The 57,671-nt window shown below is 63.7% G+C and carries 54 protein-coding genes and 1 riboswitch (1 of these 55 running past the window's edge); of the genes, 21 read left to right on the forward strand and 33 right to left on the reverse strand.

What is annotated here, in order from left to right:
• A partial coding sequence (locus VLT15_13690; protein HSR46265.1) for a hypothetical protein occupies window positions 1–1,749 on the forward strand: 1,749 nt, incomplete at its 5' end.
• A 42-nt stretch (window positions 1,750–1,791) separates the two neighbouring features.
• Here VLT15_13690 and VLT15_13695 read toward each other — a convergent pair.
• Both VLT15_13695 and VLT15_13700 read right to left on the reverse strand, forming a co-directional pair.
• Complete coding sequence (locus VLT15_13695) at window positions 1,792–2,148, reverse strand: DoxX family protein (protein ID HSR46266.1); 357 nt, start codon at window positions 2,146–2,148, stop codon at window positions 1,792–1,794.
• 3 nt (window positions 2,149–2,151) lie between these two features.
• The gene (locus VLT15_13700) at window positions 2,152–3,009 is read right to left on the reverse strand and encodes an LLM class F420-dependent oxidoreductase (protein ID HSR46267.1); all 858 of its coding nucleotides are present in this window, start codon (window positions 3,007–3,009) and stop codon (window positions 2,152–2,154) included.
• Between the two features lie 277 nt (window positions 3,010–3,286).
• Here VLT15_13700 and VLT15_13705 point away from each other — a divergent pair, with 277 nt between their 5' ends.
• Window positions 3,287–4,747, forward strand: a complete 1,461-nt coding sequence (locus VLT15_13705) for a glycoside hydrolase family 13 protein (GenBank protein ID HSR46268.1) — start codon at window positions 3,287–3,289, stop codon at window positions 4,745–4,747.
• A 45-nt stretch (window positions 4,748–4,792) separates the two neighbouring features.
• On the opposite strand, the gene VLT15_13710 is transcribed toward VLT15_13705, so the two are convergent.
• From VLT15_13710 to proC, 11 genes are all read right to left on the reverse strand, one after another.
• Window positions 4,793–6,001, reverse strand: a complete 1,209-nt coding sequence (locus VLT15_13710) for an ABC transporter permease (GenBank protein HSR46269.1) — start codon at window positions 5,999–6,001, stop codon at window positions 4,793–4,795.
• On the reverse strand, window positions 5,998–6,696 hold the full coding sequence (locus VLT15_13715) for an ABC transporter ATP-binding protein (protein HSR46270.1): 699 nt from the start codon (window positions 6,694–6,696) through the stop codon (window positions 5,998–6,000). Before VLT15_13715 ends, VLT15_13710 begins: the two co-directional genes overlap by 4 nt.
• On the reverse strand, window positions 6,696–8,279 hold the full coding sequence (locus VLT15_13720; protein ID HSR46271.1) for a peptidoglycan-binding protein: 1,584 nt from the start codon (window positions 8,277–8,279) through the stop codon (window positions 6,696–6,698). The genes VLT15_13715 and VLT15_13720 overlap by 1 nt, the downstream gene beginning before the upstream one ends.
• 183 nt (window positions 8,280–8,462) lie before the next feature.
• Entirely contained in the window at window positions 8,463–8,738 is a 276-nt protein-coding gene (locus VLT15_13725) for a hypothetical protein (GenBank protein ID HSR46272.1), read from the reverse strand.
• Window positions 8,739–8,927: 189 nt separating this feature from the next.
• Entirely contained in the window at window positions 8,928–9,161 is a 234-nt protein-coding gene (locus VLT15_13730) for a hypothetical protein (protein HSR46273.1), read from the reverse strand.
• 129 nt (window positions 9,162–9,290) lie between these two features.
• Window positions 9,291–11,444, reverse strand: a complete 2,154-nt coding sequence (locus VLT15_13735) for a (Fe-S)-binding protein (protein ID HSR46274.1) — start codon at window positions 11,442–11,444, stop codon at window positions 9,291–9,293.
• Window positions 11,445–11,614: 170 nt separating this feature from the next.
• Entirely contained in the window at window positions 11,615–12,331 is a 717-nt protein-coding gene (locus tag VLT15_13740) for a PspA/IM30 family protein (GenBank protein HSR46275.1), read from the reverse strand.
• 74 nt (window positions 12,332–12,405) lie between these two features.
• Complete coding sequence (locus VLT15_13745; GenBank protein HSR46276.1) at window positions 12,406–13,710, reverse strand: DUF6676 family protein; 1,305 nt, start codon at window positions 13,708–13,710, stop codon at window positions 12,406–12,408.
• A 59-nt stretch (window positions 13,711–13,769) separates the two neighbouring features.
• The gene (gene bcp, locus VLT15_13750) at window positions 13,770–14,231 is read right to left on the reverse strand and encodes a thioredoxin-dependent thiol peroxidase (GenBank protein ID HSR46277.1); all 462 of its coding nucleotides are present in this window, start codon (window positions 14,229–14,231) and stop codon (window positions 13,770–13,772) included.
• 29 nt (window positions 14,232–14,260) lie between these two features.
• Complete coding sequence (locus VLT15_13755; GenBank protein ID HSR46278.1) at window positions 14,261–15,175, reverse strand: proline dehydrogenase family protein; 915 nt, start codon at window positions 15,173–15,175, stop codon at window positions 14,261–14,263.
• On the reverse strand, window positions 15,172–16,008 hold the full coding sequence (gene proC / locus VLT15_13760; protein HSR46279.1) for a pyrroline-5-carboxylate reductase: 837 nt from the start codon (window positions 16,006–16,008) through the stop codon (window positions 15,172–15,174). The genes VLT15_13755 and proC overlap by 4 nt, the downstream gene beginning before the upstream one ends.
• 52 nt (window positions 16,009–16,060) lie before the next feature.
• On the opposite strand from proC, the gene ybaK reads away from it, so the two are divergent.
• Window positions 16,061–16,531: a Cys-tRNA(Pro) deacylase gene (gene ybaK / locus VLT15_13765; GenBank protein HSR46280.1), complete on the forward strand. Its 471-nt coding sequence runs from the start codon at window positions 16,061–16,063 to the stop codon at window positions 16,529–16,531.
• A 122-nt stretch (window positions 16,532–16,653) separates the two neighbouring features.
• Here ybaK and udk read toward each other — a convergent pair whose 3' ends face one another.
• Window positions 16,654–17,262 (reverse strand): uridine kinase, encoded by a 609-nt coding sequence (udk, locus tag VLT15_13770; GenBank protein ID HSR46281.1) that lies wholly within the window; start codon window positions 17,260–17,262, stop codon window positions 16,654–16,656.
• A gap of 102 nt (window positions 17,263–17,364) precedes the next feature.
• Window positions 17,365–17,847: a GyrI-like domain-containing protein gene (locus VLT15_13775; protein ID HSR46282.1), complete on the reverse strand. Its 483-nt coding sequence runs from the start codon at window positions 17,845–17,847 to the stop codon at window positions 17,365–17,367.
• A 113-nt stretch (window positions 17,848–17,960) separates the two neighbouring features.
• Here VLT15_13775 and VLT15_13780 point away from each other — a divergent pair, with 113 nt between their 5' ends.
• A complete protein-coding gene (locus tag VLT15_13780; GenBank protein ID HSR46283.1) occupies window positions 17,961–18,860 on the forward strand; it encodes a WYL domain-containing protein in 900 nt (299 codons plus the stop codon).
• 48 nt (window positions 18,861–18,908) lie between these two features.
• Here VLT15_13780 and VLT15_13785 read toward each other — a convergent pair whose 3' ends face one another.
• The 5 genes from VLT15_13785 to VLT15_13805 form a co-directional block, all read right to left on the reverse strand.
• Window positions 18,909–19,481: an HhH-GPD-type base excision DNA repair protein gene (locus VLT15_13785; GenBank protein HSR46284.1), complete on the reverse strand. Its 573-nt coding sequence runs from the start codon at window positions 19,479–19,481 to the stop codon at window positions 18,909–18,911.
• A gap of 40 nt (window positions 19,482–19,521) precedes the next feature.
• Entirely contained in the window at window positions 19,522–20,412 is an 891-nt protein-coding gene (locus VLT15_13790) for an NAD(P)-dependent oxidoreductase (protein HSR46285.1), read from the reverse strand.
• A 105-nt stretch (window positions 20,413–20,517) separates the two neighbouring features.
• Window positions 20,518–20,949, reverse strand: a complete 432-nt coding sequence (locus VLT15_13795; protein HSR46286.1) for a FeoA family protein — start codon at window positions 20,947–20,949, stop codon at window positions 20,518–20,520.
• The gene (gene feoB / locus VLT15_13800; GenBank protein ID HSR46287.1) at window positions 20,946–22,886 is read right to left on the reverse strand and encodes a ferrous iron transport protein B; all 1,941 of its coding nucleotides are present in this window, start codon (window positions 22,884–22,886) and stop codon (window positions 20,946–20,948) included. The genes VLT15_13795 and feoB overlap by 4 nt, the downstream gene beginning before the upstream one ends.
• Window positions 22,887–23,047: 161 nt before the next feature.
• A complete protein-coding gene (locus tag VLT15_13805; protein ID HSR46288.1) occupies window positions 23,048–23,863 on the reverse strand; it encodes a hypothetical protein in 816 nt (271 codons plus the stop codon).
• Window positions 23,864–23,925: 62 nt separating this feature from the next.
• Between VLT15_13805 and VLT15_13810 the strand changes: the two genes are divergently transcribed.
• The 3 genes from VLT15_13810 (at window position 23,926) to VLT15_13820 (ending at window position 27,944) form a co-directional block, all read left to right on the forward strand.
• Complete coding sequence (locus VLT15_13810; protein ID HSR46289.1) at window positions 23,926–25,524, forward strand: carboxyl transferase domain-containing protein; 1,599 nt, start codon at window positions 23,926–23,928, stop codon at window positions 25,522–25,524.
• A gap of 79 nt (window positions 25,525–25,603) precedes the next feature.
• Window positions 25,604–27,610, forward strand: a complete 2,007-nt coding sequence (locus VLT15_13815; GenBank protein ID HSR46290.1) for a biotin carboxylase N-terminal domain-containing protein — start codon at window positions 25,604–25,606, stop codon at window positions 27,608–27,610.
• A gap of 112 nt (window positions 27,611–27,722) precedes the next feature.
• A complete protein-coding gene (locus VLT15_13820; protein ID HSR46291.1) occupies window positions 27,723–27,944 on the forward strand; it encodes an Rdx family protein in 222 nt (73 codons plus the stop codon).
• 2 nt (window positions 27,945–27,946) lie between these two features.
• Here VLT15_13820 and VLT15_13825 read toward each other — a convergent pair whose 3' ends face one another.
• A complete protein-coding gene (locus VLT15_13825; protein HSR46292.1) occupies window positions 27,947–29,074 on the reverse strand; it encodes an FAD-binding oxidoreductase in 1,128 nt (375 codons plus the stop codon).
• 4 nt (window positions 29,075–29,078) lie between these two features.
• The gene (locus VLT15_13830; GenBank protein HSR46293.1) at window positions 29,079–29,894 is read right to left on the reverse strand and encodes an RNA methyltransferase; all 816 of its coding nucleotides are present in this window, start codon (window positions 29,892–29,894) and stop codon (window positions 29,079–29,081) included.
• A gap of 32 nt (window positions 29,895–29,926) precedes the next feature.
• On the opposite strand from VLT15_13830, the gene VLT15_13835 reads away from it, so the two are divergent.
• The gene (locus tag VLT15_13835; GenBank protein ID HSR46294.1) at window positions 29,927–30,328 is read left to right on the forward strand and encodes a VOC family protein; all 402 of its coding nucleotides are present in this window, start codon (window positions 29,927–29,929) and stop codon (window positions 30,326–30,328) included.
• On the opposite strand, the gene VLT15_13840 is transcribed toward VLT15_13835, so the two are convergent.
• Entirely contained in the window at window positions 30,302–32,353 is a 2,052-nt protein-coding gene (locus tag VLT15_13840; protein ID HSR46295.1) for a chloride channel protein, read from the reverse strand. The two genes, VLT15_13835 and VLT15_13840, sit on opposite strands and share 27 nt — an antisense overlap.
• Before the next feature lie 50 nt (window positions 32,354–32,403).
• Between VLT15_13840 and VLT15_13845 the strand changes: the two genes are divergently transcribed.
• A complete protein-coding gene (locus VLT15_13845; protein HSR46296.1) occupies window positions 32,404–33,117 on the forward strand; it encodes a phenylalanine--tRNA ligase beta subunit-related protein in 714 nt (237 codons plus the stop codon).
• 61 nt (window positions 33,118–33,178) lie between these two features.
• Here the strand turns inward: VLT15_13845 and VLT15_13850 are convergent, their stop codons facing one another.
• The 4 genes from VLT15_13850 to VLT15_13865 all read right to left on the reverse strand — a co-directional run bounded on the left by VLT15_13850 (window position 33,179) and on the right by VLT15_13865 (window position 39,244).
• Window positions 33,179–34,729 carry a 4-coumarate--CoA ligase family protein gene (locus VLT15_13850; protein HSR46297.1) on the reverse strand — a complete coding sequence of 517 codons (1,551 nt, stop codon included), beginning with the start codon at window positions 34,727–34,729 and terminating at the stop codon, window positions 33,179–33,181.
• Between the two features lie 274 nt (window positions 34,730–35,003).
• On the reverse strand, window positions 35,004–36,041 hold the full coding sequence (locus VLT15_13855) for an MBL fold metallo-hydrolase (protein HSR46298.1): 1,038 nt from the start codon (window positions 36,039–36,041) through the stop codon (window positions 35,004–35,006).
• Complete coding sequence (locus VLT15_13860; GenBank protein HSR46299.1) at window positions 36,041–37,195, reverse strand: acyl-CoA dehydrogenase family protein; 1,155 nt, start codon at window positions 37,193–37,195, stop codon at window positions 36,041–36,043. The genes VLT15_13855 and VLT15_13860 overlap by 1 nt, the downstream gene beginning before the upstream one ends.
• Window positions 37,196–37,288: 93 nt before the next feature.
• Window positions 37,289–39,244 (reverse strand): acetoacetate--CoA ligase, encoded by a 1,956-nt coding sequence (locus tag VLT15_13865; protein ID HSR46300.1) that lies wholly within the window; start codon window positions 39,242–39,244, stop codon window positions 37,289–37,291.
• Between the two features lie 108 nt (window positions 39,245–39,352).
• Here VLT15_13865 and VLT15_13870 point away from each other — a divergent pair, with 108 nt between their 5' ends.
• The 3 genes from VLT15_13870 (at window position 39,353) to VLT15_13880 (ending at window position 42,050) form a co-directional block, all read left to right on the forward strand.
• Window positions 39,353–40,723, forward strand: coding sequence for a thiolase domain-containing protein (locus tag VLT15_13870; GenBank protein HSR46301.1), 1,371 nt, complete (start codon window positions 39,353–39,355; stop codon window positions 40,721–40,723).
• Complete coding sequence (locus VLT15_13875; protein ID HSR46302.1) at window positions 40,720–41,259, forward strand: OB-fold domain-containing protein; 540 nt, start codon at window positions 40,720–40,722, stop codon at window positions 41,257–41,259. Before VLT15_13870 ends, VLT15_13875 begins: the two co-directional genes overlap by 4 nt.
• Before the next feature lie 143 nt (window positions 41,260–41,402).
• The gene (locus tag VLT15_13880; protein ID HSR46303.1) at window positions 41,403–42,050 is read left to right on the forward strand and encodes a DUF6498-containing protein; all 648 of its coding nucleotides are present in this window, start codon (window positions 41,403–41,405) and stop codon (window positions 42,048–42,050) included.
• A 31-nt stretch (window positions 42,051–42,081) separates the two neighbouring features.
• Here the strand turns inward: VLT15_13880 and VLT15_13885 are convergent, their stop codons facing one another.
• The 3 genes from VLT15_13885 to VLT15_13895 all read right to left on the reverse strand — a co-directional run bounded on the left by VLT15_13885 (window position 42,082) and on the right by VLT15_13895 (window position 46,429).
• On the reverse strand, window positions 42,082–43,827 hold the full coding sequence (locus VLT15_13885; protein ID HSR46304.1) for an aldehyde dehydrogenase family protein: 1,746 nt from the start codon (window positions 43,825–43,827) through the stop codon (window positions 42,082–42,084).
• A 72-nt stretch (window positions 43,828–43,899) separates the two neighbouring features.
• On the reverse strand, window positions 43,900–45,057 hold the full coding sequence (locus VLT15_13890; protein HSR46305.1) for a homoserine O-acetyltransferase: 1,158 nt from the start codon (window positions 45,055–45,057) through the stop codon (window positions 43,900–43,902).
• Between the two features lie 55 nt (window positions 45,058–45,112).
• A complete protein-coding gene (locus VLT15_13895) occupies window positions 45,113–46,429 on the reverse strand; it encodes an O-acetylhomoserine aminocarboxypropyltransferase/cysteine synthase (GenBank protein ID HSR46306.1) in 1,317 nt (438 codons plus the stop codon).
• Between the two features lie 80 nt (window positions 46,430–46,509).
• Window positions 46,510–46,612: riboswitch (SAM riboswitch) on the reverse strand.
• A 126-nt stretch (window positions 46,613–46,738) separates the two neighbouring features.
• On the opposite strand from VLT15_13895, the gene VLT15_13900 reads away from it, so the two are divergent.
• From VLT15_13900 to VLT15_13920, 5 genes are read left to right on the forward strand one after another with little or no spacing between them, the layout of a single operon-like run.
• On the forward strand, window positions 46,739–46,966 hold the full coding sequence (locus VLT15_13900; GenBank protein ID HSR46307.1) for a hypothetical protein: 228 nt from the start codon (window positions 46,739–46,741) through the stop codon (window positions 46,964–46,966).
• Between the two features lie 57 nt (window positions 46,967–47,023).
• On the forward strand, window positions 47,024–48,274 hold the full coding sequence (locus VLT15_13905; GenBank protein ID HSR46308.1) for a cysteine desulfurase-like protein: 1,251 nt from the start codon (window positions 47,024–47,026) through the stop codon (window positions 48,272–48,274).
• 45 nt (window positions 48,275–48,319) lie between these two features.
• The gene (locus tag VLT15_13910) at window positions 48,320–48,607 is read left to right on the forward strand and encodes a hypothetical protein (protein HSR46309.1); all 288 of its coding nucleotides are present in this window, start codon (window positions 48,320–48,322) and stop codon (window positions 48,605–48,607) included.
• A complete protein-coding gene (locus VLT15_13915) occupies window positions 48,604–49,428 on the forward strand; it encodes a hypothetical protein (protein ID HSR46310.1) in 825 nt (274 codons plus the stop codon). Before VLT15_13910 ends, VLT15_13915 begins: the two co-directional genes overlap by 4 nt.
• A 27-nt stretch (window positions 49,429–49,455) precedes the next feature.
• Complete coding sequence (locus VLT15_13920) at window positions 49,456–50,205, forward strand: VOC family protein (GenBank protein ID HSR46311.1); 750 nt, start codon at window positions 49,456–49,458, stop codon at window positions 50,203–50,205.
• A gap of 132 nt (window positions 50,206–50,337) precedes the next feature.
• Here the strand turns inward: VLT15_13920 and VLT15_13925 are convergent, their stop codons facing one another.
• On the reverse strand, window positions 50,338–50,874 hold the full coding sequence (locus tag VLT15_13925) for an MBL fold metallo-hydrolase (GenBank protein HSR46312.1): 537 nt from the start codon (window positions 50,872–50,874) through the stop codon (window positions 50,338–50,340).
• A gap of 47 nt (window positions 50,875–50,921) precedes the next feature.
• Here VLT15_13925 and VLT15_13930 point away from each other — a divergent pair, with 47 nt between their 5' ends.
• A complete protein-coding gene (locus VLT15_13930) occupies window positions 50,922–51,125 on the forward strand; it encodes a hypothetical protein (GenBank protein HSR46313.1) in 204 nt (67 codons plus the stop codon).
• Window positions 51,126–51,305: 180 nt separating this feature from the next.
• Here the strand turns inward: VLT15_13930 and VLT15_13935 are convergent, their stop codons facing one another.
• Entirely contained in the window at window positions 51,306–52,829 is a 1,524-nt protein-coding gene (locus tag VLT15_13935) for a molybdopterin-dependent oxidoreductase (protein HSR46314.1), read from the reverse strand.
• Between the two features lie 139 nt (window positions 52,830–52,968).
• Here VLT15_13935 and VLT15_13940 point away from each other — a divergent pair, with 139 nt between their 5' ends.
• Window positions 52,969–53,544: a nitroreductase family deazaflavin-dependent oxidoreductase gene (locus tag VLT15_13940; protein ID HSR46315.1), complete on the forward strand. Its 576-nt coding sequence runs from the start codon at window positions 52,969–52,971 to the stop codon at window positions 53,542–53,544.
• Window positions 53,545–53,561: 17 nt separating this feature from the next.
• Window positions 53,562–54,170 (forward strand): DNA-3-methyladenine glycosylase I, encoded by a 609-nt coding sequence (locus tag VLT15_13945; GenBank protein HSR46316.1) that lies wholly within the window; start codon window positions 53,562–53,564, stop codon window positions 54,168–54,170.
• Window positions 54,171–54,271: 101 nt separating this feature from the next.
• Here the strand turns inward: VLT15_13945 and ppdK are convergent, their stop codons facing one another.
• Window positions 54,272–56,995 carry a pyruvate, phosphate dikinase gene (gene ppdK, locus VLT15_13950; protein HSR46317.1) on the reverse strand — a complete coding sequence of 908 codons (2,724 nt, stop codon included), beginning with the start codon at window positions 56,993–56,995 and terminating at the stop codon, window positions 54,272–54,274.
• Between the two features lie 117 nt (window positions 56,996–57,112).
• Between ppdK and VLT15_13955 the strand changes: the two genes are divergently transcribed.
• On the forward strand, window positions 57,113–57,671 hold the 5' portion of the coding sequence (locus VLT15_13955; GenBank protein ID HSR46318.1) for a YwiC-like family protein. Its footprint extends 224 nt past the window's final position; 559 of the gene's 783 nt are visible here — the first part of the coding sequence; it begins with the start codon at window positions 57,113–57,115; the stop codon falls past the right edge of the window.

Raw genomic sequence — 57,671 nt, forward strand, 5'->3', positions numbered from 1 at the left:
CCGGTGATGGGAACGGGTTTCACCATCGACACGCCGTTGAAAGTCGCCCGCTACGGCATATCTTCGGTTATCCAGATCGTCGATGACGTTCTCATCGAGCAGATGCGGCGGTTCCATACCGAACTGGCCGGCGAAGCCTACGAGGAGATCGCCGACGATGTCGAGGATGCCCGAGCCCGACGCATCACGGCCTACCTCGATCTCGTCCACGACCATGTCAAGAAGCAGGTGAGCGCGCTGCAATCGTCCCTCTTCGAAGCAGGCAGCGACCTCACCAAGTACTTCGAGATGCTCCCGACCGGATCTCTCCGCGACACCTACCAGCGGATGAAGGACAGCCGGGACGAGTCTGAACGAACCCGCCTCCAGGACCTCCTCCGGACCTTCGTCACCGCCGGGTCGATCGACGTGAACTTGATGACCAAGGTCGACCGGGATGCCTACCAGGACGGGATGAAGCAGGCTCCCGAGATGAGCGACGCCCTCTCCGGCCTGCGCGGATTCGCACGCAGCAAACTTCAATCTGCCGTGGTGTTCTCGGCCGGATTGAACCCTCGGCTGTACAACTACCTCTCCGAATTCGACGACTTCTACCCCGACGAGAAGGGCCTGCTCCGGAAGAGGATCATTCTCAAAGTCAGCGACTTCCGGTCTGCGCTCATCCAGGGCAAGTACCTGGCAAAGCGGGGTCTGTGGGTATCCGAGTTCCGCATCGAGTCCGGGCTCAACTGCGGCGGACACACCTTTCCATCGGTAGGCAAGCTGCTCGGACCGATCCTCGACGAGTTCAAGAGCAAGCGTGCGGAACTGATTCAGACGCTGCACACCATCCGGAACAAGGGCCTGCAGGCACGCAACCGCGTCGAAGTCGCCGATCCCCCGGAACTGAACATCACGGTGCAGGGCGGGATCGGTACCGCCCAGGAGCACCGCCAGATCATCGAGCACTTCGATGTCGACTCCGCCGGGTGGGGAACGCCCTTCCTGCTGGTTCCGGAGGTCACCAACGTCGACGACGAGCACCTGGTGAAGCTTCAAGAAGCCACCGCCGACGACGTGTACCTCAGCAACTCCTCACCGTTCGGCATCCCGTTCTGGAGTCTGCGGACCTCCGAGAGCGAACGTCACCGTCGCCAGAAGATCATCGACGGCCGCCCGGGAAGCGCCTGCCCGAAGGGCTACCTGGCGCTCTACAACACCGAGTTCTCCGAGGTGCCCATCTGCGTTGCGTCCCGCGAATACCAGGTGCAGAAGCTGGCACATCTCGACGGCGAGGGATACACACCCGAACAGCTCTTGGTTGTGAAGGAAGATGTACTTGCCAAAGCCTGCCTGTGCCGGGACCTCGCCGGAGGAGCGGAAGGCAAGAACCAGATCAAGAACCGATCGCACACTTCTGTATGCACCGGCCCGAACATCGTGAACTTCTCGAAACTCGCCAGCCTCGCGGAGATGGTCGATCATATCTACGGCAGGGCCCAGCTGATCTCCACACCGGACCGTCCCCACGTCTTCGTGCGAGAAGCCGAGCTCTATCTCGAGTTCGTGCGCGGTGAGCTCGACCGGTTTGCGCTCGACCTCTCGACGCGCACCGTCGCCTACTTCGATGAGTTCCGAACGAACTTGCTCGAAGGTCTCGACTACTACGGCCGGTTTGCCGACGAGCACGACCTCGGCGCTGAGTTCAAAACCCGCATCGGCGAGTGCCGCGCCGAGGCCGAGCGCATCGCCGTACCGGTGCTCGTCTGACCACGCTCTTCCCGGTCGGTGCCCGTGCCGGGCTCGACCGTGTCACGCCGAATCGGCGGCGATGGCTACGAGTGCGGCCGCCAACGCCAGGGTGCCGATCGCCGGTATCCACTCTCGACGGCGAACATGGAGACCGGCGGCGAGCGACATCAGAATCGCCAGACCCACGGCTGCCAGAGCGGTGAGGCGGTCGATCGCCTGAACCATCGTCGGGAACATGAGCCCGACTCCGCCCGCAATCTCCAACCAGCCGGCCAGGCGATATCGATTGGGCGGCAAATCGGAGACCCAGCCGAGACGGACGGCCGCCTGCTCGTGGGGAACCATCAGCTTCAAGGCGCCCGTCGACAGGAACAACAGGCCTAGAAGAAAAGCCAGGAGCAGGGTGACCGAACCCACTTCCTAGCGGCCGACCGCATCCAGCAGGGGAACGAACGAATCGAGAGCGTCGAGAACCTCTCCCGGAGGTCCCTGCGGGAGCGCCAGGACCGCACGGGCAACTCCCGATTCGGCGAGCGGCTCCAATACCTCCGCCTTCGCCGGGGCCTGGAAGAGGGCGAGTTCGATCGAATCGGGGTCGCGGCCCGATTCCTCGGCCAGGCGCCGGAGCTGATCCACCTTGTCACGGAACGAATGCCGGCCGGCGATCGGCATCCACCCGTCGCAGTATTCGACGATGTCGCGCATGGTCTTCGGTCCCGCGTCACCGCCGAGAATCACAGGTGGATGCGGCTTCTGAATCGGCTTGGGCCACGACCAGCTCTTCTCGAAGTCGACGAACTCTCCGTGGTACTCGGCTTCGTCCTTCGTCCACAACTCCTTCATGGCCAGAATGCTCTCGCGGATGATCGCCCGACGATCCGTATAGCGGATTCCGTGGTCGGCCATTTCCTCTTTGTTCCAACCATATCCCACGCCGAAGAGCACCCGTCCACCCGAGATGACGTCCAGGGAGGCAACCTCCTTGGCCAGCCAGAGCGGATCCCGCTGCGCAACGAGGGTGATGCCGGTTGCCAGTTTCAGGGTTGTGGTGACCGCGGCTGCGGCGGCCAGTGCCACGAACTGATCGTGAGTGTGCCAGTAATGGTCCGGGAGCGGTGGCGCCGCCTGACGCCCTCCCCACGGAGTGACACGGCTGGTCGGAATATGGCTGTGCTCGGGAAACCAGAGCGACTCGAAGCCCCGCTCCTCCACCGCCCGGGCCAGTTCGACCGGTTGCAGGGTTGTATCCGTGGGAAATATCAGGACTCCGAGATGCATCGGTCTCTCCTTTGTCCGGCGGAAGCATAAAGGGCAGGCGGCTAGATTGGTTCCTTGTGTTCAGGGGAGACAGCCGACAGGAGACCCGATGGCCCGATCGAGCGGTTTCGACGTTTGCGAAACCAATGGTCGTTGACGCCTCCGTTGCCGCCGTGGCGAGGAGGGTCTCCCCGGAGGAGGAACACGAGGCTGCCCCGGGAATCGTCGTGACCCATCCCGGCCGCGGCGGGCGTGCCGTCGACCGGCGCGACGGCAGACGGCGGCTTCGAGGGAACCGATGACGACACCCATCGATCGTCCCCCGGCCTGGGTCTCAGATGCCATCTTCTATCAGATCTTCCCGGATAGGTTCGCCTCGTCCGATCGAGTCGAGAAACCGCCCAACCTGGAGACATGGGACGATCCGCCGACGGTCTTCGGCTACAAGGGGGGCGACCTGCCCGGGATAGTCGAGCATCTCGACTACATCGAGGATCTTGGAGTCAACGCCCTCTATCTGAATCCGATCTTCGCCTCCGCCTCCAATCACCGCTACCACACCTGGGATTACTTCCGCGTGGACCCGATGCTCGGAGGAGACGACGCCTTCGACGACCTCCTCGCCGAATGTCACAACCGCGGGATCCGGGTGGTGATCGATGGCGTCTTCAATCACTGCGGCCGGGGGTTTCTCCAGTTCAACGATCTCCTCGAAAACGGTCGGAGCTCGGCATGGATCGACTGGTTTCTCGTCGATTCGTGGCCGCTGCACGCCTACGACGGCCAGAAACCCGGCTACCACGCCTGGTGGGGCAACGCCGCGCTTCCGAAGTTCAACACCGAAAACCCGCAGGTCGTCGAGTACCTGATGAGGGTCGGGGAGCATTGGGCAAGGAAGGGTATCGACGGCTGGCGCCTGGACGTTCCGAACGAGATCACAACTGACGGTTTCTGGGAGGAGTTCCGTCAGAGAGTGCGAGCCGTCAATCCGGACCTCTACCTAGTCGGTGAGATATGGGAGGACGCCACCGACTGGATCGTGCGGGGCGACCGCTTCGACGGAACGATGAACTACCACTTCGGCGGCCGCACTATCGCCTTCGCAGCCGGCAGCCGGGTCGATGCCCGGCTGGCGGCCGGCCTCCCCTTCCCGGTGTCACCTGCACTCGATGCACCCGGCTACGGCGACGCCATCAACGATCTCCTCTTTCGCTATCCACGCCACTCCCACCTCGCCAATCTCAATCTGCTCGGCTCGCACGACACTGCCCGGGTGTTGAGCGTTGCAGGCGGGGACGTCGACTCCGTCATCCTCTCCACTCTGCTCAATTTCACCTTCCCCGGTGCGCCGTCGATCTACTACGGCGACGAGATAGGAATGAGCGGGGGGAATGATCCCGGCTCGCGGGGAACGTTCCCATGGAAGCGCACCGACCTCTGGAACGACCGGCTGTTGAGGGCACATCGCTCGCTGGCGTCACTCCGCAGCCACCACCGTGCACTCCGCCACGGCGAATACCGAAGGCTCGCCGCCAAGGACGGATCCTCGCTGTACGCATTCGCGATGCAGGACGAGAGTGAACAACTCATCATCGCCCTCAACGTATCCGACACGGGAGCCTCGGCCACCATCGTCGACGAGACCATCGGCGGCACCTTCAAGACTCTCTGGGGATCGGGAGGGATCAAACGCACCGAAGGCAAGATACATCTGGCTCTGCCGCCGAGAACCGGCGCCGTGTGGGAGGTGAGCCACTAGCAGTCCCCGATCGGCCGGTGCCGGGAGACGGGGCCGCCCCCAATCTCATCCGGCCGTACGCAACGCTTCCGTAGGTGACATTCGCGCAGCTCTGATCGCCGGGTAGAGGCCGGCAACCGCTCCGATCACCAGAGCGGCGATGATCCCGCCTGCGATGGCTATCGGCGGAATCAGGGCGTCCCACCCCTTGAATACTGCATAGGCGGTAGTGACCGCCGCTCCGAGAACCACCCCGCCCAACCCGCCGAACAACGACAGCAGGAGGGCCTCACCGAGGAACTGCGACGCAACGTGACGCTTCGTAGCCCCGAGGGCACGGCGCAGGCCGATCTCGGAACGCCGCTCGAGCACCGAGATGACCATCACGTTCGCAATCCCCACTCCCCCGACCAGGAGGGCGACGGCCCCCAACCCGAGAAACAGCGCAGTCAGGGCATCGTCGGCAGCCTCCTTCGCTTCCAGAGCATCTGTGGGGCGGGCCACCTCGACCTCTTCGGGATTCTCCGGATTGGCGGTTGCAGCCATGACTCCCATCACTGCATCTACCTGGTCAGGATCGACACGCACGAGGATACGGGTCGGCACTCCGTCGTCGTCGAGAAAGTCGGCCGCCGCCTGGAGGCCGACCATGGCGGCCCGATCCAGATCCGGAGCCAGCTCGAACTCCTGGAGGATGCCGATGACGGTGAACCACCGGCCACCCAGCCAGACCTGCTCGGAGCCGGTCACTTCCGTGAAGCCGAGACGCTCTGCCGCCACCGCGCCGAGCACCGCGGTCGGATATGCTCCGGTGGCCGCGTCCAACCACCGGCCGTCCGCAACCGCGCCGGCCAAGGTGTCCAGCAGGTTGAGATCGACCGCCTGAACGGAGATCCCCCCGGTCTGTCCTTCCGGTATGTAGTCCGTGCGATACACCTTGGCGTCGTCCACCGCACTGACAACGGTTGTTGTTTCGACGGGTCCAATCTGGGCGATCATGGCTGCCGCTTCCTGGGGCAGTTCACCGCTCCCGATCCCTATGCCGGTACCGGCTTCCACGGTCAAGAGATTCGTGCCCAGCCTGTCGAGTTGGGCGAGCAACTCCGACTTCGAAGACTCCGACAACCCGAGCACTCCGACCATCGCGGCAATGCCGATCATGATGCCGAGAGCCGACAGCGCGGTTCTCAACCGGCGCGTCCGCAGTCCGACCGTCGCCGTTCTGCCGAGGTCGCGCGGATGTAATCTGCTCGGTTGGAGGTCGGCAGCCATCAAGCCACCTCTCCCCGGGAGGTGTCGTACTCGATCAGGCCGTCGCGCAAACCGACCGAGCGGGGGAAGTGGCCGGCGATTTCTCGATTGTGGGTGATCACCACAATGGTCGTGCCGGCCTCGTTGAGTTCCTCGATGAGTTCCACGATCGAGTCGGAAGTCTTCGAATCGAGGTTGCCGGTCGGCTCGTCGGCCAGGACGATCGACGGGTTCCCGATGAGCGCCCGAGCAGTTGCCACGCGCTGCCGCTCACCTCCGGACAACTTGGTCGCTACATGATCGAGTCGATGCCCCATGCCCGCCCGGCGCAACGCTACTTCCGCCATCTCGCGGCGCGCCCCCAACCGCATTCCCGTGTAGAGCAGGCCGTCGGCAACGTTGTCGAGTGCGGTGTAGCCGCTGAGCAGATGAAACTGCTGGAAGACGAAGCCGATGTGATGGGCGCGGAGCGACGACATGTCCTTGTCGGAGAGTTGCGACACGCGGTGTCCTGCAACCGTGACCTCGCCCGAGGTGGGTCGGTCCAGGGTGCCCATGATGTGCAGCAGGGTTGACTTTCCCGACCCGGACGGACCTACGACGGCAACGAGTTCACCCTGGCCGACCGAGAAGCTGACGCCGCCCAGAGCCCGCACAACGGGGGTTGTCGGGTACTCCTTGGTGACGTTGTACAGCGAGAGGACCGGGTCAGACGCAATCACGGCACAACAACTCGATCACCGGCCTTCAGGCCATCGCCGGCTATCTCAACCAGTCCGTCGGCGAAGAAACCGGGATCTACTGCAACCAAACGGGAACTCCCCCCGCCGTTGTCGACCCTGACCGCGTAGCCTCCCTCGCTCAACGCGACGAGTGCCGACACGGGAACCGCCAGGACACCCTCGACCGAATCGGAGATCACATCTACGTCGACCGGGGCCTCGTCCAGGGAGCCTGCAACCGACGGGTCGAGCAGTTCGACGATCACTTCGAACACTGCCTGGTTTCCCTGATCCACCGTCGCGGTCGTGGCAACCGAAACCACCACGCCGGGCGTCTCGGAGAAATCCGGGAGGACGACAATCACATCATCACCCACCGACACGACGCCCTGGTCGCGTGCCGGTAGGTTTACGCGGACCACCTTGTCGGATGATGAGACCGCCAGCACCGGGCTGCCGGGGCCGACGCGGCTCCCCACCGAGGAGAGCCCGTCACTCACCAGAACCGACGTCTCCAGGAAGACGACCTCGCCGAGGTCCACGACGCCGTCTTGCTCGAGGCCGGTTGACGCCTGCCACGAAGAGACTGCGGCACGCGTCTCGTCGGTGAACGTGCCGTCTACCTCGCCGGGATCGAACCCGAGGGCGGCAAGAGCGGCTTCGAGTTGCTCGACGTCCCGGCCGACCATCGGCTCACCGGTGATCAGAGACGCCACCGGAGCGCCACCGCCGGTCGAATCGCCCACGGCGGCGATGGTGCGTACCTGAGCCGGACCCGGGATGAAGATCACCTCGCCGTGGTGGACGATGCCGTCCGTCTCTGCCCCGACGTCCTCTTGCCAGGCCTCGACCATCTGCGCGGTGCTCGATGTGAACTCCCGGTCGACGGTCACCGCCTCATCAGGGTCGTAGCCGAGCGCCACCAGGGCCGCCTCGAGTTGCTCGACGTCTTCGCCTTGGAGGTTGGTCGGGGCATCGAAGAGGGTCCGGTACGCCGGCACGTCACCGTACAGGACGACGACGGGCTCTCCGTCGACGCGATAGAGCACATCCCCTTGGGCGAGAGGGGCACCGGGTTCTGCAGCGGCGGTGATGGTTCCCACCAGCCTGCCCTGGACGGCGAGCGTTTCCGCCCCGGCGGCCATGTCCCGGTAGGCAGGAGACTCGCCGTAGAGGAGGATCACCGGTTCACCATCGATGCTGAACAGAACATCGCCCTGCCCAACCATCTCCCCGGCACCTGCTGCGGTCGTCAGGGTGCCCGACAGCTGGGTGGTCACCGGATCGCCGTCGACCGTCCCGAGGGTTCCCTCATACCTCTCGATCTGCACGAGGTCCGTGATGACGGCCTCCGCCAACCTCGCCGGTGAGGTCGGCGCCGCGGTTGAGTCCGGCCCGCCGCCGTCCAGGGCGATGAGGACAGCGGCCCCCGCGGCGGCCGACACGACGATGCCGGCAAACAACCACAGCCAGGGACGCCGTCGGGGCGCAGCATCCGGCGATCGGGCTGCGTGCTCGTTCGCCGTGGCTTCTTCATCAAGCGGCATGTGGGGCTCCGTGGTGGCTTCCGTGTCGCTCATAATGCTTCCTATCCGGCCGAGATGGCAATCAGGGCGCGGAGACACGCTGTTGTGTGCCCGAGAGGATGGCCGGAGGACCTAAGACCAGGATGCAATCAGTCTGAGAGTTGCATGAGAAAGACCTACCGGGGTTTTCTCAGCAATGCTGTTGCGCGTGGGGAACCACAGTATTGCTGAGAAAACTCAGGGGAGGTCGCTCGGGACACGTCGCCGATCGGGTCGGATGCCGAATCGCTGCTCGCGAATGTCGAATGCGTTTTCCAACACCGCCTGGATGGCGAACATGCTGTCGAGCCGGGCCGGGGCGAAGAGCTTGGATTGATCGACCTCGACGTCCGACAGCACTTCGATTCCGACCCGGCCGCACCCGCTGCACACCCTGCGTTTGATGCTGCCGCCAACTCCAGATGCATCGACGAAAGTGTGGTTGCCCTTCCGGCAGTCCTTGTTGCGTCTCATGTTGCCTCCCACATTGCTTTGCAGTCGCCCTACCGAGGCGCCATCATTCCGGCCCACCGGATGACATTTCAACATTCCCCACTGTATTCACTCTCCGTGGCTTGTACAGCACTATTTGTGGTCGTAGATGGGGACTAGTGCCGACCCCTCTCCGGCCGCCCGGCAGCCGAGCGGACGCACTGCCAGGGGCTATCCGACGCCGAAACGCTGTTGAAGCTCGTTCCGGGGAGCCGCCCTGATCATGAAGATGCTGTCGATGGGCAGAGGAGCGAAAAGCCGGGATTCCTCCATCTCGGCACTGGCGCGGAGGTCGATCTCAATCAGGCCGCAAGACGGGCAGACCTGCCGTTGGATTCCGCCGCCGATCTCGACGAGCGGCCCGAAGGAATGCTCCCCCCTCCTGCAACCAGATTTGCGCCGCATCCCGCCATCCCCTTCCTTCCCGAGACTGCATCGGTTTGGTTCGACGATTGGGCACTCCCAAACTACTCACTCTCGGTGGTATGTCGAGCACCAATGGAGACACAATCCCGTCGCGCCATCCACGGGAGATCAGGGACGCTTGAAAACCGACTCGGACAGGATCATCGAAATATCTCGCACCCGCACCTCGGAGCCGAGTTCCTTGACACCGTCGTCGATCATGACGTAGCAATATGGACACCCGACCGCCACCTCCGCCGCCCCGGTGGCAATGGCCTGCTCTGCGCGTTCGACGTTGACTTTCTTCCCGGTCTGCTCTTCCATCCAGAACCGAGCCCCGCCGGCTCCGCAGCACATTGCATTGGTGCCGTTCCGCTCCATCTCCACGAGCGAAGCGCCGGTGGCTGCAACGACTTCGCGCGGAGCGACGTAGACGTCGTTGTGGCGTCCCAGATAACAAGGGTCATGGAACGTGATCTCGGGCCTCTTGCCGGTTGAGGCGGTCGTATCCAGCGACCCGTTTCCCACCAACTCCATGAGAAGCTGGCTGTGATGGACCACCTGGTAGTCGCCCCCCAGCTGCGGGTAGTCGTTGGCTAGAGAGTTGAAGCAATGGGGACACTGAGTGATGACCTTCTCGACACCGAGATCGTTGAGGGTTTCGATATTCGAAAGGGCGAGTTGCTGATACAGGTACTCGTTGCCGGACCGGCGAGCAGGATCACCGGTGCAGGATTCTTTCGGGCCGAGCACGGCGAAGTCGATGCCGGCCTCGTGCAAGAGCCGGGCCGTTGCCTTGGTGACCTCCACGTTGCGATCGTCGAAAGATCCTGCGCAACCCACCCAGTAGAGGTACTCGGCCGAATCGACACCTTCCTCACCGAGGACTTTCACCTCAAAATCGAGAGACCCGGCCCAGTCCATGCGCTTCTGCTGGCTGAGCCCCCAGGGATTGCCCTGGTTCTCGAGAGCAACGAAGGCTTTGCCCAGCTCGACCGGGAAGTCGGCTTCCATCAGCGCCTTGTACCTGCGCATATCGAGAATCTTGTCGAGGATCTCGATATTGACCGGGCAGATCTCGTCACATGCTCGACAAGTGGTGCACGACCACAGCTCATCCGACGTGACCCGCTCGAACAGATTGTCGGCGCCGATACTGATCTCGGTGTCCATCGACACGGGAGTGGATATCCGGGCCGGGGCTGTAGAAGCAGCCACTTCGCCGACCTTCAGCACCATCTCGCGGGGATCGAGCGGCTTCCCGGTCGTGTTGGCCGGGCAAACGCTGGTACACCGACCGCACACGGTGCAGGCGTCGGTGTCGAAGATCTGCTTCCAGGTGAGATCCGTGATCACCGACGCACCGATGGATTCGATGTCGGTGGCTTCCATGAGATTGGGGAGCTCTTTCATCGCCCCCTTCGGCCGATCCCGGGGCCCCATGAACATGTTGGCCGGTGAGGTCAACATGTGACGCAGCTTGGTGGTCGGGAGGATCACCAGGAACCACACGAAGGTGGCTACATGCGCAATCCAGAAGAACTGGTGCCAGCCGGCGGCCGCCGCTTCTGGAAACAACGAGCTGAGGGGATAGCCGATGAAAGACCACACTTCGAAGTCCGGTCTTCCGTCGACCGCGATGCGGGCCGCCTCTGTCAACACACCGGTCACTCCGATCAGCCCGAGCACGGTGAGGATCCAGGCGTCCTCGGCCTTGGTCTTGGACCGTAGTCGCCAGGGTGCCCGGCCGTATCGCCGTGCAACAGCCCAGAAGACTCCGACTATGAGCGCGACGGATGCTGCGTCGAGGACCGCCGAATAGCCCTTGTAGAAGCTGCCGCTCAGGAACTTCAGGCCTTCCGGCAAGAGGTGATCGATCTCGAGGATCACGGTGCCGAGGAACAGGAGCACGAATCCGTAGTAGATCAAGGCATGCATCAACCCGGCCGCCCGATCTCGAAGCAGCGTCTGCATGGACAGGCCCGCCGTCAGGTTCTTCAGTCGCTCCCCCCATCGACCCGTACGGTTCTCGGAACCGCCGCGCGCCCAGCTACGCGAGCGTTCTGCAAACAGATAGAGGGTCAGAGATAGAAACGCACCGATACCGACATAGAAGGCCGCCTGGAAGGCACCCGGAACGTTGCCGAATACCTCGCGTCCGATCTCGGGAACATGATCGCCGGGAAGAGTGCCCAGCCACCAGAAGAGCAACGTGGCAGGAAAAGCCGCGAACGCCAGAAGGAGGAGGATCCGGGTCGAAGTCGGGCGTCGGCGAGGCTCCATCGTCATCCTTTCCTAGCGAGGACGTTCAGAGTCTACGAAAGCTCCCCGGCTCGCGCCGACCGACCGGCAGGGTCGAAGGTCACGAATCACGCCGGTTGCTCAGCGCCGCCCGCACGCGGCTCGGTCCCCCGAGGGGGACCGAGCGGCGCAGCGAGGTTGTGGGCGGAGGTCTACTCGGTGAGCCCGAGCTCTGCCTTCAGCTCTTCGAGCTTCGTATCCGCCTGTGCCAGCGAGATCGCATCGCGCAACTCCGCCTCGGTCCCTTCGGGCGTGGATTCACGCAGCTCCGAACGTGCCTTGGCTTCGGACAACCTCGCCTGAATCTTGTCCTGAACCTTGTCGAGGCTGGGAGCTTCGTGTTCCATCGAAGCTGAGATCGACTCGACGGCCGAGTTGACGGCTTCCTGCATCTTTGCCTGCTGAAGTTGCCCGACGAGCTCCATTCGCTTGGCAGCCAGTTCCTGGAGCCGCATGGCATTCTGCTGCACGGTCCGTTTGGCGTCCTCGGCCTGGTTCACCGAGATCTCGTACTGGTCTTTCAGCCCGTTGAGGTTGTTCTCCCCTGCCTGAAGCTTGAGGGCAATGCTCTGTGCCGCCTGGGTCCACTTGTTGAGCCCCTCGATGTCGCCCTGATTCTTTGCTTCGTCGGCACGAAGCAGGGCTTTCTTGGCCATCTCGCGAGCTTCGCCGACGGTGTCGGCGGCCTGTTCGATCTTGGCTTCCAGTTGGGTTCGATGAGCAATCACTTTGGCAGCCTGGTTACGAAGGACCTGGTCCTGCCTGCGAGCCTCTTGGATCGCCTGTTCGATCTCAACCTCAGGGTCCATTGCTCCTTCGACCGTCCGCCGGAACAGCGCTTTGATGTAGCCCCACAAGCGTTTGAACATGATCTCTCCGATCTCCTTCTTGAGCTTCGTCCATACTAAGACAGCGAGGGAACGGCTGACGCGGCCGACTGGGTCTAGCGGCGGCGGCGCGCCCTTCCCTTCACCTTCGGTGCCGACGCCTGCCGGCTCGAGGGCTTCGATCGGGTCCCACCGGTCGCGCGGGGAGCCGAGCGCGGCGCACTGCGACTCCGGGATCCGAGCCGGCCCAGGGCCGATCCCGCGCTGCCCCGGCTGCGACGGCGGAGGCCGCTCGAGCGTCCGAAGTCGTATGAGGCGCCCATGTCCCGACCTCCGAGCAGTACCGAGAACGTGCTGAGCCAGTCGAGGCCACCGCCGCCGTACGATCTCGGAGCCCGTGGAGCAGGGATGGGCCGTCCCCCGACGTTGATCGATCGGGGTGTCGGTGTCTCGCCGTTGCGCAGCTTTGCGGCACAGTCTCTGCATACGCCGACCATCTTCGAACCTGCTGCGGTGCGAATCTCGGCTTCTTCGACCCCGGCGCGGTGGGCCGGATCGAAGAAGCAATGGGCAGGTCGATCCTCCGGCTCCGCCGGAACGTCTCTATCCTCGATCAGCGCTTCGGCAGCCTCGAGTTGCCATCGGGCACGGTCGAGACGATCGGAAAGCTCTTCGAGCGCGCCCAGGTCGACTGCCGTCTCGGCCGCTTTCGACACTTCCGAGTAGGTGTCGCTGGCCTCCCGGAAATAGGCCAGAGCTCCTTCGTTCTCGGCAACGGTCACCCGGTCGGACAGATCGAGTATCTCGTTGGCGATCACGTCTATCTGGGTTTTGAGCTCTTCCTTCGCCTCGTCCAGGCGGCCTTCGACGATCTGCCTGTCGCGCCGGGAGTTGCGCCAGATCACGAACACGATGCCCCCGACTACAACCAGCATGAACGCAAGGAACGGCGCACTCCCACCGCCGCCGGTTGAGTCGGTCGCCGACCGGTTCGAATCCGGCAGCCTGCCGGCGAATGCCTCGAAAGCACCGATGTCATCCCGCTCCAGGAAGTCGTCGAAGGCGGCATCGACAGCGTCGGCAACGGCGGCGGCGTCATGGACGCTGGACGACGCACCTATCTCATTCGGTGAGATCACCACCACCGTTCCGTCGAGTTGCTCACCAATCAGCCGTCCGGCGAAGAGGTCGTTGCCGCCCGATGGGTCGGACCTCAGGACGACAAAGTAGAGCCGGCGCTCCACAGCGTCGACATCGGCTACCAGTTTCTCGAGTCCGTTGATGTCGACGGTTGTCCCCTCCTCCGCCGCGTAATTCCGGAACTGGAGCTCAACGAGAATGGCGTCCGGGTCGGCGGCAAGGGCCGGCATCGCCGAGACCATCGACATCGCAAGAAGAACGAGTATCAGGAATCGGCGCATACCGACCTGGAGCTTAGCGACGCCGCGCCGGACGGAAGCACCCCGGGGGACCCCAGCGGTCACTCTCCAAGCAGATCCCGGGTGACTCGAGCAACGTGGCCGGAGGCACGGACATTTCGGTATACGTTGAGCAACAATCCGTCGCCGCCGACGACGAAGGTGGACCTGATCAGGCCTTCATACTCACGGCCGTAGTTCTTCTTCATACCCCAGGCACCGTACTCCTCGGCCACGATGTGGTCTTCGTCCGACAAGAGGGGGTAGGTCAGGGACTCCCGCTCCTTGAAAGCAACGAGGCGTGGGATGGGGTCGGGACTCACGCCCACCACGGAGAAGCCGGCGGCCAGAAGCGCGTCGGCGCGATCCCGAAAGTCACATGCTTCTTTCGTGCAACCGGGCGTCATGGCCTTCGGATAGAAGAACATGACGAGCTTGCGACCGGTGAAATCCGCCAGTGAAACTCTGGACCCGGTGTCATCCGGAAGGTCGAAGGCGGGGGCTTTGTCGCCGATTTCGAGCACTCGACACCTCTCTCTCTTTCGCTGAGACGCTACTTCCCGAACAGAGCTCGCAGAAAGAACAATGTGTTGGCAGGACGCTCTGCGAGGCGCCGGGTCAAGTACGGATACCACTCTGAGCCGTACGGAACATAGATGCGCAAAGGATGGCCCTGGCGCACCAGTTCGCTCTGCAACTGTTCGCGGATCCCGTACAGCATCTGGAACTCGAACGGGGCGGCGCGGCCGGCCACCAGTTTCCTCGCCAGGTCGATCAGCCCATCGTCGTGCGAGGCGATCGCCGGCTTGGCGTCGTCCTGATCCATGAGTTGCTTGGTCAGTGTGGCGAAATTGGCGTCGACATGTTCCTTGCGTCTCATTGCGATCCTGTCCGGCTCGGCATATGCACCTTTGCACAGCCTTATGTGGCCGCCGAGGGGAGCGATCCTTGAGATATCTGCGCCGGTCCGATAGAGATACGCCTGCACGGCAACCCCAACGTTCTCGAACTCCTTCTGGATCAGTTCGTAGATGTCGAGAGTCGCGTCCGTATACGGGCTGTCTTCCATATCGATCGTCACGGTGGTCCCGACCTCGGCTGCCCGCCCGGCGATTTGTCGCATGGCTTCGATCGCGATCCCGCGATCGAGAGCCAGACCGAGTTGCGTCAGCTTCACCGAAACGTTTGCATCCAGACCGGTAGCCGCGATCTCATCGAGACATGCCAGATAGTCGTCGCGCGCCGCACGGGCGGAGCCGACATTGGTGACGGATTCACCGAGGTGATCCATTGAGACCATCATCCCCCGTTCGTTCAGCTCCTTCGCCACAGCCACAGCTTCACTCAGGGTCTCCCCGGCCACGAACCGCAAAGCGAGCCTGCGCCCGGCGTTCAGCTCGGTGAAGAGCCACTTCGACAGCCGGAGGTCTGTGGCCTTCAGCATCACGTTGCTGAATGCGCTGATCACGAATCTTCCTCCGCGGCGACTGCGAACCCGCCGAGTTCCTTCGATCGCTGGGCGGCTGCCCTCACGGCATCCTCCACGAGAGCTCGAAACCCTCGCTCTTCGAGGACGTGCATCGCCGCCGCGGTCGTGCCGCCCGGGGAGGTGACCTCGGAACGGAGCTCGAAAGGGCTGCGACGGGTGTCTACGAGCAGATGGCCGGCGCCCTTGATCGTCTGGTGAACGAGGAGTTCTGCAACGTCACGGGGGAGCCCCTCACGGATCGCGGCTTCGGTCAGGGCCTCTGCGAGGAGAAACGCATAGGCGGGCCCGGTCCCCGAGACGGCGGTAACGGCGTCGAGCAGGTGCTCCTCGAGCCGGGAAACCGGACCGACCGCCGAGAGGACTTGTTCGGCCAGATCGAGATCGTCGGCGGAGGCAAAAGCTCCCCCGGCCATCCCGCTGATGCCCTGACGAACGATCGCCGGGGTATTCGGCATCGCCCTGACCACCGCTACCTCTCCGAGGGCCTTTTCGAAGACAGACGTGGGGACACCGGCGGCGAGCGAGAGGAACAGGTGGCCGGCCTCGACCACTGGGTTGATCTGCGCGAGGAGGTGGTGGACATCGCGCGGTTTGACTGCGACGACCACGACATCCTTGCCCGCCAGGATCTCCGCCGGTTCGAGTACGCAGCGGCACGATGTGCCTGCTTCGACTCGCCTGGCCCGCTCGACCCGGCGAGCGGCGAGGTCGATGTCGGAATGTGCCCAGCCGGCCTCCAGGAGGCCCATAGCGAGCGCCTCGCCCATGGCTCCGGCACCGAGTATCGCTACAGAGGGGTGTTCGTGGCTCACAAATAGACAGTATATGGGGACAAGCCGTTGGCGGTCGTGGAACAATGCACCCGTGGGCAAGACGAGGGCCATTCAGGCGTTGGAACGGGCCGGAGCACAGTTTCAGGTCCACCGCTATCGCGTCGACCCGACGGACGGATCCTACGGCGAGGCGGTAGCCGCCGCCGTCGGTGTAAACGGCAGTCGTATGTTCAAGACGCTCGTGGCTTCGGTCGACGGAAACCCGACGGTCGGCATCGTCCCGGTGAACAGGCAGCTCTCCCTGAAGGCGCTCGCAAGAGCCGCGGCCGGAAAGCGGGCGCACCTGGCACACTCCAGCGACGCCGAACGACTGACCGGCTACGTCGTCGGCGGAATCAGTCCATTCGGACGGGTCAAGGAGATCCCCGTGTTCGTCGACGAATCCGCCTTTGAACACGAAACCGTCTACGTGAGCGGCGGACAACGCGGGATCCAGTTGGAAGTCGCTCCGGATCTGCTCGTCTCGATGAACTCCGCGAAGAGGGCGCAGATCGCCGACTGACCTGGTTTCTCAGCAATACCGATGCGCGTGGGGATCACCAGCATTGCCGAGAAAATCAATGCGGTTTCTCAGCAATACAGATGCGCGTGGGGATCACCAGCATTGCCGAGAAACGGTCGGGTCTACTCCCGGGCCAGGTACTCCCGGATCATCCCGATCACAGTCCCGACCGCGCTGGAGTTGTAGCCCTCCGGGATGATGATGTCGGCATAGCGCTTCGAAGGTTCGACGAACTGCAGGTGCATGGGTCGTACCGACCTCAGGTACTGCTCAACCACCGAGTCGGGAGTCCGCCCTCGATCGCGAATATCACGCTCAATCCGCCTGGCGAGTCGGAGGTCGGCGTCCGTGTCGACGTAGATCTTCAGATCCATGAGATTGCGCAGGGCCTCCTCGGCCAGCACGAGGATTCCCTCCAGCATGATCACCCGATGCGGCTCCACGACCAACGACTCGGGGCGGCGGGCATGGGTACCGAAGTCGTACTGCGGTTGCTCGATCCTCTTGCCCGCCAGGAGACTCCGGACATGCTCTACGAGCAACTCCGTCTCCAGCGAGTTCGGATGGTCGTAGTTGATGCTCGCCCGTTCCTCGGCGGACAGCTCCGGCCGATCCCGGTAGTACGCGTCGTGCTCGACAAGCAGAACACGGTCCCTGCCGATCCCGTTTACGACCCGCTCGGCGATGGTGCTCTTCCCCGACCCGGATCCACCGGCGATGCCGATGACCATCGGCCGTCCCTCGCCCTTGTCAGGCCATCCTTGGAACGTCTCAAGCGCCATTACCGCAGTGTGGCTTCAGGCCCCATCGCTGGCAAATGCGAAGAGGTCCGCCTAGATCTCGGAGCCTTCCGCCAACGGGAGATACAGGTCGAACTCCCAGTCTTCCGGGGGTTGGGTTATCGGTGTCAGCAACTCCTCGAGGCACTCGTTCCATCCCGGGCCGGGCCGCAGGCCGCTCTCCTCAAACCAGGCGACGAACCGCCGCCAGGTGTCTGTGATGTTCTCGATGCCCTTGAAACGGGTTACCGCATACCGGCGCGCCGGCACATGCTTGCGGGTCAGTGGTTGCTCGACGGCCGTGTCGGCATCGATGGTCATCCACTGCTCGTAGCCGTAGTTCGGGCTTCCGGGAGTCGGATTCGGGTTGTTGAAGCCGAAGAATCGGTGTTCGCCGGATTCGATGTCGATCCCATTCGCCGCTGCGAACTCCTGAATCAACGACCACGCCTCCATTTCAGGTTCCGAACCGAATCCCAGCGCGCTCACCACGTCGATCGCCTCCAGGTCTCTGATCTCGACCACCATGTCTTCCATGTGACCTCCTTTCCTCGACGGTACGACCCACTCCCTGACATCTTGTGTCAGTATTACCTGATGGACCGGCGCCGGCCGTCTCGACGAAATGCCCTCAGTTGAAGTGAGCCGCGATGCGAGCTGACCGGCTGCTCAGCGAACTGCTGATGATCCAAAGGCACGGCCGCGTCAGAGCGAGAGACCTGGCCCGTGAACTCGAGGTATCGGTTCGTACGATCTATCGCGATTGGTACTCGCTTCGCGTGGCCGGAGTGCCGATCATCACCGAGACCGGCCCGGACGGTGGAGCCCGCCTCTACGGAGACTGGCGAACCGAACTGACCGGCCTGACCGCCCGGGAGATCGACGCCCTGGCCCTTCTGGCGGCATCAGAGCCTGTCGGCTCGTCGGCGAGGACACTGACGACGGCCCTGGCCAAACTGAGCGCTGCCCTTCCGGCGGAACACCGCTTGCCACCCGGCCGAATACATTTCGACGTCGAGGCGAGCGAGGCGGCCCTCGGGACGCTCAGCCGGGCGGTCAATCTCGGCATTTGTGTCGATGTGGAGATCATCCGCGTGTTCGACACCCTGATCACGCACAGGGTCCGGCCGATCGGACTGGTCTCGAGCAATGATCGCTGGCATCTCATCTGGATGCAGCCCGACGACAGGATCAGGGTCGATCCGCTGAGCGCGATCGCCTCCGCCGAAATCACCGACGTACCGTTCGATCGTCCCGCCCAGTTCGATCTGGCCGGGTTCTGGAAGGAACATGTGACGGTAATCGCCGCCGCACACCACACCTACGTCGTGCGCCTGCTGGCGTCGGAGGAAGCGGCGCCGCTGCTCGAACGGCGGTTCGGAACCGACCTCAGCCGGGTCGGACCACATTACGAACTCCGCTTTGATGACATCATCCAGGCCCGTTCGGCCCTTCTGCCCTGGGGTGGGGCGGTCGAGGTCGTCGCGCCGGAGGCGCTTCGTCGGACTATGCGAGATTTCGCCAGGCAGACCCTCGACCGGTACGAGTAGGACACGACCCGGCAGCCGGAGCCTCCCCCGAGGTCTTTGCCGGACAGGTCAGCGACCCTCGGCCTTCTTCGGGGACTCCTTCATCGCCCGTTTCCTCTCTCGCAGGTCGTGCACATCATCGAAAACGGCGACGTCGGCAATCGAGGGCCAGTCGGCCGCCTTCTCCTGCCACCCGGCGGGTGCCGCACCGAGCCGCTTCCCGAGAATGCCGATGAAGATTCGGGACTTCGCCACGCCGTATCCCGGAAGAGCCTCGAGCCTTCGGAGGAGCTCGGCAGCATCAGCGGCCGTCGCCCAGATCTGCCCGGCATCGCCGCCGTATTCATCAACGACCGCCCGGCACAGTGCCTGTGTTCGCTTCGCCATCGAACCGGGATACCGGTGGATGGCCGGCGGCCCTTTGAACAACTCGATCAATTCCTCTTCGCCGATTGAGGCAAGGTTGCCTGCGTCGAGAGGACGGCCCATCCGCTCCGACAAGAGATAGGGACCGTAGAACGCCCGCTCCATCGGGAACTGCTGATCGAGCAGCATTCCGATCAGCAGCGCAAGGGGATTCGCGGCCAGCAGCCGGTTGGCTTGCTCACTCTCGGTCCAGTGCAGCGCGTCAACGCCGTTCATTCGTCCCCTCAATGCATGGAGTTGCAGGCACCTGACCGGACTATCCGCCGAGCTCGAGGCCCGACATCTCCTCGAGCGCCTTGACCAGAGCATGGTTGCCGTCGCCCCCAAAGCCTCTGCGCTGCAGTGCCCGATACATCTGGAACACGAGACTCGTCCCGGGGAGGGGCGAGCCGAGTTCGTCCGCAGCTTCGAGAACGAGGCGCAGGTCCTTCTGTTGCAGATCGATCGTGAAACCCGGCCGCCAATCCCGGACGATCATCTGCGGGCCACGGTTGGCGAGCATCCACGAACCGGCCGCCCCGCCCTTCACGGCGCTCAGAGTCTTCTCGAGATCGAGACCGCCCGCCTCGGCGAACAAAAGCGCCTCGGACACCGCCAGCTGCGTTCCGACGACCAGAATCTGGTTGACGAGCTTGACGAGCTGCCCCGACCCGATCGGGCCGACGTGGGTAATTGTCGTGGCGAATGCCTCGAGGTAGGGGGTTGCTCGATCGAACTGGGCGCCGTCGCCGCCGACCATGATCGACAGCGTGCCCCGCGCCGCTCCCTCGCTACCTCCGCTGACGGGAGCATCGAGCCAGGAGGCCCCGGAGTCCTCGACCTGTGTCGCGAGTCGAAGGGTTGCGGAGGGGCTGATCGTCGAGTGGTCTATGACGAGGTCGCCGGCGGACAGTCCGGCCAGGATGCCTTCTTCGCCGTGCAGGACGGCCTCGACATCGGGAGTGTCTGAGACGCAGATCATGGTGATTCCGCACTTCGCAGCAACTTCTCTCGGAGAATCGGCGACTGCTGCTCCGGCCTCGGCCAGCTGCTCCGTACGCGATCTGGTCCTGTTCCAGACGGTGACATCGTGACCCTTTTCGAGGAGGTTGCGAGCCATCCCAGAACCCATGATCCCCAGCCCGACGAACCCGATCTTCTCGGTCAAACTGCCCTCCTTCGCTGCTGCACCGAAGACGCTACCCAGTCCATCGTTTTCGCGCGACATTCCGACCCCATACGTTCCGAATGTCGCGCGAAAACGATGACAGTGTCAGGTTTCGGCCTTGACGAAGACGAGCTCGGCCAGGCCGGATTCCAGAGCGATCTCCGTCTCGTCTACCCCGACCACGGTCACGGGTGAATGCTGTTCCACCAATACGGTGCGGCCGGGCTCGATGCCGTAGGCGCGCAGCAGTTCGCGATGGCCGGTTGTCATCGCGTCGGAGAAGCCGGCGATGGCCACTCTCACTCCGATTGCGGCGCCATCGAGGGTCGATCCGACCGGCCGGCCGTCCGACCGGGAGGGAAACAAGCGAGCCAGCAGCCCGGCCGAACGCGAGGAGTTGATATCGACCGTTGTGTACCCGCACTCCGGGCAGCACGTCAGCGTGCAGGCTCCGCTCATCGGACAGGATCCGCACGCAACTTCGGCCTCCGGGTCGAACCGCGTGCCACAGAGAGCGCAGGCAATTGTGAGCGTCATGCGCCCCACCCGAAGAACTCGAGTGCGCGTCCCAGAACTCCACCGATGAAGATCGCCAGCGGGAAGACCAGGACGGTCACCGCGACTGCCGTCTTGGCCCCGCGCTCCTTGGCGATCATCAGCACACTGGCCACGCAGGGGACAAACAGAGTGATCGTCGTCATGCTCACCACCATCTGAAGCGGAGACAGGAGCCCGCCCCCGGCAATCAGGAACAGGCCGGTGGCGCCGAAGTCCCTCCTGAAGAACCCCATCATGAAGGCCGTCGCCGCTTCGGCCGGCAGCTTCAGCCAGTCGACCACCAGGGGCTCGGCCACCCCGATCAGCCATGCGAGAGCATCGACACGATCGAGGATGAACAGCAGAACCGACCCGATGAGAAACAGGGGAACGACCTCGCGTATGTACCACTCGACCCGGGCGACCGTCTTGAGCACCACCGGGCGCAGCGGGGGGCGACGCATCGGGGGTAACTCGGCGACGAACACGGACCGATCGCCGGGCACCAGACGGGCGGCCAACCAGCCGACCATCACCAGTACGCCGATGACCACTCCCGCCCAGATCGTCATCGCAGTCATCGAGACTCCTCCGAGCATGCCCATCACAACACCCAGCTGGGCACTGCACGGGACGCCGAGAGACAGCAGCAGGATGACAAGGAGCCGGTCACGTTTGGAGGAAAGGATCCGCGTTGTCATCGTGGCCATCGTCACGCAGCCGAGACCCAGCACCATGGGAACGACGGCGGTCCCGTTGAGGCCCATCGACTTGAAGATTCGGTTGGTGAGGACTGCCAGCCTCGGCAGGTAGCCGGAATCCTCGAGCAAGCCGAAGGCGAAGAAGAAGGTCGCCACGATGGGGAGAATCAACGCCAGGGCATAGGTCATGCCCATCGTCCACAGACCGTACTCTCCCACCAGGAGGTCTTGGACCCAGATCCATGCCGAGATTCTCCCGACTGCGGAAACCACCCACGGGTTGATGTAGACGCCGAACAGGGTCTCTTCGAGCCACCCGACCAGGGTCCCGGCTCCGAATACACCTACGAACCAGTACATCCCGTAGAGGACGATCGCCAGCAGCGGCAACCCCCAGAGGGGGTGGGTCGTCATCCGGCCGACCCGGTGCATTCGGTTCGAATGTGATCCCGCCCGAGTCCGGGTCGTGTGGCCGACCAGTGAGTCCACGACTTCGAACCTCGCCTCGAGAATCGCCGAGGACAGGGGTGTTCCGAGCGCCTCGGCCGCTGCGCTGCGAACTCGCACCGCCTCTCCCATCCGACGATCGTCGAACCGGACTCGCACCCACTCTTCAACCACCGCATCTCCGGCCAGGAAGAGCAGAGCCAGAGACCGTTCTGTGATGGAGGCGTGCGGCAGGAGTCCGGCGAGTTCGCCGATCGCCGCCTCGATGGGCTCCGGATACCGGACTCCTATCGAAGCGAGGCCCGGTCGGCGCAGGGCGTCCTCGAGGGGCTGGATCCCCTCGCCGCGTACTGCCGTTGTAGCCACCACCGGAAGTCCCAGCATCCGGGAGAGACCCTCGCTATCGGGCGGGATACCGCGGTCATGCGCTTCATCGGCCATGTTGAGAGCGAGAGTGAGGGGTACGCCCATCTCGGCGAGCTGCACGGTGAGGAGGAGCGTTCTACGGAGGTTCTTGGCATCACCGACCTGGAGTACCCCGACCAGATCCTCGTCGAGCAGGACCCGCACGGTCGCCTGTTCGTCTTCGGTTCTAGACGGGAACGAGAGAATGCCGGGCGAGTCGATGAAAGTCTCGGCAAGGCGCCGTCCGGTTGCCCGGATGATTTCGACCGTAGTACCCGGGTAGTTCGCCGCGATGACCCGATGACCGGTGAGTGCCTCAAAGAGCGTCGACTTGCCGACGTTGGGGTGACCAACGAGAGCGACGACGCCTGCTTGTCGAGGCATCTCCCCCGCCATCGGAGTGTGACAGTTTCCTCCCATGACCGAACATATCGTCGTGGGCGGAGTCGGAGTGGCTATAGGGTCGGACGGTCTTGCCGGATCGGATTTCGGCCCATGGTCCCGAATCGGTGTCGGGAAAAGGGGCGGGTTACCGGAAACAGTCGTCAGGTCGGGCCGCCGGCAGGCCTTTCCACTTTCCTTGACACCAGCACGGCACCGGCCGCCAGCAGGCCGAACTGGGCGAGTGCGATCGACGAGGTCAACCAGGAGAGCGCGGATAGCTCTCTATCGGAGTTCTCCCCGAGCGACTCCCGCTCGGCCTCGACATCTGCGATGGCGGCGGCGGTCGCGGCGCGGTACCGATCGAGCAGCCGGGATCCGTCGCCGAGAGCCTGCCGTGCCAGCCCTATCCCGATGATCAGATCCCCGCCCTGGTCGGCGATTCGACCCAATCCGACGCCCACTTCCTCGATCAGCGCCGCCTGCTCGCGGACCTGCTCGGGAAGGTTCTCGATGGATTCCGCGACGCCGGCGAGCGACTCGTCGAACGGTACGTCTGGATCGTAGGGCACTCCGACGATGCTGAGCGTTCCAAGGGTTCCATCGATGACGTCGGCCACCTGAATGAGGGCGGGCATGGCCTCTTGCAGGGATTCAACGATGCGCGGAAGGTCTTCTCCGCTGATCTCGGCCAGTTTGGACAATCCGTTCTCGGCGTCGTCGAGGGTGGCGATGGAATCGACGGCCGCATCCTCCACCGCCACCAGGCTGCCGGCCAGCCGTTCGACGATTGATGCCACGATCGCCACGGTGTCATCTGCGGTCCGGAGTGCTTCGGTGCTCGCGGCCAGCGATTCGTCGATGGCGGCAACGCGTTCGTCGGCGGCCGTCCGCAGCTGACCGGATGCGATGAGCACGGCAACGCCACCGAGCACCGCGGATAGCATCATGATCAGTCCGACGGTTCTCGACCATCCCATCACAAGGATGGTAACGGCCTCGACGAGCACTCCCCGGCTCCCCACAACTAACCTGCCGGGCAATGCCGGTACTGACCTCGATGCTCGACCAACGATCCGACGAGTACTCGTCCAACCGCGCCTCCATGGAGGAGAAGCTCTCGGAGTTCGAACAGCTGATGGCGACCTCCCGCCTGGGAGGTGGCGCGAAGTACGTCGCCCGGCACAAGGAGCGCGGCAAGTTGCTGGCCAGGGAGCGGATCGAGTTGCTGCTCGACCGCGATACCCCGTTCCTCGAACTCTCCTCGCTGGCCGGTTGGGGTACCGACTTCCCGATAGGTGGCAATCTCGTCTGCGGCATCGGAGTCGTATCCGGGGTGGAGGTGGCGATCAACGCCAACGACCCGACGAGCAGGGCAGGATCTTCGAATCCGATTTCCCTCGCCAAGAGTCTCCGGCTGCAGGACATCGTTCGCCAGAATCGCCTGCCCCTCATCAACCTCGTCGAATCGGGAGGGGCCGACCTGCCGACCCAGGCCGATGTCTTCCTGGCGGGAGGCAAGTGGTTCCGCAACCTCACCCAGCTATCGAAGCTGGGAATCCCGACGATCGCACTCGTCTTCGGCAACTCGACGGCCGGCGGCGCCTACGTGCCCGGCATGTCCGACTATGCGGTGATGGTCAAGGATCAGGCAAAGGTCTTCCTGGGTGGCCCGCCGCTCGTGAAGATGGCCACGGGTGAGGAGTCGACCGACGAGGAGTTGGGCGGCGCCGACATGCACTCCCGGATCTCGGGACTCTCCGACTACCTGGCGGCGGACGAACACGACGCACTCCGCATTGGACGCGAAATCGTCGCCCACCTCAACTGGCGCAAACTCGGCTACGGACCGAATCAGCCGTCCGACGAGCCGCTCTACGACGCCGACGATCTCCTGGGAATCGTCTCCGCCGACCTGAAGGTGCCGTTCGACATGCGAGAGGTGCTGGCACGCGTGCTCGATGGATCGCGATTCGACGAATACAAGATGGTGTACGGGACCTCGCTGGTGACCGGGTGGGGCTCCATCCATGGTTATCCGATCGGGGTCGTGGCAAACCAGCGCGGCGTCCTCTTCAGTGAAGAGGCACAGAAGGCGGCTGAGTTCATTCAACTCTGTAATCGCTACGACACCCCCATCATCTTCATCCACAACACGACCGGTTACATGGTGGGCAAGGAGTACGAGCAGGGCGGGATGATCAAAGACGGTGCCAAGATGGTGAACGCGGTGGCCAACAGCACGGTGCCTCACATTTCCCTGATGGCAGGGGCCTCCTACGGCGCGGGCAACTACGGCATGGCCGGCCGGGCATTCGACTCACGTTTCGTGTTCGGCTGGCCCGGCCACAAGGTGGCTGTGATGGGCGGGGAGCAGCTCGCCGGCGTGATGTCGATCATCGGCAGAGCCGGGGCTGAAGCCCGCGGCCAGGAGATCGACGAAGCGGCCGCGGAACTCAGCCGCCGGGCAATCGAAGATCAAATCGAGCGAGAGGCACTCGCCTACTACTCGACCGGCCGGGTTCGCGACGACGGAATCATCGATCCGCGCGATACGCGGACGGTCCTGGGCATTGCCCTCTCTGCTATTCATTCGGGACCGGTGCAGGGCACCGGCGAGTTCGGGGTGTTCCGGATGTGAAGAGGTTCAACCTCTCTTTTCGCGCGACAATCGGCCCCTATAGGGGAACATTTTCGCGCGAAAACGGGGGTGGAGGGCGGTGACACCGTTTGCCAAGATCCTGGTTGCCAACCGCGGTGAGATCGCCAGGCGGATCTTTCGTACCTGTCGCACGATGGGCATCTCCACCGTCGCCGTCTACTCGGATGCCGACCGGCTGGCCCCGTTCGTCGCAGAAGCAGACGAGGCACTCGAGCTCCCGGGCTCTGCCCCCTCGGACACCTACCTTCGCCAAGACCTGATCATCGAGGCGGCGCTGAAGGCGGGCGCCCAGGCGATCCACCCGGGGTACGGATTCCTCGCCGAGAACGCCGGGTTCGCCCAAGCGTGTGCGGATGCGGGAATCTGTTTCATCGGACCTCCGCCGTCCGCCATGGCCTCGATGGGTTCCAAGGTCGAGGCGAGACGGATCATGCTGGCCGCCGGAGTTCCGGTCGTGCCCGGTGTGGAGATCGCCGGCCGGAACGAGGAGGCAGTCGTCGGTGCGGCCACCGGTATCGGCTATCCGATCCTGGTCAAGGCGTCCGCCGGTGGAGGCGGCAAGGGCATGCGCATCGTGCGCGAACCCGCCGACCTCCGGGAGTCCATCGTCTCCGCCGCCCGGGAAGCGATGTCTGCCTTCGGCGACGACACGCTGTTCCTCGAGCGCTACATCGAGGAACCCCGGCACGTCGAGATCCAGGTGCTGAGCGACACTCAGGGAAACTTCGTCAGCCTGTTCGAGCGCGAGTGCTCGATCCAGCGCAGGCACCAGAAGATCATCGAGGAATCGCCCTCGCCTGCCGTGGATCAGGACCTCCGGGACCGCCTCGGTCGGGCCGCCACCGACGCCGCCGAGGCGGTTGGATATGTCGGAGCCGGGACGGTCGAGTTCCTGCTGGAACCGGGCGGCGAGTTCTTCTTCCTCGAGATGAACACGCGGCTCCAGGTGGAACACCCGGTCACCGAGCTGGTCACCGGGATCGATCTCGTTCGCGCCCAGATCCGGATAGCCGAAGGCCACCCCCTCGACCCGGAGGTTCTCGAGGCAACGACTCGGGGGCACGCAATCGAGGCGCGACTGTACGCAGAGGATCCCAGGCACGATTTCCTGCCGACCATCGGGACCCTGCACCGGTTCAACTTCGCCGACGAGGACTCCGACCGGGGACAACACTCCATTCTCCGCGTTGACTCGGGGGTCGAAGATGGATCAGAAGTGTCGATCCATTACGACCCGATGCTCGCCAAGGTGATCGCGCACGCTCCAACCAGGAGTGAGGCAGCGGGGCGGCTCGCAGCCGCACTGGCCCGAGCTGAAATTCATGGTCTCTACACCAACCGTGAACTCCTCGTCCGCATCCTCCGCCACCCGGAGTTCCTCACCGGCGACACCGACACCCACTTCCTGGACCGGCACGATCCGGCCCTCCTCGGAGCCCCGCTCGCCGACCCCGCCAGCGAACGACTCCACGCCATAGCCGCCGCGCTCGCCGGCCAGGTCGAGGCAAGGGCGGCAGCTTCCGTGCTCACCACCATCCCCTCCGGATGGCGGAACAGTCCTTCGCAGCTGCAGTCACTCACGTTTCGCGGCGACGGCGGGGATATCACAGTCGGCTATCAGTTCAACCGGGGCGGTCTGGAGGTCTGCCTCGGCGGCGACCCGGTGCCGGCCGTACTCCGCACGTGCACCGCCTCGAGCGTGCAAGTCGAGATAGACGGTGTGCTCAGGGTCTTCTCGACTCATCGGGTGGGCGAAACCTGGTACATAGACAGCGTGCTCGGCCATTCCGCCCTCACTCAGCTGCCTCGCTTCCCTGAGGCCACCAAGCACGAGGAACCCGGATCGATGCTGTCCCCGATGCCCGGCAAGGTGATCGGTATCTCGGTGGTTGAGGGCGACGCCGTCAGCCGGGGCCAGGTGCTCGTGATCATCGAGGCCATGAAGATGGAGCACTCGGTGCGCTCGCCGGCCGACGGGACCGTGGCATCGGTGAAGGTCAGGCAGGGAGACCAGGTGGAAGCCGATGAGGTGCTGATCGTCGTCGCGGAGAGCACTGAGGAGTAGGCGCTGGTTGCACGAGACCGCCGGGCGGGTACAAGGATTCCTTTCCGACTAGCCTCGCTGCCTGGAGGTAACGATGACCATCACTCTCGAATACTGCGCCCAATGAGGCTATCTGGACCGTGCGGTTCGCATGGTCGAGCAGATTCTCGCTGAGTTTCAACACCAAACGGAGAGCGTCGGCATCATTCCGTCCAAAGGCGGCGTGTTCGAGGTGGTGGTCGACGGAGATCTCATCTATTCGAAGAAAGCCACGGGCCGTCACACCGACTACGAAGAGGTGGGCGAACTGATCCGTGCCCGGATGCCTGCGCTGCCGGCGTCCGAGAACGATTGACCTCAGGGGCGCAGTCGATCCGGCCGCACTTCGGCCTCACGCAGACCTCCCCGTGTCATCCATGCGGGAAGCTCCTCATCGATGATCAGCGAGGTCGCCATTCGGGCCATGCCCGGCGAGGTCATGATCCCGAACCCGCCCTGGCCGGCCAGCCACACGAACTGCCGATCCTCCGGATCGGGCCCCACAACCGGCGCTCCGTCGGGCGCGAAGGTGCGTAGCCCCGCCCACGCACGGCGTATCGAGCGTATCTCGAGGGTCGTGGCGGCCTGAATCCGTTCGATACCGACCGCAACGTCGATCTCGTCGTGACGGACGTCGTGCGGATCCATCGGGGTCTGATCGGCCGGCGACCCCAGCAACTGAACTCCCTCGGGCTCGAAATAGAACTGCTCGTCGATGTCGATGACGGCCGGCCATCGCCGCACGTCGGTACCCTCCGGCGGGGCGAAGGTGAAGGCGGTCCTGCGCTTGGGCTGAAGTCCGATCGGCTCGATTCCGGCAAGTGCTGCGACCTGATCGGCCCAGGAGCCGGCCGCGTTGACGAGGACCTCGGCGCGGATGTCCTCGCCACCGGCCCGCACGGACCAACCGGCTCCGTCTCGCACGATGGCGCCGACCGGAGAGTCGGTCAGGACCTGACCGCGCCTGCGTTTGATACCGCGCAAGAATCCCTGCAGAAGGCTGTCGACGTCGATTGCACGGCCGTCTGGTTCGAGCACCGCTCTCTCGACGTAGCCGGGACGCAGGACCGGGCACAGCTCGCTCGCTTCGCTTCCGTCGATCAGGCGGACCGAAGGGATCTGCGATCTGGTCTCTTCGGCCGAGGCATCTACGGCTTCACTCTGATCGGGCCTTCCGATCAGCATGATCGGACGCGGCGAAACGAGCGGAACGTCGGTGAAACGGAAGGGAGGATCCTCGAGGAAATCGCGCCCTGCCGCCGTGATACTCCGGATGAGGGGCGTTTCCCATGCCTCGGTCAACAAAGCGGCCGACCTGCCCGTCGTGTGATGACCGCACTGCTTCTCGCGCTCGACGAGTATCACCGAACCGTGAGCCGCCAGTTCGTAACCGACCGATGCGCCGGCTATCCCACCCCCGACGATCAGGAACTCAGTGGTCAACATCTATTCAACCTCTCGTTATGGCGTAGAAGGCTATCGCGGCAGCTGCACCGACATTGAGCGAGTCCACACCGGCGCGCATGGGGATCGTCAGCCGTTCCTCGACCACGTCCAGCGTTGCCCGGGTCAGACCGGGCCCTTCTGCACCCAGCAGGAGGGCGACTCGCTCGTCGGCGGACGCTTGGAATTCGTCGATCGGGGTCGCGCCGGCGGCCGGGGTGAGGGCGACGATGCGGAAACCGTACCTCCGTGCCGGATCGAGACCGGGCGGCAAGTAGCCCACTCGTGCGTGTGGCAGGGAGAATGCTTCTCCCATCGCGACACGTAGAGCCCTCCGGTAGAGCGGGTCGCAACTCCGCGGGTCGAGCAACAGCGCATCGATGCCGAGACCTGCAGCCGACCGGACAATCACGCCCATGTTCGTGGGGTTCGTAACGTTCTCGAGAATCACCACGCGCCGGGATTCGGCGAGCAACTCTTCGGCCGGCGGGAGTTCCTTGCGGTAGAACACGGAGATGAGCCCGCGGTGCAGATGTATCCCGGTCACCTCATTGACAACCGCTCGACCTGCAAAATAGTGCGGGACGTCGCGAGGAACGGAGTCGGGGATGGGTTCGCCGCGCGTCGCGTCGATGAGGACCGACTTCAGCTCGAACCCTGCGCGCAAGGCGCGCTCGACGACGAGCGCGCCCTCGGCAATGAAGACGCCGGCCAGGTCCCCGCCCGGCGCCTCGCGTTGCCGGCGCAGCTGCTGATCTCGCAAGCCGATGTAGTCGAGAATACGTGGGTCGGCCGGATCGATGATGGAGACTTTCACGGCCAGCAGCGTACATCGTCGAGTAATAGGAGAAGAAGGTGGAAACGACCGCTCGGTTTAACGCCCTGGGAATCGTCGTCGCGAACATGGAACGCAGCCTTGCTTTCTACCGACTGCTCGGACTCCACGGCCCGGACGGATCGGAAGGAGAGGGTCACGTGGAGCTGAACCTCGCCAGAGGGCTGCGCCTGATGCTCGATACCGCCGATGTTGTCCGGTCGTTTTCCGAATGGGAACCACCCACGGGAGGCCATCGCATGGCCCTGGCGTTCCTGTGTCCATCACCTGCGGAAGTCGACGGACTGCACGCATCGCTGGTTGCGGCCGGGCACCGCAGCAAGGTAGACCCGTTCGATGCACCCTGGGGGCAGCGGTATGCCACCGTGCTCGATCCGGACGGCAATCCGGTGGATCTATTCGCCGCCCCGGACATCGGGTAGGGGCCCGGAAGGGCCTGCGATTGCCGGGGAGGACGGGGCGGACTCGGTCGACGTGGCGCGCAGACGTTCGACCACCTGGCTGCGCGCCCCGGGAGCACCGAACCCGGTTACCACGTCACCGTCCTGGAGAACGGTGTTGCCTTCCGGAATCAATACGGCCCGTCCGCGTCTCACGGCGACCAGTGTGCAACCGGGAGGCCAACGCACTTCCTTCAACTGGCGGCCGTCTGCCACGGATCCTGCCGGGACGTGGAACTCGAAGAACTCCGCGTCCGGCCGAGTCCAGATACGCTGCCGCTTCCGCTGGAGTTCGGCCTCGGTCGCCTCCGACAGGGCGTGGTGGTAGGCCTTGATCGCCGTCTCCCGCCGGAACATGCCGACGAGCTGCGTCGGGTCTTCTTCAGACACGACGGGAAGCCGTCCGACGCCGAGACTCGCCATCCGCTCCAATGCCAGCGAAACGGGCGTCGCCGGGGTAACCGTGAACGGGCGCGGTGTCATGGCGTCGGCAGCCTTCACCTGGTCCGACGGGCCGCCCGTCCGGGCGATGTCCGACACGGTGAGGATTCCAATCAGGCGGCCGTCGTCGTCGGCGACCGGCAGGCCGTGGTGACGATGCCGGTCGAGCACGGCCTGCACCTCACCGGTGGTCATCTGCGGCCGCAATACCTCGTCCCATGGGGTCATGACGTCGCCGACGGCCACCGTGTCGAGAAGGTCGACGTCGCTGGTGCGGAGCAGCCGGATCCCCCTGCGGACGAGCGGGATCGTATAGACGCTCTCTTTGTGAATGCGGTCTGCGATGACAGTCGCCAATGAAGTCGCCAGCATCAGAGGCAGGACGAGCCCGTAATCGCCGGTCAACTCGAAAACGATCAGAATCGAGGTGAGCGGAGCCCGTGCAACCGCGGCGAACATCGCCGCCATGCCGACAACGGCAAAAGCACCGGCTTCGAGCGTCGAGAACCCCCAGACCGGTCCGACGAGTGCGGCCAAACCCGCGCCGAGCGATGAGCCGATGAAGAGTGCGGGCATGAAGTGCCCGCCCGATGCTTGAGATCCCAACGTTCCCGCCGTCGCCAGGATCTTCAGCCCGACGAGGATGAGCAGAGTCCACCAGGCGACACCGAGCGGTGTACCGCCTACGAGTTCCTGAATGAAGCCCTGCCCCGTGCCGAGAATCCGTGGTTCGATGGTCACGATGACGGCCACCGGAACTCCCAGCGCGACGGGCCTCATCCATGGACGGGCCTCGAACTGCTGCACCGGTGAGTGCACGGAATCGAAGGCCTTCAGGAACAGGAAACCCACCGCGGCGGCTGCGACTCCCAACACCACATAGAGCATGAGCTCTGCCGGGTGGTCGACACTGTGAGAAGTTACCGACAGGATTCGCTCCTCCCCGACGATTGTGCGCGCAGTCACGGCCGCGGTCACCGATGCGATGACCACTGCATTGAGATGCCGAATGGCGAAGTTTCCGAGGATCACCTCCATCGCGAAAAGCATGCCGGCGATCGGGGCGTTGAACGTCGCTCCGATTCCGGCACCGGCACCGGCCGCCACCAGACTCCGCACCTGATCCTCACCAAGTCCGGAGTACCTGCCTATCGACGATCCGATCGCCGCGCCCACCATCACGGTCGGACCTTCCCGGCCGGCCGACCCTCCGCTGCCGATAGTGAGCGCGGTTGCCAGGATCTTCAGATAGCCGGCACGGGTCGGAACGTAGCCGGAGCGAACTGCCAATCCTGCCGTCGTCTCAGGCACACCGCTTCCGCGCAACTCGGGAAACCGCTGGGAGAGGGCCCAAGCGGCAAACAACCCGAGCGGAACGGTGAGCAGCGGAATGAACCTCCCCCAGGACAACGTCTCATCCATCCAGTCGACTCCATCGCGGATCAGCTCGATGCTCCCGATGAGTGCAGCACCCCCCAGCCCGGCCATGAGCCCGACAACGAGGGACAGGCCGATGAAGACGGCCGTCGTTTGCCGCCGGGCGATGGTACGCAGACGCTGCCTCACCGAGCTGAAACTAGTTGCACCGCTGCCCCGATTCGGTCCAGACTGACCCGATGGCTCTCTTCTCTTACGATCCGGCGCTGCTGGCCGTCTTCCCGACCATCAGGGCCGGCGTCGTCCACGCCGGCGGGCTCGTGAACGGGCCCAGTCCGGTCGACCTCCTGCAAGCCTTCGAGACGGAGCAACGGGCCACCATCGCCGGCATCGGAGGAACGCCTCTGGCGGACCTGCCCAGCCTGGCCGCTTGGCGCAGGGTCTTCAGTCGGTTCGGCGTGTCGCCGACTCAGTACCGGAGTGCTGCTGAGGCGCTCCTCAGGCGCCTGACGAAAGGCAGGGGCCTCCCTTCGATCAACCTGCTCGTCGATATCGCCAATCTGGTCAGCATCCGGTACCGCCTCCCGGTGGCCGTGTTTGATCAGGGCCCGATCGACGGAGCGACGGTGGTGCGCTTCGCAGACGGCGACGAGCGATTCACCGATCTGGGAACCCGGGAGTCCAGCCCGCCGGCGGCCGGGGAAGTGATATTCGTCGACGATGCCGGGTTGGTGAGCGCCAGGCGATGGTGCTGGAGGCAAAGCCTCGAGAGTGCCGCCGGGCCGGACACGACAGAAGTCCTGATGACGATCGAAGGCCACCACGACGGAGCGGCATCGGCGGTCGAGGCTGCCACCGGCGACCTCCTGGGACTGCTGGAACGGTTTGCCGCCCCGCTCTCGCTCTCCACGGCGCAGCTGTCGCCTGAGTACCCGCGGTTCCCGGAGCGGTAGTAGGAAGCCGGGCTGCGAGTCCGCGCCCGACCGGCTCGAAAGCGCGACACCCGGAGGGCTGCTACCGGCCGCGGGCGCGCAGCACTCTCCTGAGAATCTTGCCGGAGGCGGACTTGGGGATCTCATCGATGAACTCGAGCACCCGTATCTGCTTGTAGTGGGCGACGTGGCCCGCCACATGTTCCATGAGTTCCTCTGCGGTGACCTCCACGCCGGGTTTCGCCACGACGTAGGCCTTGGGTATCTCGCCGGCTTCCTCGTCGGGGAGCGGAACCACGGCAACATCCGCCACCGCAGGGTGGGCAAGCAGAAGCGCCTCCAACTCGGCAGGGGGTACCTGAAAACCCTTGTACTTGATCAGTTCCTTGAGCCGGTCGACTATGAAGTAGTGCCCGTCCTCATCGAGGTGACCGATATCGCCGGTATGGAGCCATCCGGCCGGGTCGATGGTGGCCGCCGTCGCATCGGGGTTGTTGAGGTATCCCTTCATCACCTGTGGTCCGCGAATCCAGATCTCCCCGTCTTCCCCGATGTCGAGATCTGCCCCCGTGCCGGGCTCGACGATTCTGCACTCCGTGTTCGGAAGCAAGAGTCCGATCGACCCCGGTTTGAATCGGCCGCTCGGAGTCGCGTGGGTGACGGGACTCGTCTCGGTCAGACCGTATCCCTGCACGACCTCACAGCCGATGCGCGCCGCCGCCTCGGCGGCCAGTTCTGCTCCGAGCGGTGCCGCACCTGAGAGGACCTGGCGAGCCGCCGAGAGGTCGAAGTCGTCGACCATCGGATGCTTCGCCAGTGCGAGAACTATCGGAGGAACGAGGTAGTAGCGGGTCACCCGATAGTCCTGGCCGATTTGTAGGAACTGAGCGAGGTCGAAGCGGGGCATTGTGACCAGGGTCGTTCCCTGGGCGAGCGCGCCGTTCATCAGAACCTGCATGCCGTATATGTGAAAGAACGGGAGGATGCCGATTCCAACGTCGTCCGAAGAGACTGCGAGTGCGATCTGGCTCTGCTCGAGGTTGGCGACGAGATTGCGATGGGTCAGCATGACGCCCTTGGGCAGGCCGGTCGTCCCGCTCGAATACGGCAGCACGACGACGTCGCTGGATGGATCGACGGGGGCATGCTCCGCCAGCGGTTCGCCGAGCAGGTCGCCGAGCGGTGGAGCACCGTCGGTCTGGTCGATCGTGTAGACCTGTTCGATACCGGCCCCCGCCGCGGCCTCCCTGGCCGTATCGAGGAACATGCCGATCGAGACGAGGTAGGAAGCGCCGGAGTCCTCCAACTGGTATTGCGCTTCCTCGGCCGTATACGTCGGGTTGATCGTGGTCACGGTTCCACCGGCCATGGCGGCACCGTGAAACGCCACTGCGTATTCCGGGAGATTCGGGGCCAGGATGGCCAGCACATCGCCCTTTCCGAACCCACGAGCCCTGAGGCCGCCGGCCAGAGCCCGGATGGCGTGGCTCACCTGTCCGAATGTGAGCGTTCTTCCGGTCGGTCCGTCGATCAGTGCCGCCTTTTGCTGATTGGCATCGGCGACGCGCAACACGTACGTGGTGATGGGGATGTCGGGTACGGCAATGTCGGGAAACCGGCTGGTATAGATCATTCTGAGCTCCTCGAGAACGGCGCAACCATCTTTGCACTTAGTTGCGCCTTCCTCCACGCCGCCGGAGGTATCTAGTCATTCCGGGTGAATTGTCAATGGGTATCGCGAATCCGAGAGCGCCGACCGACAGGGATCTCGTACGAACGAGAGATCCCTTCACCCGGGGCGGGTGAATAGAGCCGATCTTGCCGGGCCGGCAAGATCGGCTCTTTGGTGTGCGGCCATCACCCGGAAGGGAGCAAGCATCTTCGATCCAGCGGGCAGCCGAGAGTGTTCAGTTGTCCGCTGCCCCGAAGAGGATGCGTCCGTCCACTTCCACCCGCTCGACTTCGCCGAGCAAGCGGAGATGCTCGAGGTGTGCGAAAGTCTCACTCTCGGCCATGAAACCCATAAGACGTTTGGGAAACAGTTCGCCGGCCATGCTCTGAACGGTCATGGGTTCCGAAGCATCGATGACCGCTCGCAGCTGATCGAGTCGTTGCTCATGGTGTTCTGTTATCGAGGCGGCCCGCCCGGCCAGGTCGGTGATCGGGTTCCCGTGGGCCGGAAGCACGACTGAGACACCCGGCAGCGCGACCGTCTTGGCGAGGCTCTCCACGTACTCGGCAAGGGGATCCGGGCCTGCGCCGATTCCGGCAATGTGCGGGGTAATGGTCGGCAACACGTGATCGCCGCTGAACAGGACTCCGGTCGCAGGTTCGAACCAGCACAGGTGATCGATGGTATGTCCCGGAGTGTGAACAGTCTGCAGAATGCGGTTTCCCAGCACGAGATGCTCACCATCGGAGAGGCGCCTGGTCGGTGTCGGGCTGCGGAACATGCGATGCGCCATGTTGCGCATCCACCAGGCGCGCACCCGGCGGCCGGTTGGAAGCCGGTCGGATGTTCCATGCCACGGCATTCGACCCAGGCGGGCAGCTTGATGCCGGTCACGCATCTCGTCGTCGAGGATCGCCTCGGTGTGGTTGTCGGGGGTCCACCAGATCTGAAACGAGTTGTGGGCCAGCACATCGGCCCCGGCAACATCTGCGATTCTCGCCGCGTTGCCGAAATGGTCCGGATGTGAGTGCGTGATCATGATGGTGTGCACGCGACGCAGCGGCACGCCCGCCGCTTTCATTCCGGACCGGACCGCCGCCCACCCCGCTCTGCCGGGTAGACCCGTATCGATGACGGCCGCGCCGCGCTCATCCTCGAGGACGTACATGTTGGTGTGCCCGAGTCCGGTGAAGTTGATCGGAAGCTGCACCCTGATGACGCCCGGAGCGACCTCCTTGACCTCGCGCGAGGCGGGAAGGGCCTCCTGCTTCATCAGTAGGACTTCGGCAGTCCGAGGGAATGCTGGGCGACGAAGTTGAGAATCATCTCTCGGCTGATGGGCGCGGTGCGGAGAAGACGGACGTTGCCCCACAAGTCGGCGAGACCGTATTCGGAGCTGAGTCCGTTGCCGCCGTGGGTCTGTATGGCCAGGTCGAGGGCTTCCATCGCCGCTTCGCCGATTGCGTACTTAGCCATGTTGGCCGCTTCGGCGGCATCGTGGCCGTTGTCGTACTGCCAGGCAGCTTTGTAGATCATCAGCCTGGCGAGCTCTACCTCCACCTTTGCCTTGGCCAGGGGATGGGCGATGCCCTGGTGGGTTCCGATGGGGACGTCCCACACCTTTCGCTCACGGGCGTACGCCGCCGCCTTGTCGAGAGCGTACCGGCCGAGGCCGGCCCCGATCGCCGCGCCTGTGATCCTCTCCGGATTGAGTCCCTGGAATACCTGCCGGAGCCCGTCGCCTTCCGTGCCGACCAGTCGATCGGCCGGGACTTCGACATTGTCGAAGAACAGCGTGTATTGATTCTCCGGTGAAACCATCTCCATGTCGATCTTCTGCATGGTGAGGCCGGGCGTGTCCACCGCGACCACGAACAGCGACAGTTGTGCCTTGCCGGTGGTCTCATCGGTTCCCGTCCTGGTCACGACGAGGACGTCGTCGGCTTCATCGACCGCCGAGATGTAGTACTTCTGACCGTTGAGCCGGTAGACATCTCCGTCGCGTTTGGCGGTGGTGGACAAGCGATGCGAGTTCGAGCCGGCATCGGGTTCGGTGATGGCGAAAGCGATGCGCCGCTCGCCGGAGGCTATTCCGGGAAGCCACCTCTGCTTCTGACCGTCGGTCCCGAACTTGGTGATGATCGAACCGGCGATCGCCGGTGAGACGATGAGTATCAGCAGGGGCAGCCCTTGAACTGCGAGTTCCTCGCAGACGATCGAGAGTTCATAGATCCCCATCCCCCCGCCGCCGTACTCCTCAGGGATGTTGACCCCTATGAAACCACCGGCGGAAAGCGCTTCCCACAGCTCTTCGACCTTCTCGCCCCGCCGCCCTCGCTCGGCGTAGTACTCGTGACCGAAGCCGCCTGCGATATCGGCAATCGCCTGCCGCAGCATCGTTTGCTCTTGAGTCTCCAGGAAGTCCACGAAAACCGCCTCCTCATGTTTTGGCGAAGGGTAGACGGTCCCCCGCCGGTCGAACCCGTGCAGAAACCGGAGTCGGCTCCTCCCTGCCGCGTCTCACCTATGTCGCCCCGCCCAGTCGGCAAACGCCTCCAGAGCTTCCGGGTTGGCCATCGCGTCGGTCCGTGCCGCCTTCTCGACGGGCAGCCCGGCAAGGATACGCTTCACCGGAACCTCCATCTTCTTGCCGTTCAGGGTGCGGGGAACGTCGGCTATCCGATGAATCTCGTCGGGAACGTGTCGTGGAGACAGCTCGGTGCGGATGGCCGACTTGAGCCTCTCCCGGAGATCGGGGGTCAAATCGTGGCCGGTCCTCATGACGACGAACAGCAGCAGACTGTCCTCCCTGCCCAGTTGGCCGGTATCGATGACGAGGCTGTCCTCTATCTCGGTGAATCCATCGACGACCCGGTAGAACTCACTGGTACCGGTTCTGACGCCGCCCCGGTTGAGGGTCGAATCCGATCGCCCGTAAACCACGCACCTCCCGTCCGGTGCGATCTTTATCCAGTCGCCATGGCGCCAGACACCCGGGAACATTTCGAAGTAGCTCGATCGGTAGCTCTCTCCATCCGGATCATTCCAGAAGAAGACGGGCATAGACGGCATCGGCGCAGTCACCGCCAGCTCGCCCACCTCATCGACTACCGGTCGTCCTTCAACGTCGAATGCCTCCACCGCGGCCCCGAGATAGCGGCACTGTATTTCGCCGGCCCTGACCGGAAGCAAGGGGCACGAGCCGATGAACGCCGCACAAAGATCGGTGCCGCCGCTGACCGATCCGAGGAGCACATCGTCGTTCACCCGCTCGTAGACCCAGACGAATCCCTCCGGGGACAGCGGGGCACCGGTCGAGCCGACGCTGCGCAACATCGATAGGTCGTAGCTCTGCCCGGGATCGAGGTCGGCTTTGAGGCATGCGTGGATGAACGGAGCCGAAGTCCCGAAGTAGGTCACTTTCAAACGCTCGGCCATTCGCCACAGGGCGTCGAGGTCCGGATAGCCGGGACTGCCGTCGTACAAGACGATCGTGGAGCCCACCAGCAGGCCGGACACGAGGTAGTTCCACATCATCCACCCGGTCGACGTGTACCAGAAGAACCGGTCGGACTCTCCGAGGTCCATTTGCAGGCTCAGATCCTTGAGGTGTTGAAGGAGAATCCCTCCTTGCGGGTGCACGATCGGCTTGGGCAGACCTGTGGTACCGGACGAGTACAGCACCCAGAGCGGGTGATCGAACGGGACTCGCTCGAAGCTCAGTGGTTCGGGATCCGCGGTCAGTGCTTCCCAACTCAAGGTGTCCGCCGGACGATCCAGTCCCAAACGGCTCAGGATCACGGTGGCCGCCAGGGACGGTAATCGCCCCCGTACCTGCTCAACGACGTCGAGGCGGTCGAACGCTCTTCCCCCGAATCGGTAGCCGTCTACGGATACCAGGACCTTGGGCTCGATCTGCTCGAAACGGTGGGCGATTGCTCCGAGCCCGAACTCGGGCGAGCAGCTCGACCAGACGGCACCGAGACTGGCAGTGGCCAGGAAGGCCACCAGGGTCTCCGGAATGTTCGGCATCAAGGCGGCCACACGGTCGCCTTTGCCGACTCCGAGCCGGCGAAGTCCGGCGGCCGCAGCCGCCACACGATCGGCCAGTTCCGCGTAAGTCAACTTCTCCACGGCGCCGCTCTCGTCCGTGGCGATCACGGCCGTGTGATCATCCCGTCTCGAGAGGGCACGTTCGGCGTAGTTGAGCCGGGCTCCCTCGAACCACCTGGCCCCGGGCATCGTGGCGTCGCCCAGGACCCGCTCGTAGGAGGAGTCGATTCCGAAGTACTCCCACAGCGCCCCCCAAAAAGCCTCGAGATCGGCCACCGACCACTCCCACAGAGCCCCGTAGTCGCTGAAATCGAGTCCGCGGGCGCGGCGGAGCCAGGCAAGGAACCCGGTGAGGTTGGAGGCTGCGCGGCGTTCGTCCGAGGGTTCCCACAAGACCGTCCCTTCGGTGACATCCGCGCGCATGGGCGGAGGCTAGTAAACGGCACCGTGAAAATTCTCATCGCCGACCTGTTGGGTCGTCGGATGTGCGCGTAGGCTCGGCAGCGGCCGACCAATACGGAGGTTCCCGGAATGCGACCCGTGTACGCACTGTCTGGTGGTGTATCCAAGTTCGCCAAAGCCAGACCCGACAAGACCTTTCAGGCAATTGTCAAAGAGGCCTACGACTACGCCATCGCCGACATCGGCATCGACTTCCCGGCCTTCACGAGAGCGGTGGACGGTTCGGTGGCTTCCTACTTCTCGGATCACTTCTCACGCCAACTGATGGCGGGCATCATGGCCCAGGACTATCTGGGACTCGTGCCCAAGCCGTCGCATCGGGTGGAGGGCGGCGGTGCCACGGGAGGCCTGTGCTTCCAGGAGGCTTGGAAGTCGATTGCGTCCGGACACATGGATGTGTGCGCGGCGTACGGTTTTGAGACCATGAGCCACGTCGAGACCTGGAAGGGAAACGAGTTCATCGCACTGGCCTCGGATGTGTCCTGGGACTATCCGGTCGGGGGCTTCTACTCGGGCTACTACGCCATGATGGTGACCCGCCACATGAAGGAGTACGGCACGACCGTCGAGCAGATGGCGGCCGTCTCGGTCAAGAACCATCTCAACGCGTACCACAATCCGTACGCGCAGAAACGCAACCGGTACACCATCGAGGATGTCCGCAACTCGCCGATGGTGGCCTGGCCGCTGACGCGGCTGGACATCTGCGTAATGTCCGACGGGGCGGCGGCCGTGATCTTCGCTTCCGAAGACGGCATCGAAAGGCTGGAAGCCGCCGGAGCCGAGATCCCCCGGCCGCTGGTGCAGGTGACCGGCATCGGTCGCGGTACCGACGCCATGCGCATGTCGGATCGCCCGCACGTCGACTACGAGACTTTCATGCAGGACTACGCAACAGACCAGGAGAGGTCTTCCGAGGACACTCGCAACCACTATCGCTCTCTGTGGGACCGCGGCACCCGTTATCCGGGCGTCCACTCTTTCCGGGCCGGGCGGACCGCCGGCAATATGGCCTACAGGCATGCGGGGATCACAGATCCCCTCGAAGAGCTCGATTTCGTGGAACTCCACGATGCCTACACATCGAGCGAAATCCAGACGTATGAGGACCTTGGTCTGTGCCGCTACGGCGAGGGAGGGGAGTTTGCCGCCTCCGGCAAGGCGTTCATGCCCGGCATCGAATACGGACTCGACCTGACCTCCGACCCGGTGTGCCCGGTCAATCCGTCCGGAGGCCTGATTGCCTGCGGCCACCCGGTCGGAGCCACCGGACTGATGCAGGGGGTGTTCGCCATCTGGCAACTCCAGAACACGATCGGCAAGCACTTCGGAGACGAGACTCTCCAGGTCTCAGACGCCCGCCGGGGTGCCATTCACTCGCATGCTGGAACGGGCACCTACGTCACCGTCAGCATTCTGGAAAGGGAGGGAAACCGATGAGCGACGCACGTCGAGAAGAGACACTGGGCGGCTTCGTCGTCCATGGAGTTCCTTTCCCGGTCGAGACCGACCCGGACGCGCTGGCCTTCCTCAAGCGGATGACTCCGATCCAGATCGAACAGCAGTACTCGATCACCTATCTGCACTCGTACGGACAGGACAGCCCCTGGTTCGCCGGTGCGTCCAACAAGAGGCTGCTGGCCTCGCGGGAACCCGACTCGGGATACGCCTACGCCACTCCGCGCGGCCACGACATGTACACCGGGCGGGAAACCGAGTGGATCGATGTAACGGACCGCACGGCGACCGTGCACGCCTTCACGGTGTGCTATTTCGGGTCGGAGGAGTTCCTGCCCGATACGCCTTTCGTGCTGGCGCTGATCGAGTATGAAGGCGTGAACACGTTGTTCCTCACGAGGCTGATCGGCCTGGATCACACGCAGGCGTCACTCGAGTGGATAGGAAGGGAAGTGCAACCCCGCTTCCTGAGAAACAGCAAGCTGAAACCGACCGACGTCTACTTCGTGCCTGCCTGACGGAACCGATGGCCGGCGCCGGGAGTGCAGGTTCTCTCGGCCTAGACCCGGAGCATCTAGAAGGGCACATCATCGATGGGAGTTGAACCGGTTCTGCGCAGGGGAGTCACTCGTAACATGCGGTTCGCGACCTGGAGGAATACGTGAGGGACAGCGCCGAAGCGGGCTGGTTCGACAACTCTTTGCGCGCCCTCGTCGCTTCGAACGTGGCGACGATGATCATCGCCCTCGTGGAGGGCTGGTCGCTCTCACCGTTGCTCTTCATCTACTGGGCGCAGAGTGTGGTGATCGGCGCCTTTCACGTCCGGCGGATTCTCAATCTCGATGAGTTCACAACCACCGGCCTGAAGATGAACGGCCGGCCGGTGAGGCCGGGTGTCAGGGCACAGCGGCAGATCGCCGGATTCTTTGCCGTGCACTACGGCTTCTTCCACCTGGTCTACCTGGTCTTCGTACTCACCGGGGTCAATTCCGACGGAGGATTCGCCTCCGGCGCCTGGTGGGCGCTGGTCGGAGGAGTGCTCGTCTTCGCCGTCAACCACTACTTCTCGTACGTGCAGAACCGCGAGTTGGACGGGCGGGGCAAGCCGAACATCGGAACGATGTTGTTCCTTCCTTACGCACGGATCCTGCCCATGCATCTGCTGATCGTGATGGGCGCCACGATCGGCGGTGAGAGCCGGACCGCACTGATCATCTTCATCGTGCTCAAGACCGTCGCCGACGCGGTCATGCACATCGTCGAGCACAGGACGCTACGAAAGGTCGCCGTGGTGAGTTCTGAGTCCTAGGTTCTGAGTGCAATCCATCCACCTCGAAGCCTCACCCCCGCAGCGCCGACCAGAAGATGCCGGGGAGCTTCGACGGGGAGGGTCGCATCTCCATGTCCACCAACCGGCGCGTGACGTCGTTGGCTCGCTTGTGGTCGGGGAACCACAGTGGCTTGACGGGCTGTTTGAACAGGGCTCTCACAACGCTCTTCTCCACCCGATCGAACAGATAAGTGTTGTGGACGACTCCGATACCGCTGCCGATGTTCTCCATCGTGTTGCCGGGAAAGGCACCCCACGACGTGCTCGTCAGCGCGTAGCCGAGGCCGACCCAGATGTTGACGGCCACAGTGCCGTAGCGCAGGTTTCCAATCGCCTCTTCCAAGGCAGCCGCGAAGCCGGGCTGCTTGAGGGTCTTCGGGTGGATGATCAGAGTGGCGCCCAACTGGCCCCACAGCTTCTCGTTGCAGAACTCGACGGCCCGCTCGAGGAACTCGATGTCGGACCCGGAGGACGGCAGAGGTGCCTCGCCGAACAGTCCGGTGAAGGCCTCAGTTGTGAAACAGACATCGGCCTCGTTGTCGGCGCGGAGGCCCTCGATGAACGTCCAGGGAACGGTGCCGGCTCCTGCCTCCCCGTATCTGCCGGCTTCTGGATGCTCATCGACAAACAGCTTCCAACGGTCCTCGGCACCCGGGTAGTAGGCGGGGCGATCCGGAGTGGCGTCGAGGCCATCCCTGATCGCGGCAAGGAGCGGTTCCCGGAGACTCCAGCTCTCCGGTGTCACCACGACGCGAGCCGCGATGCAGTTGAAGCCGGCGTTGTGAGTGAGCATCGATGCGATGTTCTTGCCCTGATAGGCGACGTCCGAATCAGACCAGGGTCCCGGTACGACTATCACCGGCGTGACATTTCCTAATTCAGATGCGATCGGCTTGCCCAGGTGAGGATCGTTGGCGGCCTTCCTGCGCTTTCCCTCTTCGCCCATGCCGAAGACGATCGAATCGTGGGTCTTGTCGGATCCGGTGATATGTACCTTTCCGATACCTTCATGGTGGCACAGGTAATAACCCTCGGTCGCTCCCCCGTAGAGAATGCGCAAGAACCCGGCCTCGATGAGCTCCGAGAAGGCTTCGGTGAGGATCGGCCCCAGATACTCGTTGACCGGATTCATCTTCAGGGCAACCACATCGTTCTCCACGAACAGCTTGTACATGGAGTCCATCGCCGGGATACAGGCGACGTTGCCCGCGCCGAGGACCAGAGCAACGTCACAGGAGGCGTCTTGGTCGGGTTGATAGATGACCGCCTGCGTACTTGCGAGCTGCGCGGGGGAAACGCCCGGCTCCATCCAGATCTCTCCGGTGAGTCCGGTCCACAGCAACCTGTCGTAGATGTCGGTCGGAAAGACCTTGACAATCGTCTGTCCCTTGCGGGTGGTGACCGGACCGGGGTACTGAGGAGAACCGTGCCGGGCGACGTCGGCCAGAGCGTCCTTGAGGAGACGCGCATTGCGAATGAGGAGTACCGGTCCACCGTGCCACTCCTCGGCGGCCACCGGAGCATCGAACGAGATACCCTTCGCCGAACAAGCGGCCCGCACCCACTTCTCCGCAACGGCGGCAGTGCGCTCCATGATGCCCTCGAGGTAGGCGATTCGCCGCTCGATCGATGTAGCCGCCCACGAACCCTTGTTTGCCCGCAACACCTCGACGGCGGCATCCAACTCCTCCGTCGACGAGGCCTTGATCGAGTGAGGACCCTCAGGGTGAACGATGCTGCCGGTGGTTATGGTCACAGTGGCTCCTTCATCGCCGCGGCGGCGCCAAGGGTAGTTGCCGGGCGCCGCATCCGTCGGGGGAACGGAGATCTAGGCGGTACCGAGCGAATCACGCAGATGCGGGGCGAACAGCTCCGGCTCCAACAGGAACGCGTCGTGACCGCGCTCCGAATGCACCGTGATCCGCCGAACGGGCACGCCCGCTCGCTTCAAGGCGGCCGCCAGTTCCTCTTGCTCGTCCGGGTAGAAGCACACGTCCGAGTCGATGGAGAACACCATGAACTGCTGTTCGCGACAGCGCTTGAACAACTCGTCGAAGCTGGTCTCACCCGCCTGCTCGAGAAGGTCGAAGGTTTGCCACAACTCCAAGATGTGCAGGTAGCTGTTGGCGTCGAACCGGCGGACGAGTTTCGTTCCCTGATGCCACATGTACGACTCCAGCGGATTCGTGATCTTTACGTATCCGCCGGTTTCGTTGCGATCGACGACTTCCGAACGCGCCCGCTCCTCCATCGCCTTGAGCGACACGAACGTCTTGTGGCCGATCATCCGGGCCAGTGCGAGCCCTCGCTCAGGGTGAGGGCCGCCGTAGTAGTCGCCGCCGTTGAACAAAGGGTCGTTCTCGATCGCCAGCGCTTGCTCGAAATTGTGTATCCGTTGGAGAGCCGTCACTCCCAGCCCGGCCGCGATCGGTATGACGACACCTACACGGTCGGGATACCGGGTCGCCAGGCTCAATGCCATGAGCCCACCGACAGACCCACCGATGGCGGCGTGGAGACGGTCGACTCCGAGATGATCCAAGAGGGCGACCTGACTGTCGACGACGTCCGTCAGGCTGAGGCGCGGGAAACTCGAACCATACGGTCGGCCGGTTGCCGGGTCGATCGAGGCAGGCCCCGTCGACCCATAGCAACTGCCGATGTAGTTGGCGCAGATGACTGCGAACTTCCTCGTGTCCAAGGCCCTTCCCGGTCCGATGAAACCATCCCACCAGCCGATCCGCACCTCTTCGTTCCATCGTTCGCTCACAGCAGGGAATCCTTCGTTGAACCCTGCCGCATGCTGACTGCCGGTGAGCGCGTGAAACACCAGGACTGCGTTCGACCGGTCCTCGTTCAGATTCCCGTATACCTCGTATGCGACCGTGGCCGGCTGCAGGCGATCCCCGCCGCGCAGGGGCAATCCGTCCTCGAACGTGACGAACTGTGTTTCGACCGGGCCGACCGAAGCGGCCGACGGGTTCACGGCCAACCCCATCCGCACGCCGCACCGGTCGCGGTACGCACGGTGTCGTCCCCCATCAGTCCGACCGCACTTCGGCGGCCGCCGCCAGGGCAGCGGCGAAGTCCGCCTTTATGTCCTCGATGTGCTCGATGCCGACGGAAACCCGCACCAGGTCCGCACGCACACCGGCCGCCGTGCGCTCATCGTCCGAGAGTTGCTGATGTGTTGTCGATGCAGGATGGATCACGAGTGTCTTCGCGTCACCCACGTTGGCGAGATGGCTGGCCAGTTCGACCGAATCGATGAAGCGCCGGCCCGCCTCATAGCCGCCGTCGATTCCGAACGAGAGCACCGCACCGAACCCGTGTCGCAGATACTTCTTGGCCGTGCCGTGGGAGCGGTGCGACGGCAGACCCGGGTAGTTGACCCAGCTGACGTCTGGGCGTGCCTCCAGCCATTCGGCCAGCTCGAGAGCATTGTCAACGTGCCTTTGCACCCGCAGCGACAAAGTCTCGAGGCCCTGCAGGAGCAAGAACGAGTTGAAGGGACTGAGGGCCGCCCCCAGATCGCGTAAACCTTCGACCCTGGCCCTTATCGCAAAAGCGATATTGCCGAACGGACCGTCGGAGCCGAAGACGTCCCCGAAGACCAATCCGTGATAGCCCGGTGAAGGTTCCGAGAACTGGGGGAACCTGCCGTTGTTCCAATCGAAGTTTCCCGAGTCGACGATGACCCCGCCGATCGAAGTTCCATGACCCCCGATCCACTTCGTGGCGGAGGCCACCACGACGTCGGCGCCGTGCTCGATCGGCCGCACGAGGTATCCGGCACACCCGAAGGTGTTGTCGACGATGAGCGGTGTCCCATGCCGGTGCGCCACATCGGCGACGGCTTCCAGGTCCGGGACGAGGAACTCGGGGTTGGCGATCGATTCGACGAAGACGGCCTTCGTTCGCTCGGTGATCGCAGCCTCCAGGGCCTCGGGATCGGTGCTCTCTACGAACCTCACGTTGATACCAAGGCGCGGCAGGGTCACTTTGAACTGGTTGTAGGTACCTCCGTACAGGTAGCTGGAGGCCACGATTTCATCGCCTGCCTGGGCCAGGTTGGATATCGCCAGGAACTGAGCCGCCTGTCCAGACGCGGTGGCGACGGCCGCCACGCCACCCTCGAGAGCGGCAATCCGCTGCTCGAATACATCGGTGGTCGGGTTCATGATCCGCGTGTAGATGTTGCCGAACTCTTCCAACCCGAAGAGCCGGGCCGCATGATCGGTGTCATCGAACGTATAGGAGGTCGTCTGGTAGATGGGGACGGCGCGAGAGTTCGTGCCGGGGGCCGGCTCCTGGCCGGCGTGGACCTGAAGTGTCTCAAAACGGTATTCCGAGCTCATTGCTCTCCTTCGGTTGTTCGAGGGTCCCAATTGAGGAACCGCCTCGAAGTGAAGAGGCGGTCACGACGATCGTCGGCCTGTCCTCATCTTTCCCGCTGTTACGGGCAGGATTTGGCACCGTTCTCTCCGAGATGGTTGCCAAGGCTTCGCAGGGCCTGTTCCCTCCACCTTTCTGGATGATTTCCTGTGAGTTCGTCGTTCGTCTCGGTCGCTACCTCCGTTGGAGAGTGAACCAGTTGTACGGGAGGTTCCAGGCGTTGTCAAGAGGTTTCCGATTGATTCGGCGTACAGACGAGTAGCGTCACACCCATGGACCCAAACGAACCGGTCGAAGCCGGTACATTCTTCAGCCGGTTCGACGCAGATGTCGCCCGCGCTCATCTGGAGTCCGTGGGGATCAGAGCCTTCGTCCAGGCCGACGACGCCGGGGCAACCTATGTCGGGCTCGAATTGGCCAGGGCTCGACTGTTCGTCCGTTCGGCCGACCTTGCAGACGCACAAGAGGAGCTGGGGCTGGAAGACCTCGAGAGAACCTGAGCCCGCCGCCCGGTCTTCGGACGGTAACGTGTCCAGCACCGACGGAGAGGCTTCACAGTGCGACTCGACCCCACGGCTATTCGTTCCAGGTTCCCGGCCCTGGACCGGAAGCAAGGCGGCAGGCCCGTCGTCTGGGCAGACGGTCCCGGCGGGACACAGGTTCCCTCCCCCGTTATCGAAGCGATGAGCGAAGTACTCAGCCGGGGCGCCAGCAATCACGGTGGTTTCTTCTCGGCAAGCGCCGAATCAGATGAAGTCCACGAGGAGGCGCGCCGGGCAGTGGCCGACCTGTTCGGCTCCTCCCCCGGTGAGATCGTCTTCGGCCAGAACATGACGAGCCTGACGTTTGCTCTGAGCAGGGCAATCGGGCGAACCTGGTCGGAGGGCGACGAAGTGGTCCTGACCCGGCTCGACCACGATGCGAACGTAACACCCTGGATGCTGGCCGCCCGCGATGCAGGTGCGACGGTACGCTTCGCCGACATCGACACCGAGACCGCCACGCTCGACCTGGATTCCCTCGAAGCGGCGGTCGGGTCCAACACGCGCCTCGTCGCGGTGCCCGCCGCGTCGAATGCGGTAGGCAGCCTCGTAGACGTTTCGAAGGTGGTTGAGATAGCACACTCGGCCGGAGCCCTCGCCTTCGTCGATGCCGTCCACTACGCGCCGCACGGGCCGATCGACGTCCGGGCATTCGATTGCGATTTCCTCGTGGCATCCGCCTACAAGTTCTTCGGACCCCACACCGGTGCCCTGTACGGGAAACACGACCACCTCGAACGGTTCGAGGCGTATCGCCTGAGACCCGCCCCGGCGGAGGCGCCGGGCAAGTGGGAAACCGGCACCCAGAGCTTTGAATCCCTGGCGGGCGTGACCGCCGCGGTCGACTATCTGGCTTGGGTGGGTGCCTCGCTGACGCCCGGCCCGCGCTCCACGGGTTCCCGCCGGGCAGACCTGGTCGCGGCGATGGCGGCGACGAGACAGTACGAGCAGATGCTCTCCAGGCGGTTCCTCGACGGCGTTTCGCGAATCCCCTCGGTTCGCGTATACGGAATCACCGACGGCGACCCGCTTGCCCGAACGCCGACCTTCGGGATCTCCGTCGCCGGAGTTCACCCGGATCAGGTCGCAGCGGCCTTTGGAGCAGAGGGCATCTTCGTGTGGAGTGGCAACTACTACGCGGTTGAACCGATCGCCGCGCTCGGGGTCGCCGACGACGGCGGGCTCGTTCGAATCGGCTTCGTCCACTACAACCTCGCCGAGGAGGTCGACCGCGTTGTCGAAACCCTCGCACGCATCGCAAGCTGACAGAAACCTCTGTCGTTGGGCAGGGATCCGGCCGATAGCAGAGGGATGCAACGACGACTCATAGCCGGGGCCATCCTCGCCGTGGTGGCCACCACCGGCTGCGCCCGGACATTCGATCCAGACCTCATGGTGTCGCTCGAGGCCCGCTGGATGTGTGATGTTCAACGTTCGACCTACGACGAACTTTCGGACATCAACGACACGTTCGACGAGCGCCTCGCCGGAAACGGGCTGACGGCAGATACCTACCGGAACTTCAAGGACGCCCTCGCCGACGACATCGAGCTGCGCAATCGTGTGCTCGCCGAATACAGGACGTATTGCGAAGAATGAACCAAATCGAAATCCTCACCCGTGCAGATGACAGCACCGGAAAGACCCGCATTGTTCTCGTGTTGGTCCTCGCCCTGGTCGTTGTCACGGCCACTCCAGCTCTCGCGGCCGGAAAAACGACCAAGATCGAGGCCCAGACCAAGCAGACGGCGGCGGTGACCGCCGGCGACAGCACCTGGATCGCCATCGACTGGCTGGCGAAGGACGGTGATGCTGAGAACTTCGAGGTGACCGTGGAGAGGATCGACGACGGCGTGGCGTTCTCCTACCCAGACAATCCCGACTACACAGGCGACTACACCTCGCTCTGGGGCGACAGTCTCCTCAGCGAGAACGAGATCGACTTCACGGCCATCAAGGTTTCCGTCCCGTACGACGCCCGGAGCCACCTCAACATGCAAGTTGTGGCGACCTACGAGTCGAACGGATCTATCCAGAAGAAGAGAGTCGAGATTCTCATCCCGATCGTGACCCACACCGGCGAGGACCTGCACCAGGTCACCTCCGATGTGAGCGTGGAACGAGGCGGCGGCACCTGGGTTCAGCTGTATTACACGGGAGCAGCTCCGCTACTCGAAGGGTTCGACGTCACCGTCACCGATCCGGGAGACCTCACAGTGACCTACCCGGCCGATGGAACATCAACGAGCCTCAGGCACGATGACACCCTGGAGGACGGCGAGACCGACTACGTTGCTTTCAGGATCGTCACCGGTGAGCAAGACCCTGGAACGCTTACTCTGCGAGTCGAAGCAACATACATGAAGGGTGGGACGGCGTTCTCGCTACCCGGCGAAGTGGTGGTGACCGTCGGGCCCTAGTGGCTCGTGCGTGCTTGAATCGCCGCTATGGAGCGGTTGCCCATCGGAAGTCAGATCACCTTCCTGACCGTGGCCGACCTCGAGTCCAGCAGTCGGTTCTACGGCCGGCTCCTCGGCCTGGACCTGGTGCTCGACCAAGGTCCGTGTCGAATCTATCGGATGACCGGATCTTCCTTCCTGGGGATCTGCACACATCGCGAGGACGTTCAACCGGCGGGCGTGATCATCACCATCGTCACCGATCATGTGGACGACTGGTTCGCCCGGTTGTCGGCGGCAGGCGCCCGGTTCGAGACGCCTCCGGCCGTCAACGAGCGGTTCAACATCTATCACGTGTTTCTCCGCGATCCGGACGGGCACCTGGTGGAGATCCAGCAGTTCCTGGATCCGGGCTGGGCAGGCAGCCGGACTGCCGACGACCTTCTGACCGAGGCGCGCAGCACGATCCGGCGGTGGCTTCCCGCCGACGCCCATCGGGCTCAACAGCACGGTGCGCTCGTCATCGATGTGCGGGATTCCGACGACATCGAACGGGAGGGTTCCATCCCCGGCGCAGTCGCCATCCCGCTCTCCGTCCTCGAGTGGCGCGTGGACCCGATGTCGTCGTTCCGGCTGGACGAGGTGGCCGACTTCGACGGGCCGCTGATCCTGGTGTGCAACGACGGCTTCTCGTCGAGTCTGGCAGCGGCCAGGCTGCGCGAACTCGGTCGCACTGAGGTCGGAGACCTGGTCGACGGGTTCCGAGCCTGGAAGCTAGACGGACTCCCGGTCGTCTGACCGACCGTCGTTCGCGGTTTTCTCAGCAATACTGTTGCTCCCCACGCGCCTCAACATTGCTGAGAAAACCCGGGGAGGATTCTCGGCAATACTGATGCTCCCCACGCGCCCCAGCATTGCTGAGAAAGGGCCCTAAACCTCGAAGGGCTCCCCGTGGCCCGGCACGATCAGATCGGCCAGCGCTCTCAGCCTCTCACGATTCGGCCCGAGCAGTTCGGGATTCGTGGCACGCGGGTCTCCCTCGACGTCGCCGTTCCACCACAGATGGGTGCAGGCAACCACACCGGCGGGGGTCGTGATCAGCGTCGAAATGTCCTGCGGAGTGTGGCCGGGCGTCTCGACCAAACGGACGCCCGGAGAAACCTGGAACCCCTCCGCCGGTCGATCAGTCCACACGTCATCCTGATAGATGGCCCAATGGTCGTGGAACCTGGCGTTGGCGAAGAGCGCCGCGTTCAACGTGTGGTCCGGATGGTGATGCGAGAAAACCACATCGGTGACCGAATCGGGGTCGACCCCCAGCGCTCGCAGAGGATCCAGAATCACGGCGCGGTTCGGGACCATCCCGGGATCGATGACGATCCGGTGGTCGCCGTCCGCCACGAAGCTCACGCTGGAAGCCACACCGGGCGACACGTACCCTGCAAACAGCAACTCGAACCTCGCCATCTTCACCTCCTGCTTAGGATGCAAGCAGCCACCCGGGAACCTTGCACGTGGGAAGAGGAACATTCGCAATCATCATCGGCCTGATCGTCGCCGCCGTCGCCGGTTCGTTCATCGGCGGACGCCTCAGCGCGCAGGAGATTCTCGCCGTCCTCGCCCTGTTCATGCTCTGGGCATTCGGAGTGAGCCTCTTCCGGGGTTTCGTCAGACTGAGGAGACGCATGAAGCCGACCCGCCGCCGACCGGGTGAGTAGGAACGGGGAAGTAGAAACGAGGAGTTGTTCGTCGTCGTACTCCTTCTCCTCGGCGTCCTCGGCGGGTTCGGGTACGGTCTCCTCGTACAACCGTTCCAGGGAACGACGAGAAGCCTGATTCGAGATTCAGAACGCTTCCGGAATGGTGAGCCGGCCTTCCCCGGCGCCGGCGCGAGGCTCTCAGCCGACCACAACGGTTCGAGTGTGGTGTCCCGTTGCGCCGTTCGGTGCCGGAGCTGCCGGTTCTGCAGTTTGCGTTTCACCGCCGGCGTCCGTGGCCCGGACTCTGATGTCGTGGGTGCCGGAGGTGGCCTCCCAGTCGAGGGCCCACTGCCGCCACGAGTCCTGTGAGAGCTCAACCGACAGCTCGGCCTCCACCCACGGGCCGTCGTCGATCTGCACTTCAACCTTGGCGATACCACGGTTCGGCGCCCAGGCGACGCCCGCGACCGGCACCGTACCCGGATCGAGCCGTTCGCCCTGACGAGGGACGTCGATACGTGACTGCGTCTTGACCGGTGCCTCCTTCGACCAACCGCGCGGAATCCAGAAGGCATCGAAGGCATCCCACGTGGTGAGCTCGATCTCCGACAGCCATTTCGTCGCCGACACGTATCCGTAGAGACCGGCCACGACCAACCGTGCCGGGAAGCCGTGATCGAACGGAAGTGGCTCACCGTTCATGGCGATCGCGACCATGGCTTCCCGCCCGTCGAATACAGCTTCGGTCGGGAAACCAACGGTGAAGTCGTCGACGGATCGGCCGACGACCTGTGTTGCCCCCTCCTGAACTCCAACCCGATCGAGGAGGTCGCGCAGCGGTATGCCTTGCCACCTGGCATGGCCGACCAGGTCGCCGCCGACACGGTTCGACACACACGACAAGGTGACGAATCGTTCGACCATCGGCAGGTCGAGCAGATCGTCGAAGGTCAGCTCGATCGGCCGATCGACCATTCCGCTGATCTTGAGTGTCCAGGTATCGAGGTCAACCCGCGGCACAGAGATGGCGGTGTCGATCCGGTAGAAGTCCTCGTTGGGCGTGATCAGTTCGGAGATCCCGTCGACGATCAGATCATCGCCCGGGGCAGGACCGGGCTGAGAGTCGACCGCGCCCGGCAAGACGACGTCCTCACGGCCGGCCACGAAGTTGCGCACTCGACCTGCCAGGATCCGACCGGTAGTTGCCGTCAGGGCAGCGAAAGCTGCAACTCCTGCAAAGGCGACGAGGAAGCGCCGCTTGTCGACGTCCTGTTCGGCTACTTCGACGTGGCCGATCAGGAAGCGGAGCGCAACGAGACCGAGTGCCACCGCCCCCCAAACCACGACGATTCCCGATGCCCCCGGTGTGAGTGGATCTACCACGGCTGCGATAGTCCCAACTGCTCCGGCGAGCACGAACCCGAAGAATGCAACAGCGAAGCTGCGCACGGCGAGCCGCCCGAGCCAGGCTCCGATGATCAGCCCGGTGATCACGATACCGGCGATCAATACCGGCTTGTCGTAGAAGCCGAATACTCGAATGCCGAATCGAACGACCTGCTCGGGGGCCAGGTCGATTATCAGATTGCCCACGGCGACAACCACTGAGACGCCGGTCGAGAAAAGGCCGGCCAACAGTTCGGCGACCCCGAACGCGGCCGCAACTGCAATAACACCGGCTGCGGCCGGGCGGCGATTACCGGTGGGTGCTTCAGAGATCATGGCAGGCACGATAGGGCGGGGTTTCGAGCTACTACCAGTCAACCGACACATGTTTCGCCGGAGTTAACCGAAACCCCCTCCCATTCGGCCCTGGGCGTAGCTCTTGTTTCGTGCCAGTCTGGGTGGAGAAGGAGTCATCATGGATGTCGCAACCGTCGCAACGCCGAGAAACTGGTTCAAGCTACTGAACCGGTGGATGATCATTCCCATGTGGCGTCTGGGTTTGGGAGGGTTCCTCAACATCTGGCCGGCCGTCGGCGGCCGGATGCTCGTGCTCGTCCACACCGGCCGAAAGTCCGGCCGGCGTAGGCTCACACCCCTCAACTACGCCCCTTCTCCGCCTTCGAGCGTGTTCGTGCTGGCCGGGTCCGGCGCCGGAACCGATTGGTACCAGAACGCCCTTGCCAATACTGCAGTGGAAGTCTGGCTGCCGGATGGTCGCTGGCTGGCCGAGGCCGTCGATGTGTCGGACCACCCTCTTCGACCGGCCATCCTTCGAGATGTCTTGATAGGCAGCGGGTTTGCAGCCCCCCTCGCCGGGGTAGACCCCCGCCGGTTGTCGGATCACGAGTTGGAAGAGAAGACCGCCGGTTATCGACTGTTGGAACTCCAGCACCGGGCCGACGCCACCGGTACCCATGGTCCGGGAGATCTTTCATGGATCTGGGTCGCCGCCGGCGCTCTCTGGGTGATCGACCGGGCCCGGCGCAGGTAACCGGTTACGATCGGAGCATGACCGATCAAACCGCCCCGGCCGGCGAAGATGGGGTAAAGCGGTGCTGGTGGGCCGGCTCCGATCCTCTGTACCGGGCGTACCACGATAGAGAGTGGGGATTTCCGGTCACCGACGACACGCGCTTGTTCGAGAAACTCTGCTTGGAGGGCTTTCAGGCCGGCCTGGCCTGGATCACGATCCTGCGCAAGCGGGAGAACTTCCGCGCCGCATTCGCAGGATTCGAGATACCGACCGTCGCCGCATTCGGAACCGACGATGTCGATCGCTTGCTGGGCGATGCAGGCATCGTCCGGCATCGTGGAAAGATCGAGTCGACGATCAACAACGCTGCCCGAGCCCTCGATTTGATCAACGAGTTCGGATCCCTTTCCGGATACATCTGGCAGTACCGAGCACCTCTCCGCCCGGCCCCGACCCGGCCTGACGATCTACCGGCCAAGACCGAAGTGTCCGCCGCCCTCAGTAAGGATCTGAAGAGGCGGGGGTGGTCGTTCGTCGGGCCCACCACGGTCTATGCGTTCATGCAGGCAATGGGCCTGGTCAACGACCACATGGCCGGGTGCGAGATCCGGAAGGCCGTCGAAGCCGCCGGAGGTCGACCGTGACCCTACCCGGGCAGTCCCCGCCGTCATCCTTCTTCGTTGCGGAGCATCCTTGATCCGTCATGATCCGCGGCCGGAACCGGATCGTCGCAGGGCTATGCCCGCTACCCGTGCCTGATGGCCGCCTGTGCGGCGGCAAGCCGGGCGATCGGAACACGGAAAGGTGAGCAACTGACATAGTCCAGGTTGAGTCGATGGCACAGATCGATGGAACTCGGGTCACCCCCGTGCTCGCCGCAGATCCCGATCTCGAGCCCCGGGCGTGTCGCCCGCCCCTGCTCGACACCCCACTTCATCAACTTGCCGACGCCGTCTTCATCCAGAGAGGCAAATGGATTCACCGTCAGTATCCCCTGCTCCAGGTAGGAGATGAGGAAGCCCGTCTCGGCATCATCGCGGCTGATTCCGAAGGTCGTCTGAGTCAGATCATTCGTTCCGAACGAGAAGAACTCTGCATACTCGGCTATCTGGTCCGCGGTGATTGCCGCCCGGGGGACCTCGATCATCGTGCCGAACTTGTAGTCGACTTCGATTCCCTGCTCATCCATCACGGCCTTGGCTTCGGCCTCTAGAACCTCTCGCTGGCGCTGCAACTCGTTCACATGGCTGGTCAACGGGATCATGATCTCGGGATGAGTCACAATCCCCTCCCGGGCAACCCGGCATGCGGCCTCGAATATGGCCCGCACCTGCATCCTGGTGAGTTCCGGGATCATGATCCCGAGCCGCACCCCGCGGGTGCCGAGCATCGGGTTCATCTCGCGCAGCGCCTCGACCCGCTCCAGCATGTGCTCCTCTTCCTCCAGTTGGTGGAGGATCTCGTCGAGTTCGCGCAACGAGGCGGCATGGGCGAGACGGATCTTCTGATCGGTGATCGAATGCGTCAGGTCCTCGAAAGCCGGAAGAAACTCGTGCAAAGGCGGATCGATCAGCCGGATGATCACCGGCAGTCCGTCCATCGCCCGGAACAAACCGGCGAAGTCGTCGCGCTGGAACGGCAACAGAACATCCAGCGCCTCTTGCTGCCTGGTCGGCGATTCCGCAATGATCATCTCCTGGAAGAAAGGCATTCGCTCCGGCTCGAAGAACATGTGCTCCGTCCGGCACAAGCCGATGCCCTGCGCGCCGTACGACCGGGCCCGTTCGGCGTCGCGGGGGTAGTCGGCGTTCGTCCACACCTCGAGACGGCGAAACTCGTCTGCCCACGACAACAACTTGGTCAACGAGGGATCTTCGATGTCCGGGACCTTCGTCGCGAGTTGGCCGGAGAACACCTCACCTGTGGTGCCGTCGATAGAAACCCAATCGCCCTCCGCGATGTCCTTGCCACCGACATGCATCAACCGGTTGGCCATATCGATCTCGAGTGCGGCAACTCCCACGACCGCCGGCTTGCCGAACTGTCGGGCGACCAGAGCGGCGTGGCTGGTCCGTCCACCTCTACTCGTCAGGATGCCGTCGGCGGCAAGCATGCCGTGGACATCGTCCGGCTTGGTTTCCGGACGCACCATGATCACGTGTTTGCCTTCGTCCTTCGCCCACCGCTCGGCCAGATCGGCATCGAAGGCAACAATCCCGACTGCGGCGCCCGGCGAGACGTTCAAGCCCGTTGCCACCAGATCTGCGGACTCAATGGCTCTCCGCCGTGATTCAGGATCGAACTGAGGATGCAGGAAGAAATCGACCTGGTCCGGATGAACCCGCATGACGGCCTCCTCCTTGCTGATCATGCCTTCCTCGACCTGATCGACTGCGATACGGACCGCCGCCTGCGCGGTTCTCTTGCCGTCCCGCGTCTGAAGGAGCCAGAGCTTGCCGCGCTCGATAGTGAACTCCATGTCCTGCATCTCGCGGTAGTGCTGTTCGAGCTTCCGAGCAGTTGCAGAAAACTCCTCGTATAAGGTCGGCATCACCACACGCAGGTGATCTATGGGATCGGTGACCCGAATCCCGGCAACCACGTCTTCACCCTGCGCGTTGACGAGGAAATCGCCTTCCAGACGTGGCTCACCGGTAGTTGCGTTGCGGGACATGGCGACGCCCGTGGCTGAGTCTTCGCCCATGTTGCCGAAGACCATCGTCTGGATGTTGACGCCGGTCCCGAGGCTGTGATCGATGCCGGCCGCGTTGCGGTAGTCGAAGGCCCGCTTCCCGTTCCAGGAACGGAACACGGCCTCTGCGGCCAAAGCCAGTTGGCGGAGCGGATCGGTCGGGAAGTCCTGGTGGGCGAACCGGCGGACGATCGCCTTGAACTCCTCGACTATCTCCTCGAAGTCCTCGGCCGTCAGTTCGGAATCAGTTTCGACACCGCGCCTGGCCCGGTGGCCGGAAAGCACATCCTCGAACGGCTCATCATCGACGTTGAGGACGACGGATCCGAACATCTGCACGAGCCGCCGATAGGAGTCGTAGACGAACCTGGGATCGCCGGTCATCTTGACCATCTCGGCCGCGACCTCGTCGTTGAGTCCTATGTTCAAGACGGTGTCCATCATCCCCGGCATCGAGAACTTGGCACCGGATCGACACGAAACCAGGAGAGGGTTGGAGGGATCGCCGAAAGACTTCCCCGTCTCGGCTTCTATGCCCTCCAGGGCATCGACAACTTGATCCCACATCTCCGCCGGGAACTTCTCTCCGGCTGCCAGATAGGCATTGCATGCCTCGGTGGTGATCGTGAAACCCGGAGGAACCGGGACGCCTATGCGCGTCATCTCGGCAAGATTCGCGCCCTTGCCGCCGAGAAGCGCACGAACAGCCTCCCAGTCGCCGCCGGCGTGCTCTTCCGCTTGCTCGACTTCGTCGAACGCATAGACCCACTTGCTCATGGTTTCCCCTCGGGAGATTCAATCCAGAAACTACGCGATGATTCTGGTCTGCCGCGCGCCGAACCTCTAGGGTCCCGAGTCACACTATGCCCCGTCCGAAGTACGAAAGGCTTCGCCATGGCCAAGTCGACGCTGCGTACCGTTGTCGTTCCGACGGAACACGGAGGATGGGGATTCACGCTCGAGCCCGTGCTGCTGGGCATGCTCGTTGTCCCGGGAGCACCGGCACTTGGAACGGCCATCGCAACATTCGCGATCTTCCTGTCGAGGCGGCCGCTTCGAATTGTCGTGGCCGACTGGCGGCGAGATCGGCGTCTCGCCCGCACAGATGTTGCGTTGTGGTCGATCGTCGGACTCGGAGTCATCGCCCTCGCCGGTCTTGCACTTACGTTGATCACCGCGTCCGACCCGTTCTGGTGGCCGCCGGCGGTTGCCGCACCCCTGGTGGCAGTGCAACTGAGCTTCGATCTCGACAACCGCGGCCGGGAGCTCGTTCCCGAACTGCTGGGTCCTATCGCGCTCGGAGCCGCAGCACCGACGGCCCTCCTCGCCGGCGGCGTCGGATGGGAAATCGCGGTCGGGGCCTGGTTGGTGTTGATGGCGCGCATCGTCCCGTCAATCCTGTTGGTCCGGGCGCAGCTGCGCCGCGCCAAGGGACAGGACTTTACGCAGAAGT

It is taken from the genome of Acidimicrobiia bacterium (genome assembly GCA_035471805.1).
In the GTDB taxonomy this organism is placed as follows: Bacteria; Actinomycetota; Acidimicrobiia; order Spongiisociales; family JAHEDJ01; genus JAHEDJ01.

Bases quoted from the DNA above. Each gene is read 5' to 3' on its own strand.
- VLT15_13825 (HSR46292.1), bottom strand. From the start codon at position 29,074: ATGTTGACCACTGAGTTCCTGATCGTCGGGGGTGGGATAGCCGGCGCA.
- VLT15_13775 (HSR46282.1), bottom strand. From the start codon at position 17,847: ATGGAAGACATGGTGGTCGAGATCAGAGACCTGGAGGCGATCGACGTG.
- VLT15_13700 (HSR46267.1), bottom strand. From the start codon at position 3,009: ATGCATCTCGGAGTCCTGATATTTCCCACGGATACAACCCTGCAACCG.
- VLT15_13895 (HSR46306.1), bottom strand. From the start codon at position 46,429: ATGAGCTCGGAATACCGTTTTGAGACACTTCAGGTCCACGCCGGCCAG.
- VLT15_13850 (HSR46297.1), bottom strand. From the start codon at position 34,729: ATGATCTATACCAGCCGGTTTCCCGACATTGCCGTACCCGACATCCCC.
- VLT15_13935 (HSR46314.1), bottom strand. From the start codon at position 52,829: ATGATCTCTGAAGCACCCACCGGTAATCGCCGCCCGGCCGCAGCCGGT.
- VLT15_13920 (HSR46311.1), top strand. From the start codon at position 49,456: ATGGAGCGGTTGCCCATCGGAAGTCAGATCACCTTCCTGACCGTGGCC.
- VLT15_13855 (HSR46298.1), bottom strand. From the start codon at position 36,041: ATGAAGCAGGAGGCCCTTCCCGCCTCGCGCGAGGTCAAGGAGGTCGCT.
- feoB (HSR46287.1), bottom strand. From the start codon at position 22,886: ATGCCTCGACAAGCAGGCGTCGTCGCTCTCGTTGGTCACCCCAACGTC.
- VLT15_13845 (HSR46296.1), top strand. From the start codon at position 32,404: ATGGCTCTCTTCTCTTACGATCCGGCGCTGCTGGCCGTCTTCCCGACC.
- VLT15_13745 (HSR46276.1), bottom strand. From the start codon at position 13,710: ATGCGCCGATTCCTGATACTCGTTCTTCTTGCGATGTCGATGGTCTCG.
- VLT15_13705 (HSR46268.1), top strand. From the start codon at position 3,287: ATGACGACACCCATCGATCGTCCCCCGGCCTGGGTCTCAGATGCCATC.
- VLT15_13875 (HSR46302.1), top strand. From the start codon at position 40,720: ATGAGCGACGCACGTCGAGAAGAGACACTGGGCGGCTTCGTCGTCCAT.
- ppdK (HSR46317.1), bottom strand. From the start codon at position 56,995: ATGAGCAAGTGGGTCTATGCGTTCGACGAAGTCGAGCAAGCGGAAGAG.
- VLT15_13735 (HSR46274.1), bottom strand. From the start codon at position 11,444: ATGGAGCCTCGCCGACGCCCGACTTCGACCCGGATCCTCCTCCTTCTG.
- VLT15_13795 (HSR46286.1), bottom strand. From the start codon at position 20,949: ATGACGCTCACAATTGCCTGCGCTCTCTGTGGCACGCGGTTCGACCCG.
- VLT15_13740 (HSR46275.1), bottom strand. From the start codon at position 12,331: ATGTTCAAACGCTTGTGGGGCTACATCAAAGCGCTGTTCCGGCGGACG.
- VLT15_13940 (HSR46315.1), top strand. From the start codon at position 52,969: ATGGATGTCGCAACCGTCGCAACGCCGAGAAACTGGTTCAAGCTACTG.
- udk (HSR46281.1), bottom strand. From the start codon at position 17,262: ATGGTCATCGGCATCGCCGGTGGATCCGGGTCGGGGAAGAGCACCATC.
- VLT15_13870 (HSR46301.1), top strand. From the start codon at position 39,353: ATGCGACCCGTGTACGCACTGTCTGGTGGTGTATCCAAGTTCGCCAAA.
- VLT15_13810 (HSR46289.1), top strand. From the start codon at position 23,926: ATGCCGGTACTGACCTCGATGCTCGACCAACGATCCGACGAGTACTCG.
- VLT15_13785 (HSR46284.1), bottom strand. From the start codon at position 19,481: ATGAACGGCGTTGACGCGCTGCACTGGACCGAGAGTGAGCAAGCCAAC.
- VLT15_13780 (HSR46283.1), top strand. From the start codon at position 17,961: ATGCGAGCTGACCGGCTGCTCAGCGAACTGCTGATGATCCAAAGGCAC.
- VLT15_13945 (HSR46316.1), top strand. From the start codon at position 53,562: ATGACCGATCAAACCGCCCCGGCCGGCGAAGATGGGGTAAAGCGGTGC.
- VLT15_13730 (HSR46273.1), bottom strand. From the start codon at position 9,161: ATGCGGCGCAAATCTGGTTGCAGGAGGGGGGAGCATTCCTTCGGGCCG.
- VLT15_13915 (HSR46310.1), top strand. From the start codon at position 48,604: ATGAACCAAATCGAAATCCTCACCCGTGCAGATGACAGCACCGGAAAG.
- VLT15_13910 (HSR46309.1), top strand. From the start codon at position 48,320: ATGCAACGACGACTCATAGCCGGGGCCATCCTCGCCGTGGTGGCCACC.
- VLT15_13720 (HSR46271.1), bottom strand. From the start codon at position 8,279: ATGAGCGACACGGAAGCCACCACGGAGCCCCACATGCCGCTTGATGAA.
- VLT15_13725 (HSR46272.1), bottom strand. From the start codon at position 8,738: ATGAGACGCAACAAGGACTGCCGGAAGGGCAACCACACTTTCGTCGAT.
- VLT15_13900 (HSR46307.1), top strand. From the start codon at position 46,739: ATGGACCCAAACGAACCGGTCGAAGCCGGTACATTCTTCAGCCGGTTC.
- VLT15_13805 (HSR46288.1), bottom strand. From the start codon at position 23,863: ATGGGATGGTCGAGAACCGTCGGACTGATCATGATGCTATCCGCGGTG.
- VLT15_13865 (HSR46300.1), bottom strand. From the start codon at position 39,244: ATGCGCGCGGATGTCACCGAAGGGACGGTCTTGTGGGAACCCTCGGAC.
- VLT15_13925 (HSR46312.1), bottom strand. From the start codon at position 50,874: ATGGCGAGGTTCGAGTTGCTGTTTGCAGGGTACGTGTCGCCCGGTGTG.